Below are 55,221 nucleotides of genomic sequence, written 5' to 3' on the forward strand. Positions count from 1 at the left end.
GGGCCCTGGCACTGCCGCCCCGCCCCCCCCCCGCCCCCCCCGCCCCCCCCGCCCCCCTAAAATCATAACACCCGCCGGGGGGCCGCAACCACCCCCCCCCCCGCCGCACTGCTCCCCTAAGGGATTCAGAACCCGGGTGCGTCCCCGCGAAGCGCCCTGTCGCTCCGGGCCGGAGTGGTCACCCCGGCGGAGTCCCAGGGCTCAGCTTTTGGGGGCTCGTCCGCGCTCGCGGTGAAGTTCTCGACGATCTCGCCGAACTTGGTGCCTTTGATCTTGTCCTGCGCCGCGTCCACGGCCTTGTTCGCCTGCGTGCGCACCGTTGACGCGACCTGCTGCACCTTGTCGTTGCCGGTCACGCGCCTGGTGTAGTCGACGATCTGGTCGTAGCGCTCGCGCCCGGCCTTCGCCCCCAGGACGTAGCCGACCGCGAACCCGGCTACGAGATACCACTTCCGCATATTTGCCTCCTCGGCCGACCCAAGGGCCGAACGCTGCTCTGGTTGCTGTGCTCTGGAGTTCACTGTGCGTCGCCGCATATAGCGGCCATTCTGCCCCATCTCGGGGTGCCCACGCGGCCCATGACGGAAACGCGCCGCCCGTTTCCACCCCGGATCGGACCCACACCACACCGACCCCGGTGGCACCCGCCCGCGCCAGTCCTGTACTGTCATATCCGGTTCGCACGGCGGAAGCCGAGCTAGAACCCCTTCCCCAATAGCTCAATTGGCAGAGCAGCCGACTGTTAATCGGCAGGTTCTTGGTTCGAGTCCAAGTTGGGGAGCAGATACAGAAAGGCCGGTCGTTCTCGACCGGCCTTTCCTCTTGCCTCAAGCTTCCGGGCGTTGAGCGGCATCGGCGATCTGGCGGCAGATCGCGGCGGCCGCCCAGCCGAGGGCCAGCAGTAGCAGACCGGCCAGGCCGATCGAGGTGCCGGCGAACTGGCCGGCAGGACTGGAGTCGTCGAAGCCACCGCCGTAGGAGTTGGGGTCATAGTCGAAGTCGGTATTGGCGAGCCAGATGACCGCGCCCACGACGAACGCGGCCGTCCCGCAGAAGATCATGGCGGTGAGCGGGCCGTTATCGAGGGGTCGTTTCTTGTCCATCCTCAGACGGTAGGCGCCGCCCATCGCTCGGGGAATCGGCCAAACTGCCAAGACCGCCCTCGGGCAGGGCAACTGCCTGCGGGGATAGACTCGTTTGCGCCCCTTTCGTATCCCCGCTCGCTGGACGGACCTCTCATGCCCCCGGACACCCCGAAACGACCGCGCAATCTCGCCGCAGAGCTCATGGCCGAGGCGAAACTGCGCGCGCAGCTCGAGGCGTACCAGGGCTACAGCGACCAGGTGTGGTCAATGGGCAGGGTTGCCGACCTGCTGTGGCGCCACTCCGATGCCGCACGGCCGCTCATCCGCAAGGCACTGGTCGTTGAACTCGATGACGCCTTGGAGCGAGAAAGCATGCCGCTCCCTGCCAGCGACGGAGTGCTGCTCCTTGAATACTGCGGCTCCGTACTCCGACCGCTGCTCGACGACTACCCCGAATCAGCTGAAGCGCTGAGACAAGAACTGCAGATCATCCGGTACGTCGCTCCCTACCGCGGTCCCGATGATTCGGACTACGTCACCGACCTCTTTGACTACTACATCCTGTACTGGCTTAGAACGGACCAGTACCGGTCCATCGTCGAGGCCTGCGACCCCGAGATCGGGGCCCTCGTCCTCGAGAACTTCGACTGACCCGAGTCTCAGACCGTGGGCGAGTCGAAATCGCGAAAGGGCCTTGAGGAAGGGAGCAGACACAAAAGGCCGGTCTCCTGACCGGCTTTCGTCCTCTTGTCGTATGGCGGTGCTAGTTTCCGAGCGGTTCATGCCCTCCGACCGTTGGAATCCCGATGCCCTTCACCACGCCTGACCGCACGTTCGATCTCGCCGCCATGTTCCCCGAGCTTGCCACGTTGGCCCGCACTGCTGTACGGCTGCATCCTCGGCACGGCAACCCGACCGCAGAGTAATCCTCCATCGGGGGGCCGTTGTTGTGGCCCAGCGAGGAACCCTGGCCGACATGTTCAGGCCCTCACGAGTGGGACTCGCTGGCAACGTTGGACGAAGTCTTCGAGGAGCGGCGAATTATGAACCTGGCATGGAGCAGGCGACGCGCAGGTACGCCGGACATGTTCAGCGCGGAGGAACGAGCCTTCTTGGATGCTCTCCGCGAACCCGAGCGCCGCAACCCCCGGCGAGACGAGTCTGGCACCGCAACTGCGCCGCTCCTCCCCGTGGCCCAGTTGTTCACACGCGATGTGGCAGGCCTGCCGTTCAGCGAACGCTTCGACCTGCTCCAGGTCCTGTGGTGCCCGTTTGACCATCCAGCGACTGAGGAGTACTGGCCCGCGGTCCAGCTCCGGTGGCGAGACACCACCCAGTCCGTGTTCAAGCCCATGTACCCGATGGGTTCCACGCTGGTCGGCTTCGAGGACTACGTGCCGAGCCCATGTGTGCTCGCCCCCGAAGAGGTCACTGAGTATCCGGATATGAATCTGCTGTCCCCGGAGCTCAGGGAAGAGATCAAGGCGACCTCTGAACGGTTGGAGACCTTCGACTACCACGACAACGCGCTGGCACCTGGCTGGAAGGTGAACGGCCACGGAGCAGCGTGGATGATCATCGATGCCTACGACGTCCTCTGCGAATGCGGAGCGAAGGCGAAACCGCTGCTGACCGCCACCAGCGGAGAGACCGGTGCTCCAACATCACACTGGACGCCATCCGAGGAACGCGACAAAGCGGCAAATGCCGAACTCTTCTACTCCTGCGCCGACGTCTACCTCGGTCGCGGCTATGACCTCCAGATCTTCCACTGCGGCCTCGACCCGGAGCACCCGCCAGTAATGGAGATGAGTTGACCCGGTCCGAGCCTCAATCCTCGGCTATCACGGAGTCGGGTTCGGGGGTTATTAGGGCCGCTAGGCGGTTTCGCAGGGCCGCTACCTGCGGGGATAGACGCGCATAGGCCTTGAGGAGGGGAGCCACACCGAAAGGCCGGTCGGGAGACCGGCCTTTCTTCTTTGTCCTCGCGAGCCAGATCGAGGCTGCGGCTACCTGGCGCGACACAAGCCAAATGTAAGCGAAGCCCCCGAAAAGTAACCCTGCTCAGCTTACATTCGTCGGATCTACGGAGGCTCCACCGAAGTCCAGCGGCTCTTCCGTTCCCTCCTGATGTCACTCCCATGCGGCCAGGATGTCGTCTGGCCCCCACACGATGTCGGCGGCCACGCCGTCGGCTACACCGGATCGACTCACCACTACCATGCCGCCCGCGTTGTCCGAAGCCCCAGGGACCGCCACCGCGGATTTCCTGAGACTGTTCAGGTCGTGGCGGTCGAAGGGCGTGCTGAGCCACTTGATCGAGCCCGTATAGAAGACCTTCCTCGCCACAGGTCCACGATCTGCTCCGACGAGGTCCACCTCGGGGTCGAAGCTTCGCGGCCACCAGCCACCGACCTCGACCGCCTCCGGCCACGGAAACTCGTTCCATGCGGATGCGCGAGCGAGCGCTTCTCGAACCACCGGCTCGATCGCTCGGCCCCGCCAGCTTTCCCATCGCCGCTTGATCATCCGCAGCGCCTGCTCGTGACGATCGCGCTTCACTTCCTCATGAGCGCTGGCGAGCATCGCCAGATACAACCGCAGATACGAATCGGCGACACGGTACAGCTTGCCGCCATTGCCGGGTCGGGTGGCGAGAGGCTGATCGAAGGCGATCGCGTACTTGTCGTGGAGACGGTTGAGGATGGGACCGAGCGAGCCCGACTTGATCGGTTCGTCCGGGCCCCGCCCCGCATGGGCGGCGATATTGCCGAAGGTCCGCTCACCGCTCCCGATCGCCGAGAACACCTTGCGCGTCTGATCCGGTTGCGGGAACTCCGAGTCCAACATCTGCTCACCGATGGTGAACAGGGGGCTCGTCGCTCTGCGGCACTGCTCGGCGAAGAAGTCCAGGGCGTTCGAACCGTTGCCCCACGTTCTGCAGAGCGCAGGGAATCCGCCGGTGATGAGGTAGGCGTCGAGCGCGTCAACGCCGCGCAGGCCGGTGAGCTCCGCAGTGTCCGCGGGGTTCAACGGCTTGACCACCATCGGATCCGCCCGCCCGTAGAACGGGCGGTCATAGCCGATGAAAGCCTCCATCATGTGGATATCGCTGCCTACCAGTAGCAGCAGCACCGGCTTGCTTTTGAGCAGCCGATCCCATGCCGTCTGCAGATAGCCTTCGAGGCGCGAATCCTGCTGGAACAACCATGGGATCTCGTCTATGACCACCGCTGAAACGCGATCCTCGGGCAGAGCGAGCGCGAGCAGCTCGAACGCTTCGAGCCATGTTCGAGGCGCCGCATTCGGCAGAGCAGCGGCGCCAGGGAGGTCTGAGGCCCGAAGCGCGGCCATGAACAGCTCAAGCGATTCAGCGGTTCCAACCCCCCTACTCGCCTGGAAGTACAGCCTCGGCAGCGCCGCCTCGACGCAGAACTGCTCGACCAGTCTCGACTTGCCGGCCTGCCGACGGCCCCGGATGGCGACGGCGGCGCCCTCGCCATCACGTTCGACCAGTTCCTGCCTCCACCGAAGATCTGCCATCTCCCGTTTGCGCCCTACGAATGGAGCCTTGCGCATGTCGCCCCCCGACCAGTCAGTCATCACTAACTTAGATCACATCTAAGTTAGCACGAATCTAAGTCAGACGGTTCGGGGTATGAGACCCGCTAGGCGGTTGCGCAGGGCCGTTACCTGTGGGGATCGACGCGCATGGGCCTTGAGGAGGGGAGCAGACACAGAAGGGCCGGTCGTCGACCGGCCCTTTTTGGCGTGTTCGGGTGGCGTCAGTGGCCGCCGATTTCTACGAGGAGGACTCCGGCGCCGACGAGGGCGATGCCGAGGGCCATGAGCTTGGTGAGCGGTTTTTTGAAGAGGAGGCGGCTGCCGATGGCGGTGAGGGCGACGCCGGAGGCGACCCAGATGCCGTAGGCGACGCCGATGCCCAGGCCGCGGTCGAGGGCGAGGGTGAGGCCGGTGAAGGCCAGGAGGTAGCCGGCGGTCACGACCGCGTACCAGGCCTTGCGGCCCGAGGTCGCCGCCTTGAGCGAGAGGCTCGCCGTCACTTCGGTGAGGATGGCCCCCACCAGGAACGCCCATGCCATCACGCCGCTCCTTCTGTCACGCGGGCGGCCGCCCGCTCCGAGCCGACTTCGATCGTGACGACGCCGGCGATGATGAGCGCGATGCCGAGCCCCATGACCGCGGTGAGCGGCTCGCCGTAGACCACCGAGCCGAGCACCGCCGTGAGGACGACGCCCATCGCGCCCCAGACGCCGTAGGCCACCCCGAGGGGCATGCCCGCCTTGAGGACCGCGCCGAGGAAGGCGAACGCCGCCACGAACCCGGTGCCGACCACTATGTACAGCAGCGGGTTGTCGATGGCCGCCTTCAAGGTCAGGGAGGCGGTCACTTCGCTGACGATCGCTCCGGCGAGCAGGAGCCACGGCTTCGCGTTCATCGCTCAGCCCCCAGCACCTCGGCCGCGAGGGCGCGCAGTCCTGCGCGCGTGTCGTCGTCCGGCGGCACGGCCGCCATCGCGTCGGCGAACCAGACGCCGTCGGCCATGAAGCGGACGGCCGCGAGCCGGGCGCGCTCGGTCGCGGGAAGGTCCTCGGGCACGTCGAACCACGGCTTCATGCGCGCGATCCACCGGGCCGTGAGCTCCTCGCACAGGCGTGGGTCGGCGAACATGACCAGGTCGCTCCAGTCAGCCTCGCCCGCCAGCGCCCATTCCAGGTACGCGGCGAGGCGGGCGGCGGGGGCGGCCTGGTCGAGCGGGCCGTCGAGGGCGTCCTCGAGCCGGCGCTCCCAGCCGTCGATGACGCGGTCCACCAGGGCCAGCATGAGCGCTTCCTTGGTCGGGAAGTGGTACATCAGGCCGGGTTTGGTGAGCCCGGCGCGTTTCGCGGCGGACTCCAGTGAGACGGACTCGCTCGCGCGGAGCATCGCGAGCGCGCCGTCGATGATCTGCTCTCTCGAACTCATGCCCGCAACTTTACCTTCCGGAAGGTTGGTTCCGCAAGCATGGCTTGACCAGGGCAGTTGTCGGGACTGCACCGGCTCAGAGCTGGGAGCGGGCCTCCATGAGGGCGAAACCGAGAAGATTGAGGCCCCGCCACGCGGCGGGGTCGGCGGCGGCCGGGTCGGCGGCGGAGAGGCCGATGCCCCAGATGCGGTCGCGGGGGCTCGCCTCGACCAGGACGCGGTCCCCGGTGCCGAGGAGGTAGGCCTGGAGGTCGGGGTGCTGGCCGAACTTGGCGAGGCTGCCGCGCACGACGATGCCGAACCGTTCGGCCTCCCAGGTCGCCTGGTCGAAACCGCGGACCTTGCGGCCGAGCGCCTGCGCCTCGCCCGGGTGGCCCACGGCGAGGATCTTCTTCGCGGCGGCGGCGTCGCCGAAGAGCCAGGCCTTGTGCGCCATCATGTAGTGCTCGGCCGAGGCGAAGCGGTGCCCGTCCTCGGCGAAGGCCGCGGGCCACCACTGGCTCAGGCACCCCCGCCCAGCGCTGCCGTCGGCTTCGGGCGAGTGGCCCCAGAAGTGCACGTACTTGAAGGACCGGCCGGCCGACGTCAGGGCGATCGCCTCGTCGACGTCGCGCGGCAGAACGAGCGCTGCAGACATGCGCCCCACCTTGCCACACCGACGATCGGCCCGGGCGGCGGTTACCTCGGCCGCGTAGGGTCGCTTCATGAGTGATCCGAGTCTTGACGCGCTCGCGCAGCGGTACTTCGACTTCCATCTGGCCGACAACCCCACAGCGGCGAGCTTCTACGGGATTCCGGGATACGACGACAGGCTGCCCGACCCGAGCCGGGAGGGCGACCAGGTGCGGCTGGCGCATCAGGCCGACATCCAGGCGGGGCTCGCTGCCGTCGACGCCGAATCGCTCACCGGGCAGGACCGCATCACCTACTCGATGCTGGCGCGGCTCACCGCGGACAACACCGCGAGCCTCCAAGCGGCACTGGGCGAAGTGGGGGTCTCGAACACGATCTCCGGGACCGTCTCCACGATGCTCTCCTCACTGCCGCGCATGAGCGTCGACACCGGGCAGCGCAGCCGCGACTACCTCGTGCGGCTCGGCGCGCTCGGGGACTACTTCGACGCCGTCCTCGAGCGGTACCGGCAGGCCGGCGCCGAGGGCCGGACCCAGACCCGGCACGGCGTGCTCGGCGTCATGGAGCAGCTCGACGACTACGTCGCGACGGGGCTCGACACCGATCCGCTCGTGTCGCCCGCGCCCGCCGGGGTCGATGTGGCGGAGTGGAAAGCCGCTGCGGCCGAACTGGTCTCGCAGCGCGTGCGGCCCTCGCTCGCGCGTTGGCGCGAGGCGCTCGAGAGCGAGTTCCTGCCCGTCTCGCGGCTCGACGAGTACTCCGGGGTCTGCCACGTGCCGGGCGGGTCGGACGGGTACGCGGCGGCCACGCGCCAGTACACGACCACGGACCTCTCGCCCGAGGAGATCCACCGGATCGGGCTCGAGGAGGTCGAGCGGATCCGCGAGGAGTTCGCCGAGGTGGGATCGCGGGCGCTCGGCGCGAGGGACACCGCCGACGCCATCGCGCGCCTCCGCGACGACCCTTCGCTGCGGTACGAGACCGGCGAGCAGATCGTCGAGGACGTCACCCTCGCGCTGCGCCGGGCCGAGGCCGCGCTCCCGGAGGCGTTCCTGGAGTACGACATCGCGCCGTGCACGATCGCGGAGATCCCCGCGGCGTCCGCCAAGGGCGCGACGCTCGCGTACTACACCGTGCCCGCCGCCGACGGCTCCCGGCCGGGCACGCACTGGGTGAACACCTACGCGCCCGAGACGAGGGCGAGGTACGAGTACGAGGCGCTGGCGTTCCACGAGTCGGTGCCCGGGCACCACCTGCAGTTCGCGCTCGGCCAGACCCTCGACGGGCTGCCGCGGTTCCGCCGGTTCGCGTACGTCACCGCGTTCGGCGAGGGCTGGGGCCTGTACACCGAGCGGCTGTGCGACGAGATCGGGCTCTACAGCGGCGATCTGCAGCGGCTCGGCATGATCTCGTTCGACGCGTGGCGGGCCTGCCGCCTCGTGGTGGACACCGGCATGCACCTCCTGGGCTGGTCGCGGGAGCGGGCGGTCGCGTACATGCGCGAGAACACCGCGCTCTCGCAGGTGAACATCGACAACGAGATCGACCGCTACATCGCCTGGCCGGGCCAGGCCCTCGCGTACATGATCGGGCGCCGGCACATCGGGGCGCTGCGCGAGCGGGCCGAGCGGGAGCTGGGGAACGCGTTCGACCTGCGGCACTTCCACGACCGCATCCTCTCCAACGGGTCGATCCCGCTGGCGGTGATGACCGGCGTCGTGGAGGACTGGATCGCCGAGGGGGCCTAGGGGTTCGGGGCCTGACGGTCCGTTGTCGGATTGGTGACAGACAGTTCCGGCCCCGTATTGCACGATATGAGTCGCGGCGGTGGCTCCCCCCGGGCGCCGCCGCAACTCAGTCTCTTTCACCGTGCCCGCAGCGTCTTCACTGCGGCGCAGTGTGATCTATCAGTCCACATTGGACTTCATCGCGACGCCGCTGCGCGCGCAAATGCCGTGAGCGGGCAGCTTCCGCAAGCATTCGTGGAGAGCGTCACCATTCGGGATCGACCCTTCTGCGCGGGCGTGATTTAGGTTAGCCTAACCTACACGTTCCCCGGCATTCCGAGAGACCTGTGCTCGTACGAAAGGTGACCCTCCGTGCTGACAAGCGCCGACCTCCGACCGGCTCCCGCGCCGCTCGCCAGTTCCGACCCGCCGGCCCTCCTGGGCCGCGAATCGGCCGCCGCCTACCGCGGCATGATCGCCGACGTCGCTGGCCGCCTTGCCGATCGGTTCGCCGCCGTCGACCGGCCCTGGACCGGCGCCGCCCCCGCCGACCTCGGACCGGCCATCGCCGCGGTCGACCTCGACCGGCCCCTGGCGTCCTTCGAGGACGCCTTCGACGAGGTCGGCGAGCTCTACCTCAAGGACGCGGTCTGGTTCCACCACCCGCGCTACCTCGCCCACCTCAACTGCCCCGTCGCGCTCCCCGCCGTCGCCGCCGAGACCGTGCTCGCAGCCGTCAACACCTCCGTCGACACCTGGGACCAGAGCGCCGGCGGCACCTTCATCGAGCAGCGCCTCATCGACTGGACCGCGCAGCGCATCGGCCTCGGCCCCGACGCCGACGGCGTCTTCACCTCCGGCGGGACGCAGTCGAACCTGCACGCGCTCCTCCTCGCCCGCGACGAGGCCGTCGAGAACGCCCTCCTCAAGCACCGCCTCGAGTCCGACACCCCACTGCGCGGCGTCGAGGTGCTCCCCCGCCTGCGGCTCTTCGCCTCGCCGCACTCCCACTTCTCCGTCGTCAAGGCGGCCCGGCTGCTCGGCCTCGGGGAGGAAGCCGTGATCACCGTGCCCGCCGACGACTGGTTCCGCATGAACCCCGCCGCCCTCGACGCTGCCATCGAGACCTGCCGCGAGCAGGGCCTCATCCCCGCCGCCGTCGTCGCCACCGCCGGGACCACCGACTTCGGGTCGGTGGACCCGCTCGGACCGATCGCCGAAGTCACCGCGGCGCACCGGGTCTGGTTCCACGTGGACGCCGCCTACGGCTGCGGCGTCCTCGTCTCCCGCAAGCACCGGGGCCTCCTCGGCGGCATCGAGCACGCCGACTCGGTCACCGTCGACTACCACAAGTCGTTCTTCCAGCCCGTCAGCTCCTCCGCGCTCCTCGTGCGCGACCGCGCCTCCCTGCGGCACGTCACGCACCACGCCGACTACCTCAACCCGGCCGAGGCCGTGTTCCCCAACCAGGTCGACAAGAGCCTCCAGACCACCCGCCGCTTCGACGCGCTCAAACTCTGGATGACCCTGCGCACCTTGGGACCCGACACCCTCGGCGACATGTTCGACCGCGTCTGCGCGCTCGCCGACCAGACCTGGGACTGGCTCGCCTCCGACCCGCGCTTCGAGGTCGCCGCGCCGCCCTCGCAGCTCTCGACCGTCCTGTTCCGCCTCGCCGGAGCCGACGACGACACCCACCGCCTCGCCCGCGAAGCCCTCGCGGCCTCCGGCGAGGGCATGGTCGCGGCCACCAAGGTCGAGGGCCGGACCGCCCTCAAGCTCACCCTGCTCAACCCCGAGACCGGGCTCGCCGACATCGTCCCGGTGCTCGAAGCCCTGGCGCGCCACGGCAAGAAGGCCCAGGTGGCGTCGTGAAGGTCTACGACTTCATCGGGATCGGCCTCGGGCCGTTCAACCTCGGGCTCGCGGCGCTCACCGCGCCGATCGAGGAACTCGAGGGGATCTTCCTGGAGCGCAAGCCGAACGTGGACTGGCACCCCGGGATGCTCATCGAGGGCACCACGATGCAGGTGCCGTTCATGGCCGACCTCGTGACCCTCGCCGACCCGACCTCCGAGTACTCGTTCCTCAACTACCTCAAGGAGAGCGGGCGGATCTACCCGTTCTACATCCGCGAGTCGTTCTTCCAGCTGCGCACCGAGTTCCAGGACTACCTGCGCTGGGCCGCCGAGAAGCTCGAGAACCTCCGCTACGAGCGGACCGTGACCGCGGTGACCTGGGAGGACGGCGTCTACGCGGTCCACTCCGACGGCCCCGCGGGCGCGGCGGTGGACTACGCGAAGCGGCTCGTGCTCGGAACCGGCACGCCCCCCTGGATCCCGCCCTCCTGCCGGGACCTCGAGAGCCCGACGGTCTGCCACGCGTCGTCCTATCTAGAGCACCGCGACCGGCTGCGCGAATGCGGCTCGATCACCGTGGTCGGCAGCGGCCAGAGCGCCGCCGAGATCTACCGGGACCTCCTGGGGGACATCGAGGAAGGCGGCTACGAGCTCAACTGGGTCACCCGCTCGCCGCGGTTCTTCCCGCTCGAGTACACGAAGCTGACGCTCGAGATGACCAGCCCGGAGTACGTGGACTACTTCCACGGGCTGCCGTCCGCCAAGCGCGACGAGCTCAACGCGGCCCACAAGAACCTCTACAAGGGCATCAACGCCGAGCTCATCAACGAGATCTTCGACCTGCTGTACCAGAAGCGGTTCGAGCGCGGGTCCGTGCCGACCCGGCTCTTCACCAACTGCACCGTGGAGAAGGCGGCCGGGTGCGGGAGCGTCAGGCTCAGCGTGCGCCAGCACGAGCAGGACCGGTCCTTCGAGCTGCAGACCGAGGGCCTGGTCCTCGCCACCGGCTACAGCTACCGCGTGCCCGAGTTCATGAACGAGGTCCGCGACCGGCTGCGCTTCGACGCCACCGGGCGCCTCGAAGCGCGCCGCGACTACAGCGTCGACGCCTCCGGTGACGGCGAGATCTTCGTCCAGAACGCCGAACTCGCCACGCACGGCTTCGTCTCACCCGACCTCGGCATGGCCGCCTACCGCAACTCCTGGATCATCCGGTCCCTGACCGGCCGGGAGGTCTACCCGATCGAACAGCGCATCGGCTTCCAGGAATTCGGAGCACCCGCATGAGCCTGCAGGCCCCCGACACCTTCTACCACCTGCACGAAAGCCTCGGCGACTTCGGCCTGCGCCTGGTCGATCCGCCCACCGACTCGCCGCTCCTGCACGAGTGGGTGACGCACCCGAAGGCGAAGTACTGGATGATGCAGGACGCCTCCGTGGCCGACGTGCTCGCCGAGCACGAGGCCATCGAAGCGAACCCCGCGCACGTCGCCTACATGGGGCTCTACCACTACCGGGCCCGGTTCCTCGTCGAGGTCTACGACCCCGCGGAGTCCGAGCTGGCCGCCGTCTACGACCCGGTCGCGGGCGACATCGGGATGCATGTGCTCACCGCGCCGACCGACAAGCCGATCCCCGGGTTCACCAAGGGCGTCATGGCCACGGTCATGCACCTGCTGTTCGACGGCTTCGGCGCGCAGCGGGTCGTGGTCGAGCCCGACGCGGGCAACGAGGCGATCCACCGCCTCAACGAGTTCGTCGGGTTCAAGCCCGAGCGCACGGTGGAGCTCAAGGACAAGCAGGCGCTGCTGAGCTTCTGCACCCGAATCGATTTCGAGCGGTCCGCCGCGAGAGGAGTGCCCGCGTGAGCGCGATCGACCACCTGACCCCCGAACTGTGGCAGCGGGCCACGCGGAACCTGCTCGCCAAGGCCATCGGCGAGTTCGCCCACGAGCGGCTGCTCGTGCCGGTGAAGGACGGCGAGGCGTACACGCTCTCGGCCGGGCCGGAGCGGTACCGGTTCACCGCGCACCGGCTCAAACTCGACCACTGGATGGTCGACCCCGCCTCGATCGAGCGCACCGACGCCGCCGGCGACGCGCTCGAGCTGGACGCGGCCTCGTTCTTCCTCTCGTTCAAGGGCGAGCTGGGCCTGGGCGACGCGGTGCTGCCGGTGTACCTCGAGGAGGTCGCCGCCACGATCAACCGCGGGGCCTACCAGCTCGGCGAGGGCCAGCCCAGCGCGGAGGCGCTGGTGGACGCGGGGTTCCAGGCGATCGAGGCGGGCATGACCGGCGGGCACCCGTGCTTCGTCGCCGGTTCCGGCCGGCTCGGCTTCACCTCCGAGGACTACCTGTCGTACGCGCCCGAGACCGGCGCGGGCGTGCGGCTCATGTGGGTCGCGGCGCGGCGCGAGCACGCGATGTTCGCGGCCTCGCCGGAGCTCGACTTCGCCTGGCTGCTGGAGACGCAGCTCGACGCGGACTCGCGGGAGTACTTCGCGTCACTGCTCACCGACAAGGGACTGTCCTATGAGGATGTGTACCTGATCCCGGTGCACCCGTGGCAGTGGCGCAACCGGATCTCGGTGACCTTCGCCCCCGAGATCGCCGCGGGGCGGCTCGTCCCGCTCGGCGAGGGCCACGACGACTTCCAGGCGCAGCAGTCGATCCGCACGTTCTTCAACCGCTCCCGGCCCGAGGCCGACTACGTGAAGACCGCGCTCTCGGTGCTCAACATGGGGTTCATGCGCGGGCTCTCGACCGAGTACATGGAGGTCACGCCCGCGATCAGCGACTACGTGGCCGACCTCGTGCACGGCGACCCGACCCTGAAGCGGCACGGCGTGACCGTCCTGCGCGAGCGCGCGTCCGTCGGCTACCGGCACCCGGCCTACACGGCGGGCGCGCCGAAGGGCTCGCCGTACCGGAAGATGCTCGCGGCCCTGTGGCGCGAGAGCCCGGTCCCGAAGCTCGCCAAGGGCGAGCAGGTCGCGACCATGGCCTCGCTGCTGCATGTGGACGGTGACGGCAAGCCGCTCGCGTCGGCCCTCATCCGCCGCTCGGGGCTGCGCCCGGCCGACTGGCTGCGCGGCTATCTCGACGCGTACCTCGTGCCGGTCGCGCACTGCCTGTACCGGTACGGCCTCGTGTTCATGCCCCACGGCGAGAACGTGATCCTGGTGCTCAAGGACGGCGCGGTCGAACGCGTCTTCTTCAAGGACATCGGCGAGGAGTGCGCCGTGCTCGAGGCCACGACGCCGGTGCCCGAGGCGATCGGGCGCATCCGGGCCGAGGTGCCCGACGACGTGCGGGCGCTGTCGATCCTCACTGACGTCGTCGACTGCTTCCTGCGGTTCCTGGCCGGCCACCTGCACCTCGACGGCGTCTTGAGCGAGGACGAGTTCTGGCGGGTCGCGGCCGAATCGCTGCGTGACTACCAGGCGGCGCACCCGGAGCTCGCTGAAGCGTTCGCACGGTTCCCGCTCTTCGAGGACAGCTTCACCCTCTCGTGCCTGAACCGCCTGCAACTCAGGAACAACCAGCAGATGGTCGACCTCGAGAACCAGGAGGAGAGCCTCATCTACGCAGGGAGGCTCGACAACCCCCTGGCCGCCTGGCGGTGACGGCACGCACGAGAGAAGTGCGTGTGGGCCAACCCCTCGGGGTTGGCCCACACGCACTTCGTTTGAATACAGGGTATTCAGCGCCAAGGATTGATCAAGTCGATCCCGATGCCCTCGAAATCCTTGATGTTCCGCGTCGCCAGGGTCAGCTGGTTGGCGTAGCAGATCGAGGCGATCTGACAGTCCCCGATGTCGATCGGCCTGCCCATGCTCTCGCGTTTGGCCGCGATGAGCCCGAAGTGGTTCGCCGCGATTGCATCGTAGGAAATGATATTGCCGTTGAGGTCGTCGCGCACGAATCGCTCGAGCTGAAGCAGCAGTTCGCGCTTCCTCCGCCCGTCTGGAAGCCGATCGATGCCGTATCGGATCTCGCCGAGAGTGACCGACGTGATGCCGATCGTTCGCTGGGTAACGAACCAGAATTGGACGTTTTCGTCGACACCCTTGAGTTTGCTGACCTCGGAGACGACATTCGTGTCGAGGATGATCAAGACCCGAATTCCGCCCATCGCGCAGGGTTGTTCCGGGTGGGGAACTCAAGATCCGCGAGTCCGCCGCCGGAGGCGAAGCGTTCGCGGATCACATCTGCGAAGTTCACTTCCTCGGCGGCAGCGGTCGCCTCGTCCAGGAGTTTCCGTGCCTCGTCTTCGATGGATCGGTGGTGGAGTGAAGCCTGCCTGCGGAGTCGATCGTAGGTTTCGTCGGAGATGCCGGGGACAGACACCTCGTGGCCTTCCGGTGCTGCATCAGTCATCGTGGTCACCCCCTCACGATATCGATGGTAACAGCGGGACACGGGTTGGAACACGCCGAACGTTCGTCTCGATTCGGACGAAACCCGCCGATCGGCGGGTGCGAGGACGAGACAGGGCGAGCCATTATGTACGCATGCAACTGAACAGCCCTGTTCTCATCACCGGCGCCAGCCACGGCCTCGGCATGGCCACGGCCTCGGTGCTCGCCTCCGAAGGCGTCCCGCTGGCGCTCTGCGCGCGCAACGCCGCCCCCTTGAACGAGTTCGCCGAGAAGCTCCGCGCCGACTACGACATCCCGGTCGCCACGCGCGCGCTCGACGTCAACGACACCGAGCTCATGGTCGAGTTCGTGCACGAGGCGCAGCGCCGCCTCGGCGACCTCAAGGGCCTGGTCGCCAATGTCGGCGGCTCGCGCGGCCGCAGCATCGTCGACACCGAGCCCGACGACTGGGCGTACTCCTTGAGTGTCAACGTGACCAGCGCGATGACCGCTCTCCGCGCCGCCCTGTCGCAGCTGCGGCGCACCGGCGGCGCGGCGGTCCTGGTCTCCTCGATCTCCGGCACCAAGCCCTCGCCGGGGCTCGCGTACGGCTCGACGAAGGCCGCGCTCAACCACGCCGCCACCGTGCTGGGCCGCGAGCTCGGCCCCAGCGGCGTCCGCGTGAACGCCGTCGCGCCCGGCTCGATGCTCATCCCCGACCGCAACTGGGACCGCCTGCGCGTGGCCGACCCCGGCCGCTACGAGGCGTTCCTCGAGGAGTTCCCGAACCGGGAGCTCCTCGACCCGCGCGACGTGGCCGAGGTGATCGCCTTCCTCCTGTCGGACAAGGCGAAGGCGATCAACGGCGCGGTGATCCCGGTCGACGGCGGCCAGAACGCGCCCAGCGCGTACGGCTACTGAGCCAATTTACGGCTCCGCAAGCTACGCCGAGGGTGCGGCTTCTTCGATCGGCTTCGGGCCGGTGAGCCGGCCCATCAGGCTCTACTTCATTGACCTGCGAAGCAGGTGCGGGAACACGAGCAGGGCGACGACGGCGCAGAAGACGCAGAGCATGCCGTAGCTGGCGTACTCGACGATCGGGCCCGAGGCGAGCCCGGCGGCCATGGCGGCCAGGCCCATCACGAGGTCCGAGAAGCCCTGTGTGGACGGGCGCTCGGCCGGGGTGATCGCGCTCGTGACGAGCGCGGCCGAGCCGACGGTCATGGCCGACCAGCCGAGTCCGAGCAGGATCAGGCCGACCGAGAGCCGCACGTGGTCGCTCGCGGGCGAGGAGCCGGAGACCGCGCACGCGGCGACGAGGACCGCCGTGCCCGCGATGAGGATCGGGCGCGCGCCGTACTTGTCGACGAGGCGCCCGATGACCGGCGCGAGCGCGTACATGCCGCCGATGTGCAGGCCGAGGATGACGCCGACGACGCTGAGCGCCTCCGCGGGGTCGGCCATGCCGTGCTTGATGTGGACGGCGGTCATGGCCATGACGCCGACCATCACGAAGTGGCCCAAGGCGGCGGCGATGACGCCGGTGCGCACGGCCGGGTTGGCCTTCGCGGTGCGGTAGCCGTCCGCGATGGAGCGCTTGGGCGCGTCGGTCTCGCCGCTGATCTCGCGGGCGGTCAGGAGCGGGTCGGGGCGCAGGAAGACGAGGATGACCGTGGCCGTGACGAGGCAGAGCACGCCGATGGCGGCCATCGAGCCGACATAGGCGGGGCCGCCGAACCAGCCGGTCCAGATCCGCTCGGCGAGCCCGGCGAGGGACGGGCCGGCGACCGAGCCGATCGTGGTGGCCCACACGATGAGCGCGAGATGTGAGCCGCGGCGGGCCGCGGGCGCGAGGTCCGCTGCGGCGTAACGGGACTGGAGCCCGGCGAAGGAGGCCGAGCCGAGCAGGAAGTAGCCGACGACCGCGAGCACGGCGTTCCCGAGGTGGATCGCGGTGGCGACGATGAGGGTGCCGACGACCGCGCAACCGTAGCCGAAGGCGAGCCCGCCGCGGCGGCCGAACCGCTCGGTGATGCGCACGGCCGGGACGACGACGAGCGCCGACCCGCCCACGAAGAGGCTCTGGGCGAGGCCGGTGAAGGTCGCGGAACCGGTCATCTCCTCCACGAGGAGGGCGCCTACGGCGATGCCGATGCCGACGGCGAGGCCGCCGAGGATCTGGGTCATGAAAAGCGTGCGCAGGACGCGCTGTTGCAGCGGCGCGGTGTCGCGCGCCTCGGCGGGGGTCACGGGCGGTCGGGCGGTCACGGGGGGTTTCCTTTCTGCGGGTGGGTCCGGCCTGGAGCGGCCCGGTGGGGCCGGGCGCGCGGCCGGTCAGATCGGCGGCGCCGCCGGTCCGGAGGCCTGGGCCACGGCGTCGGCCACCGCCGCGGCGAGTGCCGGGTCCAGGCGCGAGGTGCTGATGCGGATGCCCTGGTGGCCGTGGAAGGAGTACGCGCGGCCGGGGGCGACGGCATAGCCGGCGTCGCGCAGGGCCACGACGGCGGCGGTCTCGTCGGCGACCGGGACCCACACGTTGAGCCCGGAGCGGCCCCACACGTCGATGCCGTGCGCGGCGAGCGCTTCGCGAAGGGCGCCTTGGCGTTCGGCGTACACGCGGCCCGCGTGGGCGACCTGCGCCTCGACGGCCTCGTCGGTCCAGGCGGCGATCACGAAGTGCTGCAGGATGCGCGAGACCCAGCCGTGGCCCATCTGCATGCGCCCCTGGATGCGGGCCTTCGTCTCGGGGTCGGCGGCGACGAGCGCGCAGCGCAGATTGGGGCCGTAGGGCTTCGACACCGAGCGCACGAACATCCAGCGCTCGGCGGCGTCGGCCACGAAGTGCAGCGGCACCTGCGAGAGCTCGGCCCAGTGGTCGTCCTCGATGACGAAGACGCCCGGGCGGCGGGCGAGGACCTCGCGGAGCGCGGCGGCGCGCTCGGCGGACACCGCCGCCCCCGTGGGGTTCTGTCCGCGCGAGGTGAGGATGAACGCCTTCGCGCCCGCCGCGAGGACCGCGTCGAGCTCGTCGGGCAGCGGGCCGTCGCCGTCGATCGCGACCGGGGTGACCTGGTATCCGGCCGAGAGCAGCAGGTCGCGCCCGTTGGACCAGGTGGGCTCCTCGACGGCGACGGTGTCGCCGGGTTCGAGCCGGGCGGCGAGGCCCCGCTCGAAGGCGTCCAGCGCGCCGGAGGTGACGGTGAGGTCGCCGTGCACGCCGTCGGCGGCGAAGCGGTCGCGGGCGAGGTCGAGCAGGTCGGGGCAGGGCCCGCCGTCGCGGTAGTTCCCGGGCGAGACCTCGACGCGCGGCATGAGCGACGCGAGGTCGGGCAGCAGATCGGGGTCGGGTTCGCCGGAGACGAGGTCGAGCACGCCGGAGGGGACCTTGAGCGTGCCGGTGGGGGTGAAGGCGGAGCGCTGGCGGATGAAGGTGCCCGCGCGGCCGCCGGTCTCGACGACGCCGCGTTCGCGCAGGCGCCGGTAGGCGGAGGCGACGGTGCCGGGCGCGACGCCCAGGTCGGCGGCGAGTTTGCGGACGGGGGGCAGGGTGCGGCCGGGCGCGAGGTCGCCGGAGCGCACGCCGGACTCGATGCTGGCGGCGATCTCGGTTGCCGCCGACCCGGTGATCTGATACTGTACCGACATAACCAACTGATTGTATCAGTACAAAAATCGGCGATTGGAGCCACCCCCGATGTCCGCCCTCGAATGCCCCCGCAGCAGCCGGTTCACGCAGACCGAGCGCACCACCCCCAAGCGCTCCCGCGAACGGGTCACCTATGAGCGCGAGGCCGCCTACCAGGTGCTCGACGAGGCGCTGTTCGTCGACCTCGCGTTCGTCGGACCGGACGGGGCGCCGCGGGTGCTGCCGACGTTCCATGTGCGCGTGGGGGACACGCTGTTCGTGCACGGCTCCACCGGATCGAGCATGGGCCTGGGCGGGCGCGAGGAGTTCGCGGTGAGCGCCACCGCCACGATCGTCGACGGGCTCGTCTTCTCCAAGAGCTGGTTCCACCACTCCATGAACTACCGCTCGGTGGTCGTGCACGCGAACGCGCGGCTGGTCACCGACGAGGACGAGCGCTGGGAGGTCTTCAAGGCCCTCATCAACCGCATGGCCGAGGGCCGCGCGGACCGCTCGCGGGAGGCGAACCCCAAGGAGAACGCGATGTCGGCGCTCCTGGCGATCCCGCTCGAGGAGGTCTCCATCAAGCAGCGGTCGGGTCCGCCCGTCGAGGAGCCCGAGGACGAGGACCTGCCGTTCGTGAACGGCGTGGCCCCCGTTTCGACGGTGGTGGCGGGACGGCTCTAGCGGGCGCCGGAGGATCCCCTAGACTGCGATCCGCGCGGTGCCGGACCGGCCCCGGCCTCCAGACGACATGACCGTCCGGAGCGTGGGTCGTGGGAACTTCCCTTCGGGACCGGTCCGGCGCCGTCTCAGGCGCAGGAGGTGCACCGTGCGGATCGCTTCGCAATCGGGCGGGCCGAAGTTCGAGACGGCCCGCCCGATCCCGTTCTAAGCCGCGGCGGCTTCCCTTTCGCTCTCGGCCTTGTCCAAGCGCCACACGGCGATCGAGCCGCCGCCCGCGACGGCGACCACGAAGAGGACGAAGGTCAGCGTGTACGGCCAGGCCGGCGCGGCGTCGTCCGAGTTCTGCACCATCGCGGCGTCCTCCCCCGCGCCCCACCAGATCGCCTGGCGGATGAGCTGCAGGAAGTCCCGGTCGCCCCAGGTCTTGCCCTCGCCGCCCGGCGAGGCGTAGAAGACCGGCAGCTCCTCGTTCACCCAGGCGACCGCGTCGCCCGAGCCGAGCTGCGCGAGGAGCGTCGAACCCGGTTGCGCCGGTTCGGGATCGAAGAAGTACCAGCGCTCGGTGAGCTTCAGTTCCTCGTCGAGGCCCTCGGTGACCTGCGAGCCCGAGTTGAAGTTCACGGCCTCCTCGGTGGCCGTCTCGGCGCGCGGGAGCGCGGTCGCGCTGAGGGACTCGTGGAACCAGGTCCAGTCCGGCTCGCTCTCGATCGCGGTGTTGGTGGCGATGAGGCCGCCGCCCTGCTTCACGAACGTCTCGACCGACTCCTGCTGCGCCTCGTCGAGGAAGTCGCCGCCGGTGTTGAGGAACATGACGACGTCGTAGGCGCCCAAGTGCTCGAGGTCCTCGGGGGTGCCCTCGATGAGCGTGAAGTTCCAGCGGCGCGCCTCCATGTGCAGGCGTTCGACCGCGTAGTCGGCCACTTCCTGCTCCTCGTTCCCGGTCGAGACGACCAGGACCTGCGGCCCCCCGGCGGCGAGGGCCGGAGCAGGGGCGAAGACGGGCGCGCAGGCCAGCGCGACGACGGTGCACAGTCGCAGCAGGGTTCTCACGCGCCCAGCCTATCGGCTCTCGTCCGCGGTGCTCCAAGCCGCTCAGGCGGGAGCGGGAGCCGAGGCGGAACGAGGTCGGCCGCGCTCCCCTTCGGCGAGCATGAGCTCAGGGGAGCGCGGCCTGCTGCTTGACCTGCCTTCTATTTGTACAAGGCCTTCGCCAGCCGCCGCTGCGCGATCCACATGCCCGCCACGCACAGCGCCATGAGGTAGGCGATGTGGACGAGCATCATGGGGCCGAGCTGGCCGAGGCTGAGGCCGCGGACCAGTTCGATGCCGTGGTACAGCGGCATGATGTAGACGATCGGCTGCGCGAAGCCCGGGTAGGCCTCGACGGGCGTGAAGGTGCCGCCGAACAGGAACATGGCGAACACGACCGCGTTCATCCAGTCGAAGTCGGGCCAGTCGCGGAAGATCGTGGCGAGGGTGAGGCCGATGCCGGCGAAGGCCAGCGCGATGAACACGCACGCGGGCACCGCCAGGAGGGCCCACCAGGAGTCGAGGAGGCCGAAGAGCCCCATGACGACCACGAACGCGCCGATGTAGGTGCCGCCGCGGATGAGCGCCCACCAGACCTCGCCGAGGGCGACGTCCCAGGGGCGCAAGGGGGTCGCGAGGATGCCGTCGTAGACCTTCATCCACTTGAACTTCGCGAACACGTTGATGGAGGTCTCGGCGAGGACGCCCATCATGGCGGCGTTCGCGAGGATCGCGGGGGCGACGTAGGCGGTGTAGGAGACGGTGGTGCCGTCGGGGAGGGTGATGTCCCCGACGAGGGAGCCGACGCCGAACCCGAAGGCGAACAGGAAGAGCAGGGACTCGACCGCGCCGGAGATGATGAGGATCCAGGCGCGCCGCATGGCGACCCAGTTGCGGTTGAGCAGGGCGCCCGAGGCCTTCAGGGAGGCGCGGGCGGCGCCGTAGGCGATGACCGACATGGCTGGGGCTCCTAGAAGTTCAGGCGCTTCTGGATCCGCCAGCGGGCGGCGTACCACCCGGTGACGGCCAGCGCGGCCAGGTAGGCGATGTGGGCGAGGGGCGGCAGCGCGGGCGCGACGTCGGCGGTGGCGGCGCGCGCGAGTTCCGTGCCGTGCCACAGGGGCGAGGCCCACACGAGGGGCTGGAGGAACCCGGGCATCTCGGCGGCGGGGAAGAAGACCCCGGAGAACAGCGAGATGGGGACGACGGCGAACCGGAAGATCATGTTGAGGTTCGAGTCGTTCTTGATGCTCGAGGCCCAGAAGTGGAGCCAGGGCGCGAGCGCGGCCGAGACGAGCGCGGCGGCGATCACGGCGAACGCGGCCCACCAGCCGTTGGTGTAGACCCCGAAGAAGGCCAGGACGATCGCGACGACCGTGCAGTTGGTGAAGGGGCGGAAGACGACCGCGTAGAGGAGGTGGCCGTTGAGGATGTCGACCGGGCCGAGCGGGGTGGCGCGCTGGGCGAGGTAGTGGCCGCCCCAGTCCTCGTAGCCGCCGTGGACGGGGAAGACCATGTCGTTGCCGAGCATCATGACCGCGACGGAGGCGACGAGGCCGGGGGCGATGAACTCGGCGTAGGTGAGGCCGCCGACGGCGGACGAGTCGATGTAGGCGCCGACGCCGATGCCGATGGAGACCATGTAGAGGACCGGCAGGAGGCCCGAGGTGAAGACGGTGCCGTGCCAGACGTGCTTGTACAGGGCGAGTTGGAGGTTGAAGGCGCGCCAGGCGGCCTGGGCCGGGGTCGGCGCGGAGCGGTCGGCGATCGCGGTGGTCACGCTTCGTCCTCCACGAGGGCGCGGCCGGTGAGCCGCAGGAAGACGTCTTCGAGGGTGGCGCGGCGGGCGAGGACCGAGGTGGGGTTGATGTCGCGGGCCTCGAGTGCGGCGCCGGTGTCGTCGGCGTCGTCGGTGTAGACGAGGATCTTGTCGGGCAGGGCCTCGATCTGGGCGCCGATGCCGCCCAGGGTGAGGGCGAGTTCGGCGAGCTCGGTGGTGTGGGCGGTGCCGAAGCGGAGTTCGACGACCTCCTTGGTGACGTGGGTGTCGATGAGCTCGCGCGGGGAGCCGGAGGCGATGATGCGGCCCTCGTCCATGACGACGAGGCGGTCGCAGAGCTGCTCGGCCTCGTCCATGTAGTGGGTGGTGAGGAGGATCGAGACGCCGCGGTGCTTGAGTTGGAACAGCCGCTCCCACACCAGGTGGCGGGCCTGCGGGTCGAGGCCGGTGGTGGGCTCGTCGAGGATCACCAGCTCGGGTTCGTTGATGAGCGAGCGGGCGATGGCGAGGCGGCGCTGCATGCCGCCGGAGAGTTCGTTGACCTGGTCTTTGGCGCGGGAGGAGAGCTGCACGAAGTCGAGGAGTTCGGCGGCCTTGGCTTTGGCGGCCTTCTTCTTGATCCCGAAGTAGCCGGCGTAGACCACCAGGTTCTCGAAGACCGTGAGCATCCCGTCGAGGGTGTTGTCCTGGGGCACCACGCCGAGGCGGGCGCGGATCTCGGCGCCCTGGGTGCGGGGGTCGCGGCCGAAGACCTCGAGCTCGCCGCCGGTCGGCTGGGAGACGCACCCGATCATCCGCATCGTGGTGGACTTACCCGCCCCGTTCGCGCCGAGGAAGCCGAAGGCCTCCCCGCGGCGGATCTCGAAGTCGACGCCGCGCACGGCCTCGTGTTCGCCGTAGCTTTTCCGCAGGTCCGCGGCGCGCACCAGGATCTCTTCGTCATGTGGCATGGGGTCACCCTAAGCCCCCGGGGCGACATTCTCCAACGCTTTTTGAAGCGAATCTTTCATAAATACCCGCCGGTAGGGGTAGTGCTTGCCCTACCCCCATTGACGGGTCAGCGGTAGTTACAAGTCGCGGTGAAACGGGAAGGATCTAAAGAGTCGCAGTTCCCGACAGATCGGACCTTCTCCATGACGCTCATCGCCGACCAGGCACCGCCCGCAGCCGCGCGACCGAAGACCGGCAGCGACTTCGCCGAGCTCGGCCGCCGGATCAACGCGGCGGGGCTGATGAACCGCCGCCCCGCGTACTACGTGATCCGCTTCGCGGCCATGGCGGCGGTCTTCATCGGCGGCTGGACGGCGTTCGCGCTGATCGGCGACACCTGGCTCCAGATGTTCACGGCCGCGTTCATGGCCCTCGTGAGCGCCCAGATCGCGTTCCTCGGCCACGACCTCGCGCACCGCCAGGTCATCCGCAGCCGCGCCACCTCCGAGCGCATGGGCTGGTTCACCGGCAACCTCGCCAACGGCATGGGCTACGGCTGGTGGAACGACAAGCACAACCGCCACCACGCCAACCCCAACCACGAGGAACTCGACCCCGACGTCGCGCCGGGCCTGTTCGTCTGGTCCAAGCGCCAGGCCGGCTTCGCGCAGGGCATCGCCACCTGGTTCGGCAAGTACCAGGCGCAGCTGTTCTTCCCCATCCTCACGCTCGAAGGCCTCAACCTCAACTGGTCGGGCATCAAGTCGGTCATGAAGCCCGGCCTGAAGAACCGCGGCATGGAGGCCCTCTTCCTCGCGATCCACTGGGCCGCCTACCTCAGCGCGCTGTTCATCGTCCTCTCCCCCGGCAAGGCGATCGTCTTCCTCCTGGTGCACAAGGCCGTGTGGGGCCTGTACATGGGATCGGTCTTCGCGCCGAACCACAAGGGCATGCCGACCTTCGTCGGCGAGACCGAGCTGGACTTCCTCCGCAAGCAGGTGCTGACCTCCCGCAACGTCAAGGGCGGCTGGTTCACCAACTTCGCCCTCGGCGGCCTGAACTACCAGATCGAGCACCACCTCTTCCCGGCCATGCCCTCCGTGAACCTCGCCAAGGCGCAGCCGATCGTCGAGGAGTTCTGCCTGGAGAAGGACATCCCCTACCACGCGACCGGCCTCATCCAGTCCTGGAAGGAAGCCCTCGGCGAACTCCACGCCCACGGCGAGCCCCTCCGGGCCGCCGCCCGGGCGGCGAAGGCCGCCAAGGCGTAAGCACGACGCGAGAGCCGCCCGCGCGATGCGCGGGCGGCTTCTCGCTGCGCTCATTCGGCGGCCACGAACAAGCGCTGGCCGGAGGACCAGTAGTCCTCGATGCCGATCGCGGCGGTCTCCGCGCCCGCGCTCGGCACGGTGATGCAGTAGTCGCCGGTGGCGTTGCCGCCCGCGAACACCTCGGGGGCGTACGAGAGGTGGTCGGGGATGAATCCGCAGGCCTCGGTATAGACGCTGTCCTGGATGAAGACGCCGAACAGGAGGTCGGCCCAGGCGGTGCTGGAGGCCTCGCCGTCGTAGGTCGCGTCGACCGTGAACATGAAGAACTGGTACCCCTCGGGCGGGGCCGCGTTGAACGGGTCCGCCTCCATGACCTGGTCGGTCGCGTCGGGCACGACCTCGCTGATGACCACCGTCCAGTTCCCGGTGGTGACCTCGCTGCCCGCCGGGAGCGGCGCGGTCGGGTCGGTGCCGTCGACGACCTGGTCCTGCGGCGCGTCGCCGTGCCCTTCGTCCGAGTCCTCGCCGTCGTCGCTGGTCTCGTAGTCCGTCGGCCAGTCCTCGATGATGTCCTCGGCGGTCTTGCCCACGGCGATCGTGACGATCACGGTGACGATGAGCCCGACCACCGCGAGCCCGATGCCGATGATCGACATCAGCTTGTGGGACTTGAAGATCCCGAGGATGCCGAGCACGATCGCGGCGACGCCGAAGGGCCCGCCGATGAAGACGCCGGCGACCGGGATGAGGCCGAACAGCAGGGCCGCACCGCCGAAGACGAGCGCCAGGATGGCGAGGGTCTTCGGCCGCTCGCCCCACTGCTCCGCCGGCGGGCCGGGCGGCGGCGGATAGTAGGGCGGCGGCCCGGGAGGCTCCTGCGGGAACGGCGGCGGCTGCGGTGAAGCCGGTGGCTGGGACATGACTCCTCCCAAACGGTGAGTAAGTCTGTTACCTGCATCACAGCATGCGAAATCGAGATTGTCTCGGATACCGCCCGTTCCCGGCCCGGGGTCGGGCGCCCGCGATCACTCGAAGGCGTTCGCGGCCTGGTCCCGCAGCGAGCGCACGTGCTGCTCCAGGCCCATGAGCTGGCCGAACAGCCTCATGTACTCGTCCTTGTCCGTGCTCGGGTTGATGCGCTGGAGGCGGCGCTTCAAATCCGCGACCTCGGCTTCGACCACGGGCCGCTGGATGCGCGCGAGGATCGTGCGCACGTAGAGGCCGTCGGGCTCGCCCGCGAGGCGCAGCTCCTCGACCGCCAGCTCGCTCACCAGGGCGCCCGCGGCGATCTCAGTGCAGGCGTTCTGCACGGCGGCGATCCAGTTCGGACCGGCCGCGGCATGCGCCGCTCCCCCGGCGGCCGCGATCGCCTCGCGGACCGCCCGGTAGTTCGGGTCGGTGTACGGCGTGGCGTCCACGGCGTCGAAGTACGGCCCGGCGACCTGCGGCTGCTGCAGCGCGACCTTGAGGACCTCGCGCTGGGCGCGCAGCTGGGTCGAGTCCGCGCGCGGCTCGCGCTTCGGCCCGGCCGGTGCCTCCGGCGCCTGGCCGGTGGCCGCGCCCTGCACCGCGCGCCGCAACTCGGCCTTCTCCTTGCCGAGCCGCCCGGCGTAGACGCCGATGTACTCCTCCACCAAGCCGCGGTCCTTGACGCGGGCCAGCAGCGGCGCGATGGCGCGCGTGGCGTGCAGGCGGCCCTCGGCGGTGTCCAAGTCGTGCTTGGCGATCGCGCGTTCCAGCGCGAACTGCACCAGCGGCGTGTGCCGCTCGATCAGCTCGCGCACCGCCGCGTCGCCCGCGCTCTGGCGCAGCTCGCACGGGTCCTGCCCGCCCGGCGTGACCGCGATGTACGTCTGCGAGACGAACCGCTGCTCCTCGTCGAAGGCCTTGAGGGCGGCGCGCTGCCCCGCCTCGTCGCCGTCGAACGTGAAGATGATGCGCCCGTCCGCCGACTCCGAGTCGAACAGGAACCGCCGCAGGATGCGGATGTGCTCGGGCCCGAACGCGGTGCCGCAGGTCGCCACCGCCATCGGGACGCCCGCGAGGTGGCAGGCCATGACGTCCGTGTACCCCTCGACGATCACGACCCGGCCGGTGCGGGCGATCTCCTTGCGCGCCAGATCGATCCCGTAGAGCACCTGGGACTTCTTGTACAGCGGCGTCTCGGGCGTGTTGAGGTACTTGGGGCCCTGGTCGTCGTCGAAGAGCTTGCGCGCGCCGAAGCCGATCACCGAGCCCGAGGAGTCCCGGATCGGCCAGACGAGGCGGCGGCGGAACCGGTCGATGAGGTTGCCGGTGCGCGAGGGCTTCGCGAGCCCGGCCGTGTTCAGCTCCTCGGCCGTGAACCCCTTGGAGCGCAAGTGCTTCGCGAGCGCGTCCCACGAGTCGGGGGCGTAGCCGCAGCCGAACGTGGCCGCCGCGTCCCGGTCGAAGCCGCGCGAGGTCAGGAACTGCCGGGCGGTCAGGGCCTCGGGCGACAGGAGCTTGGCGGTGTAGAACGCCGCCGCCGCGGCGTGCGCGTCGAGGAGGCGCTGCTTGAGGCCCGGCGCGCCGGAAGGGCCGCGCTGCACGCGGCCGTCGACGTCCTCGTACGTGAGCTTGAGGCCCGCGCGGGCCGCCAGCCGCTCGACCGCCTCCACGAAGGTGAGGCCGTCGAGCTCGGTGAGGAAGGTGATCGCGTCGCCGCCGACACCGCAGCCGAAGCAGTGGTAGACGCCGCGCGCGGGCGTGACGTTGAAGCTCGGCGAGCGCTCGTCGTGGAACGGGCACAGGCCCTTGAGGTTGCCGCCGCCGGCGTTGCGCAGGGTGACGCGCTCGCCGATCACATCGGCGATGTCCACGCGCTCGCGCACCAGCTGGATATCGGCGTCCCGGATCCGCCCTGCCACTGTTCACCTCTTTTCGCTGCCTTCCCATTCTGCCCGGTCCCACCGACGACCCGCTCGCAGACGCCGCCCGGTGTGAGCCCCGGACCCGCCGCGGGCGGACGCTCGGTAGCGCCCCGACCCCGGTGCGCAGCCGCAGTGAGTGTTCGGCCACCATGGACGGGTCGCGGAGGTCACGTCGCCCAGCGGCCGCGCGGAAACCGTTGGCGCAGATCAGAACCGGTGCGACACGCCGCTGTACCATGGTTCTCGCACGCCTCGTTCCCGACCACGCCTCACGCGAGCGCGGTCCGATCCGCTAGAGTCGCCTATCATGCCGGACCCATCGCCCGAGCAGCCGCCCTCCTGGCCTCCCACCAGTGAACCGGCGGCCACACCCACCAATCCGCCCCGCATCACCGCGCGCGGAGTGGGCCACCTGCCTTCCGCAGCGCCGGACGACGAACCGTCGGCGGCCGACCGGTTCATGCGACCCCCGCCGCGCCCCCAGGAGAGCGGCGGCCTCTTCGAAGCGGCGCAGCCGCAGCAGCCCGGGGCCTTCGACGAGCTCGACCCCGAGGCGCGCCGCGGCGAATGGGGCGCGTTCGACGACGCGACCCCGTCGGTGCCGCAGCAGCCGGGCCCCCAGCAGGCGCGGCACTCCGAACCGCCGTACGGGCAGCAGAGCGAGGCCGCGTACGGCGACGCGCTGCAAGGCGACGCCTCCTACGGCGGCGCGCCGCGCCAGAGTCAGCCGAGCGCGCCCGAGCCGGGCCGCCAAGAGCCTGCGCCGCAAGGCGAATGGGGCGAGGCTCCCGACTGGCCGCCGAAATCGAGCCAGGACTGGATGCACCAGCAGTCCCAGACCGGCTGGGGCCTGACCAGCGGCGGCGCCTCCTGGACCGGCGCGGGCGAAGCCCCGCCGCCCGCGGCCGCACCCGCGCCCGAGGCGCCCGAGCAGGGCTTCGGGTCCGCGCCGCAGGGCTTCAACCAACCGCAGCCCGCCCCCGAGCAGGGCGGCGGCCTCGAATTCCCCGAGCTGCGCTCCGACCCGTACGAGGCGGACGTCTACGGCCACAACCAGTACCGCGGCGAAGCCGGGGGCCAGGACCTGTACCGCTCCGACCCGTACCAGGCCGAGCGGATCCAAGCCGAGGCGCAGCAGGCCCGCGAGGAGTACCAGGCCCAGCAGCAGGCCGCGCCGCCGTTCCCGCCCGTGCCCCAGCAGCAGGGCTCCTATGGGGACCAGCGCACCGGCGCGGCCTTCGGCTCGGGCTCGGACGCGTTCGGCCCCGCCGGCGGCGAACCCCAGCAGCAGCAACAGGACCCGTACTTCGGCGCGCCCGACCCGTACGCGCAGCAGGACGCCCCCGCCGCGCCCCAGTCCGCGTACGCCCCGAGCGGGTACGACCAGCCGTTCGAGGACCCGGCCTACGCCGACCAGGCCGCGCCGGCCCCTGAAGCCGTGCCCGCGCAGCGCAGCGAGCCGGCCGAAGCGCCCGAGGTCCCGGCCGAGCCCGCGCCGGGCAACACCCGCGTCGCCCCGCCGACGCACCGCGGCGTCCGCTACGCCATCTACGGTATCGGCGGCCTCATCACCCTCGGCCTCATCATCGGCATCGTGCTCATGCTCGGCGCCGAACCGCCGCGGGAGCCGACCCAGCCGGGCAACGAAGGCGCCGGCGACGCCAGCGAGACCGGCGGCGCCGACGACGCCCTCACCCCCGAGCGCTACACCGAGCTCGCCGCCGCCGCGGGCACCGCCGAATGGTTCTCCTGGCGCTACGGCGACGCCGGCGAGAACGGCGCCGAAGAGCTCGCGGCCGCCTCGGGCGACGCGCTCGCCACCGAGCCGCTGTTCGGCGACGCCGACCGCAGCATCCAGGGCCAGCTCGGATACGTCACCGACGAATCCGGCCTCAGCGGCATCGACCACGTCACCGTCGTCGAGTCCACCGACGCCTCGCTCGGCCTCACGCCCCGCGCGGGCGGCAGGTTCACCGACGAGGGCCGACCCGAACTCGAACTGCAGGAGGGCACGACCGCCGACTGCGTCGCCGGACTCGGCGGGGAGCTCGGCAGGCCGGTCGCGCTCGCGCGGCCCGAGCAGAGCGCCGAGGTCAACGCCCACGCCGTGATCGCGTTCTCCTCGGGGATCATCGCCACCGCGGGCATCAGCGGCGCGCAGGGCGGCACCTGCCTCCAGCTGCCGGACGGGCAGGTCCCGACCGACGTGGCGCTCACCGACGGCAACGAGCTCGCGCTCGTCACCACGTGGACGCCCGAGACGCAGACCGGCTCGCTCGTCGTGATCGCCTTGGGCGACAAGGCGGAGTCGTACCAGTCCAGCTGGTCCGAGTCCTACCCCGGCCTGCCGAACCCGGGTCACTTCGGCGCCGCCGAGATCGCGGGCACCGTCGAGCTGCCGTTCACCGCGCCGACCTCGGTCGACGCCTGGTCGAACTCCAGCGGCTCGCTCTCGACCGAGCGCAGCGACGTCGCCGGCGGCGCGGGCCGCGACCAGGTCGCGACCGCGGGATACGCGATCGTGGGCGACCTGAGCACCAGCCAGGTCGCGGTCGTCGACCTCGCCTCCACGCTCGAGGGCCTCGCGGCCCGGCACTACGACGGCGCCGAGTTCAAGTTCGACGCCGCCGCGGGCGACGCGGTCGGCTTCGACGGCGGCGTGGCCGACGTCGCCGCGACCGAGGGCGCCTCGGCCGTCGCGACCGCCGACGGCAAGGTCCGCGAACTCGACGGCTCCCTCAAGGAGACGGCCGCGACCGACGTCGGCGCGAACCCGACCTGCCTGGTCGTCGGCAGCCAGAGCGGCGCGTTCATCGCGACCAGCCGCGGCGACGCCAAGGTCAGCTGGGTCTCCGGCGGCGAAGTGCAGCAAGAGCTCGCGGACTCGCGCATGGCCGACCCGCTGTGCGCCTCCGAGACGCCCGCCTTGAACGCGCAGGGATACGACGGCACCGCCGCGGTGGTCCTGGTCGCGGACTACACCGGGCAGCGGCTCCACTCGTACCTCGACGGCCAGGCCACGATTCCTGGCGGCGCCGCCGTCGGCGGCGACGGGTTCTCCTACGCCGGGGCCTACGAGGTCGCGGGCAACCCGTGGGGCGCATCGGTGACCGTGGACCTCGAATAGACGCAGACCCGTTCGAGGGCCGCCCGGCGCACCGCCGGGCGGCCCTCGTCATATCGGGTACCTTGAGCGGCAAACCGAAACTCGATGGAAGGCAGGAATGGACGGCTACGGTTGGAACCTCGCGCTCGTCGGCGTGCTGGTGCTGTTGAACGCCCTCTTCGCGGGCAGTGAGATGGCGCTGGTGTCGCTGCGGGAAGGCCAGCTGCGGACGCTGGAGCGCGAGCCGGGCAAGGGCGGGCGCACCCTCGTGCGGCTCGCACGCGACCCGAACCGGTTCCTCGCCACGATCCAGATCGGCATCACCTTGGCCGGCTTCCTGGCCTCGGCCACCGCGGCCGTCTCGCTCGCCGAACCGATCGTCCCGGCGCTGAGCTTCCTCGGCGGCGCGGCCGACGCGGTGGCGGTCGGCCTGGTCACCGTCGTGCTCACCTTCTTCACGCTCGTGTTCGGCGAGCTCGCGCCCAAGCGCCTGGCGATGCAGTACTCGCTGCGGTGGGCACTGCTGGCGGCCAAGCCGCTCGACTTCCTGTCCACGGCCGCGCGGCCGGCGGTGTGGGCGCTGAGCAAGTCCACGAACCTGGTCGTGCGGGTCTTCGGCGGCGGCAACGAGTCCGACGGCGAGCAGATGAGCGCCTCCGAACTGCGCGAACTCGTCTCGGGGCAGCGGGCGCTCAACCCCGAGCAGCGCGAGATCATCGTCGGCGCCCTCGAGATCCACGCGAGGCGGCTGCGCGAAGTCCTGGTGCCGCGCCGCGCGGTCTTCGTGCTGCCCGCCGACACCGCGATCGCCCAGGCGCGGGCGCTGCTCGCGGCCTCGGGCCACTCGCGGGCGCCGGTGACGGGCGAGACGGGCCTCGACGACGTGCTCGGCGTCGTGCACCTGCGCGACCTCCTCGACGACTCGCGGGCGCTCACCGAGGCGATGCGCCCGCCCGTGGTGTTCCCCGAGTCGCTGCGGGTCTCGGACGCCCTGCGGCGCTTCAAGGCCGACCACGAGCAGTTCGCGGTGGTCGTCGACGAGCACGGCGGCATCGACGGCATCGTGACCCTCGAAGACCTCCTCGAGGAGTTCGTGGGCGAGATCTACGACGAGACCGACCGCGACGTGATGGCCGTGCAGCGCCGCGCCGACGGCGTGATGACCGTGCCCGGCACCTTCCCGATCCACGACCTCGAAGACCTCGACATCGAGCTGGTCGACCAGCCCGAAGGGAGCTTCACCACGGTCGCGGGCCTGCTGCTGGCGCGCCTCGGGCGGCTCCCGGAGGCCCCGGGCGACAGGGTGCGCCTCTCGGGCTGGGAGTTCGAGGTCGCGGACGTCGAGCAGCACGCGATCACCACCGTGCGGGTCCGCCGCCTCGCGGTCGGAGACTGACGTCACCGGGCGGGGCGGCCGGGCCGGTCCGCTGGAATAATGGACCGGTGACAAAGCAGCTCTCGCTCGCAGGCGCCACGGTCGACCCGCCCGTGGTGCTGGCGCCCATGGCCGGGATCACGAACCTGCCCTTCCGCAAGCTCTGCCGCGAGCAGGGCGCCGGGATCTACGTGTGCGAGATGATCACGACGGTGGCGCTCACCGAGCGCAACCCGAAGACCATGCGGCTCATCGAGTTCGACCCGGAAGAGAAGACCCGCAGCCTGCAGCTGTACGGCGTCGACCCGGCCGGGATGCGCAAGGCCGTGCAGATGGTCGCCGACGAGGATCTCGCCGACCACATCGACCTCAACTTCGGCTGCCCCGTCCCGAAGGTCACCCGCCGCGGCGGCGGCTCGGCCCTGCCGTGGAAGCGCGGGCTGTTCCGCGAGATCGTCACGGCCGCCGTCAAGGCCGCCGGCGACCTCCCGGTGACCGTGAAGATGCGCAAGGGCATCGACGACGACCACCTGACCTACCTCGAAGCGGGGAAGATCGCCCAGGACGCGGGCGTCGCGTGGGTCGCGCTGCACGGGCGCACCGCCGCCGAGCGGTACTCGGGCACGGCCGACTGGGACGCCATCGCCTCGCTGAAGGAGCACCTGGACCTGCCGGTGCTGGGCAACGGGGACATCTGGGAGGCCGACGACGCGCTCCGCATGGTCGAGCAGACCGGCTGCGACGGCGTCGTGGTCGGACGCGGCTGCCTCGGGCGGCCGTGGCTGTTCGGCGACCTCGAAGCCGGGTTCAGGGGCGAGGTCAAGCGCATCATGCCGTCCCTCGGCGAGGTCGCGAAGGTCATGTACCGCCACGCCGAACTGCTCGTCGAGTGGATCGCGGGCGCCGAGTCGTACGAGGCCCGGCGCAACATCGACGCCGAGGAGCACGGCTGCCGCGAGTTCCGCAAGCACGTCGCCTGGTACCTCAAGGGCTTCCCGGTCGGCGGCGAGCTGCGCCGCGAGCTCTCGATGGTCTCGCACCTCAACGAGCTCGAAGACCTGCTCGGCAAGCTCGACGCGGACGCGCCCTTCCCCGAGTCGACCATCGGCAAGCCGCGCGGCCGCACCAACAGTCCCGGCAAGGTGAGCCTGCCCGACGGCTGGCTCGACGACCGCGACGACCTCACGGTGCCCGAAGGCGCCGAGATCGACTCCTCGGGCGGCTGACCCGGCGCTCGCGGGAGGGGTCCCGCACCCGCTGTAGGCACAATGGGAACCGGACTCCATTGCCCCGAGAGGACGGTGCCACCGCATGACCGACCAGGCCTTCTACCCGCAAGTGCTCCCCCCGTGGGTGCGCAGTCTCGCCGCCGGCGTCCCCGAGGCGCCCGAAGGCGAGGACCCGCTGCCGTACCCGCCACTGGGCACGGTCTTCGCGCTCTCGGCCTACCGGGGCTGGGCGGTGCCGCCGCGACCGTACGAACTGCTCTTCGGGCGCGACAAAGACAACGTCAACCTCCCGCTCGGCGTCACCGACGACCGGATCAGCCGCCGCCACGGCCGCCTCATCTGCCACGGCAGCGAGTGGACGATGCGCAACGAAGGCCGGCTGCCGATGCTGTTCCCCGGCGACGCCATGCTGCTCCGAGGCCAGGAGCGCCTGGTCGAGGACGCCTACACGCCCGTCTACATCGGCAACCCGCGCGAAGAGGTCCACTTCCTCGAGATCCGCGTCATCGGCGGCAAGCGCCCCGACGGCGAGGCCGCGCCCGAGGACGAGACCGCGGTGCCGGTGGTGCACCTGCTGAGCCGCACCGAGCGGCTCGTGATCGCCTCGCTGGCGCAGCGGTACCTGCGGGGCCTGGCGCAGCCGCAGCCGGTGTCCTGGAAGACCGTGGCCGGGGACATGGCCGGGCTGCCCGGCCCGAAGGACCGGGACTGGAACGAGAGGACCGTCGCCCGCGTCGTCGCGTCGGTGCGCGAGCGGCTCTCGGCCCCGGACTACAAGCACCGCGTCTACGGGCTGCGCCGCAGCGAGGTGTTCGGCGAACCGCTCGGCAACGCGCTCAACGACAACCTCATCCGCGCGCTGCTGCAGAGCACGACGCTCACGCCCGAGGACCTCGAGCCGTTCGACGCCGCCGAACGCTCCGGCGCCTGACCGCGCCGGTCAGAGCTCCACGTAGCACATGATGTAGCGGATCCTGTCGACCTCGGGATCCCACTCGCGGCCGGACTCGTCCTCGTCGAGCGAGTCGTTCCAGTACCACTCGTAGTCGAAGTCGTAGCCCTCGCCGCGGCAGGCCTCCCAGGCGGCGTCGTCGTGGTTGGGCTGCATGGGGTTCGGGTCCTCGGGGTTCATCACGATCTTGAAGATGAGCTCGTCCGCGAGCGGCGAGTCGCACGCGACCACGATCCAGTCGTCGGGGTGGTCGACGACGCACTCGCCTTCGACGGGGCGGCGCGACGCCCTGGCGTCCCCCGTCACGGGCGCCACGGTCGGCGACGGCGGCTCGAGGTTCACGGTCGGCGACGCGGAAGCGGACGACGAGGCGCCGTCGCCCGCGAGATCCGCGGCGGCGTCGCCGTCTTCGGCGGTGAAGAGCTGGTACAGCAGCAGGCCGCCCGCGAGCGCGACGGCGAGCACCGCGGACAGGACGCTGAGCAGCATGGTCCGGTGCTGCGCGGCGGGGGCCGGCGCGGACGCGGCGAGGGCCGCCGTGCGGTCGCGGTCGGCGGGTCCGGTGCGCAGGCGGTCCTGGATGTCGCGGAGGATCGGCAGGGCCGCGCCGTCCTGGGCGACGCCGAGTGCCTGGGTGAACGCTGCGGCGAGGTCGCCGCAGGTGCGGTAGCGCTGGTCCGGGTCCAGGTGCATGGCCTTGGCGACCACGGCGTCGATCTCGGCGGGGACGTGGTCGCGGAGGGCACTCACCGGGACGAGGTCGCCGCGGCGCTGCTGGTCGGCCGCGGCGATCCCGTCGGCGTTGTCGAAGGGCCGGCGGCCGGTGAGGCAGTGGTAGAGCACGGCTCCGAGCGAGTAGACGTCGCCGGCGCGTTCGCGCGGGGTGCACGGCAGCATGCGGGCCGGGTCGGACGGGTCGGCCGCTGCGGCCTCGTCGGGCCGGGCGTCGAACACCTCCGGTGCGGTGTAGCCGCGGGTGCCGATGGATTCCCCTGTGGCGGTGAGGTCTTCGCCGAAGCGGTCCTTGGCGACGCCGAAGTCGGTCAGGTACACGTGGCCGTCGGCCCCGAAGAGGATGTTGCCGGGTTTGACGTCGCGGTGGACGACGCCGTGCCCGTGGGCGTGGTCCAGTGCCCGGGCGGTCTGAGTAACGACGTCGGCGGTCTTGGCGAGGTCGAGCCCGCCGTCTTCGAGCAGGCGCTTGAGGTCGTGGTCGGCGCGGGGCATGACCAGGTAGAGCAGGCCGTGGTCGTGCTCGCCGGAGGCGGTGAGCACGTACATGATGTTGGGGTGCTCGAGGTTCGCCATGAGCTGGATCTCGCGGAGGAACCGCTTGCGGTACACGGGGTGCTGGGCCAGGTAGTCGGCCATGATCTTGACCGCGACCTTGCGGTGGTGCAGCTTGGTGTCGGCGGCCAGGTAGATCTGGCTCATGTTGGTGGCGCTGAAGGGATCGGGGTCGAGGACGTAACCCGGCAGCGACCGGGCGAGTTCGTCACGGGGAGGGAACGGGGAGGCGGTGTCGTCCATAGGGGCGGTGCCTTCGGTTCGGGAGGAAGGGTGTGTGCCGAACACGGTCGAAACCGGTTCACCCCCGAGCAATTGCCATGTAACCAAATGAACGGGCGGTGATGCAAGCCGCCCCACGCGAAAGGGGGACCTCCGGTGCCGGGAGGTCCCCCTTGGTCTCGTCGCGCCTTTACTCGGCGGGCGTCTTGCCGTACTTCTTGTAGAACTTGGCGACCCGGCCCTCGTCGTCCAGGACGCGGCTCTTGCCGGTCCAGAACGGGTGCGACGCGGAAGAGATCTGCACGTCGATCACCGGGTAGGTCTTGCCGTCCTCCCACTCGACGGTCTCGGCCGAGCCGGCCGTGGACCGAGTGAGGAAGGAAAAGTCCGCTGCGCGGTCGCGGAACACGACGTAGTCGTACTTCGGGTGAATACCTTGCTTCATTCCTGGTTCCTCTCCTTGCTTTCGAAACAACCTTCGAAGGGGTCGGGGTATTCCCGCCAGGCGGCGGTGCCTTCGGCCACTTCGGCGTCGGTGAGCAGGCAGGCGTCGAGGGCCGCGGTCAGCTCGTCGGCCTCGAAGTGGATACCCACGAACGCGAGTTGAATCTCGCGGTCGCCGAAATCGGCGTCCCAATGCAGGTCGGCGTAGACGCGCCGCTCGGGGCTCGACTCCTCCCACTCCTCGTCGGGGGTGGCCGCGAGCCAGCGCCCCATGTCCCCCATCGAGACGCCGCCGCCGCTGGACTCCCAGGCCACGATCAGGTCGGGCTGCCCGGCGAGCCAGAGGTGGCCGCGCCCGCGGAGGGTGCGTCCGGTGAGGGTCGGGAGGGCCTGGTGGAAGCGCTCGGGGTGGAAGGGGCGGCGGGCGCGGTAGAGGGTGGCGACGACGCCGCAGTCCGGTTCGGGCTCGTGGCAGCCGACGGCGTATCCCTCGATGCCGCGGCCGTAGGGCTCGGGCGCTTCGGGGTCGAAGCGGCCGCTGCGGCGGATGCGGGCCGAGAACTGCGCCAATTTACGGCTCGCAAGCGTCGCCGAGACCGCGGGTTCGGGCAGGTCGAGGACGAGGTGCCTGGACCAGGGGTTGAGGCGCTGGAGGAGGACCGAGAGGCGGGTGTGCTCGTAGTCCGGATCGGAGCCGGGTGCCCAGAGCAGGACGGTGTCGGCGAATTCGATCTGGCGGGCGGCGACCTCGGAGACGGAGCGGGTGTCGTCGTCGGCGGCCTGGAGGCCGCGGTCGGCGAGGTCCTGGTCGGAGTCGAGGGTCTCGAGGAGGGTCTCGGGGTCGCAGACGGCGACGACGGAGTCGATGCGGATGGCGTCGGAGACGGGCGCGCCGTCGACGTGGCTCCAGCCGCAGGCGGTGGTGACGGCCTCGGGCTCCATGGAGGGCGGGAGGACGAGCGCGAGGTCGTTGGCGGGCCGGGCGCGGGCGAGGCGCACGAGGGCGGGGAGGAGGTCTTCGCGGATCGTGCAGTTGATGCAGCCGTGCTCGAGGGTGACGCGCTCGTCTTCGATGAGTCCGCGGCCGTCGTGCACAGTGCGGCGGACGATGCCGGCGTCGAGGAGTTCGGCGAGGTCGTAGGTCACGACGAGGAGGCCGGGGTCGGCTCGGGTGAGGAGTTCGGCGGCCTCGCGGGTCGCCTTGGGGGCGATGCCGGTCAGGAGCGTCAGCGCCGGCCGCAGGTCGGCGGGTGAGATTTCGAAACCGGGCTGTGCGAGCTGGCTCATGAGGCCTCCGATCTATTTGAAAACGATTGTCATTATACTGGTTGCTGCGAGAGGAGGACGACCGTGTCCAGAACATGCGAGGTGACCGGCGCCGGCCCCGGCTTCGGCAACAACGTGCCGTGGTCGAAGAAGAAGACCCGGCGCAAGTGGAACGTCAACCTGCAGCACAAGCGGTACTTCCTGCCCAGCGAGGGCAGGCACGTGCGGTTGCGGGTGTCGACCAAGGGCATCAAGGTGATCGACCGCGACGGGATCGAAGCCGTCGTGGCGCGCCTGCGGGCGGAAGGGAAGAAGGTCTGAGATGGCGAGCAAGAGCACCGATGTGCGGCCCGTGGTCAAGCTGCGGTCGACGGCGGGGACCGGCTACACGTACGTGACCCGCAAGAACCGCCGCAACGACCCGGACCGGATGGTCCTCAAGAAGTACGACCCGGTCGTGCGCAAGCACGTCGACTTCCGGGAGGAACGCTAGTGACGACCCGGAACATGAAGCACAGCGGGGAGGAACGCTAGATGGCGAAGCAGAGCATGATCGCCAAGCAGCTGAAGCGGGAGGCGCTCGTCGAGCGCTACCGCGAGCAGCGGGCCGAGTTGAAGCGGCTCGTCTCGCACCCGGACACCGACCCGGCGACCCGCGCGGCGGCCGTGGTGAAGCTGCAGCGGCTCCCGCGAGACTCGTCGGCGACGCGGCTGCGGAACCGGGACGTCGTGGACGGCCGTCCACGTGGTTTCAATCGCAGATTCGGACTGTCGCGTGTCCGACTCAGGGCGATGGCGCATCGCGGCGAATTGCCCGGTCTGCGTAAAGCGTCCTGGTAATAATTCACCTCATATCAGACAAATAACCCAGGCGGCCAGCGCTCTCTTGCGACGCTATGGAATGAAAGCGTTATACGTCCGTCGCAAGAGGGCGCTACCCTGGGGTTTGCGAGTGCGCTGTGAGACTGCTCTCAAGCCCGGAACCATGTGAGCTCCTCCTGCGTTTGACTCGGTGAACGAAGGAGCAAGAGAGTGATGGCCCAGCAATTGGAGACCGCGCCGGCCGAGGCGAGTGAGACCGAACCGCTCGCCGCGACCGCCGCTGACGTGCCCGCCAGCCCCGCCGCCCTCTGGGCGTCCGAGAGCCGCGCGAACTACTCCATCACGCACACCGATCAGGTCGAGCACGACTGGATCGACTGCGGCTGCGTCATCCACGGCGAATAGGCGCCGTTCACTCGTCGATCTCGACGACCGCCCGGCAGCGGTCCTCTGAGAGGCCGTGCCGGGGGTCGATCACGAAGCCGCTCTCGTCGTCGAAGGCGGCGTGCAGCCCGTTCACCCAGAAGGGGCAGCTCACCAGTGCCGTGCGCGTCCCGCCGTCCTCGGCGATCTCGACGCGCGCCCGCGCCTCTCCCGCCACGGAGGACTCGAGGGCGAATCCGGCCTCGTGCTCGTACCAGAGCCGGTCGGCGCTCACCTCGGGGTAGGACACCACGTCCCAGTGCTCGCCGGGGGCCAGCGCGAGTTCGCGGTCGGGGTCCTCGGGGAACGCGAACGGGCAGCCCTCGCCTTCGGGTTCGGCGGCGCAGGCGTCGTAGAACTCGCGGATGGCCGCGTTCACCTCGTCCTCGCCCTCCTGGGAGACCACCAGCCAGGGCGTGGGCATCCAGGTGTCGACGTAGTCGTCCTCGATCGAGAGGAACTTGTTCCCCAGCGCGAGGATCGTGGGACTGCCATCGAGTTCCATCGTGGACGGCAGGTCGGGGTAGAACTCGTAGAACCCGGGCAGGAGCATGATGTACGCCGGGCCCTGGTTGAAGTCGATCGCGAACCTGACGCCGTTGAGGTCGAGGTAGTCCAGGGAGCCCCAGGCCTCGACCTCGACCATGGGCCGCTGGATCTCGGCCTCGCCCTTGTCGACGACCACGTGGTAGCGGTGCCCGATGCGGTTGCCGTCGAGGTCCTCGATCTCGGCGTAGACCTGGGCGTTCGCGTGCCCCTTGTCGCCCTCCTCGTAGGCGACCTGCTCGACCTCGGTGATCACCCAGCTGGAGTCGAGCGCCTCGGGGACCAGGAAGGGGCCTTCGGCGTCCTCCAGGTCGGTGAGGGCCAGCGCGGCCGCCACGTCGCCCTCGTGGACGGCCTCGAGGAAGTCGACCACAGTGGACTCGGCGATGGGCCGGTGCAGCGGGGACCATTTGACGACGGCGATCACCGCGGCCGCGAGCGCGACGGCGACGGCCGCATAGGCCAAGGCGACGTTGGGGATTCGCGGGAGGCGGCGGCCGGGCGACGGGTCGGGGCCGGGAGCCGGGCCGGGTTCGCCGAGGGCTCCCAGATCGATCATGTGCTCCTCGCCCCACCGCTGCGGGGAGGGGGATTCGGACACCCTCGCTCCTGTGACTCGACTGCTACCGTTGTCTGTGGAAAGTGTAGCGGTCTCAGCAAGGAACCCCATGCCCTCGAACCGGTGGCCCCGTCGCACCGCCCGCGCGCTGCGGGACGCGGCGACGCACGCCCACATGCGGGCGGAGCTGCTGCCGCGCCTGCCGTTCGTCATCGCGCTCGTGGTCTCGGCCGTGGCGCTGGTCGTCGCGATCGAGCACCCGCCGGGAACGGACTCGAAAGTCGTCACGGTCGACGAGGAGCCCTCGGGAGGGCCGGAGGAGCTCGGGGACTACAGCGACGAGGCGGCGTACTACGAGGAGGAGGTCGAGCTCGAGATCGTCGAGCACGGCTTCAGCCGGGTCGCCGTCGACGGCCTCGAGATGGTGCTCGTCGCCGTCGTGGTCCGCAACCCGCACGACGGGGAGCTGCTGCCCGGCGGGCTGTCGATCCAGACCAGGACCGAGCGCGGCTACCCGGTCGACCTCGACACGGTGTACCTCGGCTCGATCCCGCCGCGGTCGACCGCGGCGATCGGCTACGTGATGGCCGCCGACGCGAGCGCGATCGACCTCGCCGAGCTGGAGCTGACGACGACCGAGCCGTCCATGCTGTACGAAGAGGACGTCGTCACCGGCGACGGGACGTTCGGCCAGCCGGGCGACCCGCTGCCGGAGTTCGAGCTCGGCGACCTCGAGCCGCTGGCGAGCCCCACCGGGTACCGAGTGCACTTCACGGCTGACGCCGCCGTGGCGACCGAGACGCAGATCTCGCTGCTGTTCCGCGACGAGGAGGGGCGCTTGATCGGCGGGGTGCCCGCCGACATGGAGACCGAGTACTACTCGGGTTCGTTCCGGGCGCTGCCGGAAGGCGAGTCGGCGCAGTACGTGGACCTCACCGAGGAGTGGATACCGGAAGGGGCCGACCTCGATCGGATCGAGATCGGCCCCAGCCGGTTCTAGTCGCTCACAGGCGCTCGAGGCGTCAGAGCCGTTCCAGGAGGAAGCGCTCGACCTGGTCGATCGCGACGCGCTCCTGCTTCATCGAGTCGCGGTCGCGGATCGTCACGGCCTGGTCTTCGAGGGTGTCGAAGTCGACCGTGATGCAGTACGGCGTGCCGATCTCGTCGGCGCGGCGGTAGCGGCGGCCGATCGCGCCCGCGTCGTCGAAGTCCACGTTCCAGCGCTTGCGCAGGGTCGCGGCCAGGTCCTTCGCCTTCGGCGACAGGTCCTCGTTGCGGCTCAGCGGCAGGACCGCGGCCTTGACCGGCGCCAGGCGCGGGTCGAAGCGGAGCACGGTGCGCTTGTCGACACCGCCCTTGGTGTTCGGGGCCTCGTCCACGTCGTACGCCTCGATGAGGAAGGCCAGCACCGAACGGGTCAGGCCCGCCGCGGGCTCGATCACGTACGGGGTCCAGCGCTCGCCCTTGGCCTGGTCGAAGTAGGACAGGTCCGCGCCCGAGTGCTTCGAGTGGGTCGACAGGTCGAAGTCGGTGCGGTTGGCGATGCCCTCGAGCTCGCCGAACTCGCTGCCGGCGAAGTTGAACTTGTACTCGATGTCGACGGTGCGCTTCGAGTAGTGCGAGAGCTTGTCCTTGGGGTGCTCGTACCGGCGCAGGTTCTCGGGCTTGAGGCCGAGGTCGACGTACCAGTCCCAGCGGGTCTGCAGCCAGTACTCGTGCCATTCCTCGTCCGTGCCCGGCTCGACGAAGAACTCCATCTCCATCTGCTCGAACTCGCGGGTGCGGAAGATGAAGTTGCCCGGCGTGATCTCGTTGCGGAACGACTTGCCGGTCTGCGCGATGCCGAACGGGGGCTTGCGGCGCGAGGCGGTCATGACGTTCGTGAAGTTCACGAAGATGCCCTGCGCGGTCTCCGGGCGCAGGTAGTGCGTGTTCTCGGAGTCCTCGGTGGCGCCGAGGAAGGTCTTCATCATGCCGTTGAACATGCGCGGCTCGGTGAAGGAGCCGCGGGCGCCGCAGTGCGGGCAGGTGAGGTCGGCGAGGCCGTTCTCGGGCTCCCGGCCGTCGTGCTTCTCCTGGTACGCCTCGATGAGGTGGTCGGCGCGGTAGCGCTTGTGGCAGGACTGGCACTCGGTGAGCGGGTCCGTGAACTCCTCGAGGTGGCCGGAGGCGACCCACACCTGCGGGTTGAGGACCACGGCCGAGTCGAGGCCCACCACGTCGTCGCGCTCGCGCACCATCGCGTTCCACCACTCGCGGCGGATGTTCTCCTTCAGCTCCACACCGAGCGGGCCGTAGTCCCAAGCGGAGCGGGTGCCTCCGTAGATCTCCGAACTGGGGAAGACGAAGCCGCGGCGTTTGGACAGGCTGATGAGCGCTTCGGTGCGGTCTTGGGACACGATGATTCCTCTCGATCCGGCTGGCGGTCGGTGAGACTGCGGATGGTTGTGTTCTCGAACCAGACTGTTCGAGCGGCGGCCCTCGGTCAAACCGGTTTCACGACCGGTTCCGATCCTCGGAGCACGCACTCTCGGCGACGCTTGCGAGCCGTAAATTGGCAGAGTGCGTGCGTCCGCCAGTGAGCAAGCGTACCTCGCAGGGGCGGCCCCGCTCCTCGCGGCCCGCTCAGCGAGTCGCGTCCCTCCAACGCTCCGGCCTCGGCGAACTGGTGAGCCGTCAGTTGGCGAGGTCGCCCTCGCGCAGGTCCGCCAGATGCTGCTCGAAACCCTCCCTGGCCTCGGCGGACTCCGGCGCGGTGAGCCAGGTCAGCGCGTCCTCCCCCACCGTGATCGCCCCCTGCGGGTCCCCCAGCTCCGAGAGCAGCCACATCGTCTGGTGCGCGGTCAGGCTCGCCCGCTCCAGCAGCAGCGGCCCCTCCCGGAACACGGCCAGCGCGCGGCGCTGCAGGTCCAGCACCGGCTCGGCCTCGTCCCGGTGCAGGCCCTGCTCGCCCGCCTGGCTCTCCAGGAACTGGAAGGTCAGCTGGGCGTGCTGCCGGTAGGTCTCGCCGAGCTCGAACCGGGCGGCCTCGCGCAGGGTCGCGGGCGCCTCGGTGTCGGCGCGCACCGCGTGCAGCCGGGCGGCGATCTGCGCCATCGTCTGCAGGCCCTCGCCGAACGCGGAGTCGCCCATGATGGTGCGCAGCAGCCACGCGCGGGCGCGGCTCACGCGGGTCCAGGACGCGAGGTCGCCGACGGTGTCGGCGGCCTCGATCGCGCGCGTGTACACCTCGAGGGCGTGGTCGTGCTCCCCGAGCTTCTCGAGCAGCTCCCCGGTGAGGAACAGCGTGTCCGCGTACAGGTTGACGAGGTAGTCCTCCTCCGCCGACTCCATGAGCGCGAGCGCCGCCAGCCCGTGCTCGACGCCCTGGCGGGTGTCGCCCTGCCGGTCGTAGGACTCGGCGAGGTTGAAGCGCACGTTGCAGATCCGCCACAGCTCCTGGTCCGGCAGGTCGTCCAGGGCGGCCTCAAGGAGCGGCACGGCCTCGGCCCGCCGGTCCATCTCCACGAGCGCGACGCCCATGAGGTGGCGGGCGACGGCGGCCGGGACGGTCATCCCGGCGGCGTCGCAGTGGACGGACGCGGCCAGCGCGTGCTCGTACGTCGCGGCGTGGTCGGCCGCGCGCATCGTGAATTCCGCGGCCTGCAGGTGGAGCTTCGCGGCCACCGTGTGGGCGGGCTCGCCGCCGAGCGCTGCCAGGCCGTCACGGCAGATCTCCAGGGCCGCCTCGAAATCGCCGGTGAGGCCGACCTGGTCGGCGAGGTCGGCACTGGCCCGCGCGACGGCCCACCCGGCCTCGGCGGCGCGGGCGAGCTCGATCTGGGCGGTGAGGAGCGCGGTCTTCGCGGCCGGGTCGGTCTCGAGGCGGGCGCGCAGGTCGAGCAGGTCGCAGCGGCGGATGAGCGCGTAGCGGCGCTCGGGGTGGGCCGCGAGCTCGGCGTCGAGCACGCGGGCGCGGTCGTCGAGGTCCTCCGCGAGCGTGCCCGGCCGGGCGGTGCCGGCGAGGTACTCGGCTCGCATCGCGAGGACCTGGCTCGTGTGGTAGCTGCGGTCGTCGATCCGCTGCTCGGCGTTCAGCGCGCGGGCCGTCTCGGTGATGCGCTCGGCGCCTTCGCGGGTGCCCTCGGGCTCGGTCTCGGAGCGGTGGATGAGGAGGAACGACTCGGCGACGAGCGCCCGGCCCGGCTGCCCGGCGGCGCCGAACAGCTCGATGGCGCGGGTGAGGCCGTCGGCGATCGCGGCGGGGTCGTCCGACTGCGCGGACTCGGCGTGGGCGATCTCGGCGCGGTGCTCGGCGATGAGCTCGATGCCGAGCGCGTCGGCGAGGGCGCCGACCTTCAGCCAGGCCTTCCAGGTGTCGGGCGAGCAGTCGTCGTACGCGGCGTACGCGGCGTCGATCGCGGCGTCCAGGTCGGGCCCCTGGACCTGGTCCGGCGCGGGCGGCGCGATCACCGCGGCCGGCCGGGGCTCCTTGAGGCCCAAGTGGACCGGCTTGTCGTAGGGGGTGGAGTCGACGACGCAGCCGCTCATCGTGGAGTGGTGGTCGTTGCCGTTGCGGGCGTCGAAGCGGGCGCAGATCGCCTTGCGCTCGGCCTCGGCCCAGTCGTGCAGCTCGGCGGCCCGCCACTCCCTGCCGCCGGGGCCGGGGATCGGGGTGTCGGCGTGCCCGAGGGCGGCGAGGCGGCGGCAGGTGAGGACGGCGACCTCCATGAGGCGCTGGCGGTCGCGCACCCCGAGGTCGAGGTCGAAGAAGCGGGCGTGGTCGGCGAGGATCTCGACGGCGCGGTGCTCGTTGCCGGTGAGGGCGCAGAACTCGACGTGGAGCGCCCACATGGCGACCATGTCCTCTTTGCCCTTGCACATCTGGTAGCCGCGCAGGTGGTTGGCGCGGGCCTCGTCGATGCGGCCGAGTTCGACCAGGGGCAGGAGGGAGAGCGCGAGGCCGTAGTGGGGTTCGTGGGCGCAGGTCTGCTCGCCGGAGAGGACGGGCTCGAGCATCTCCATGGCGGCGTCGGCGGAGTCCTCTTCGGCGTAGAACACGATGGTGGCCAAGGAGGTGTACTGGCAGGCGGTGCAGTCGGACATCTCGTCCTCCTCGGCCTCGCCGAGGGACTCGATCGCGGCGGCGACCCGGTCGTAGTCGCCGACGTGGTAGGCCAGCTGCATCTCGTAGGCGGCCGGGGCGTGCATCGAGTAGCCGGCCTCGGCGTAGCGGCGGCGCATCTCCTGGAGCCAGTGCTCGATGGACTCGAGCGGCACGTCGGGCTGCTCGATCATCTTGTCGACGATCCACTTGAAGGTCCAGTACAGGGAGCGCGTCAGGTAGGCGTCGAAGTGCTCGGGATGGGAGTCGAAGTTGCGCAGGAGCCGGGCGAACGGGACGAGGAGGCGGGTCGAGTCGCGGGAGAACTCGTAGGCGTCGACGAGGCCGTTGAGGGCGTAGTTCTGGAGCTCGGGGTCGCCGACGGCGTCGGCGGCCTCGACCGCCCGCTCGAGGGCCGCGACCTTCGCCTCGCTGGCCTCTTCGAAGCGGGCCTCGTTGAGCAGTCGCCAGATCTCGTCGGGGTCGGGAGTGGCCATACCAGTCCTTAAATGTCCTATGTGGAGGAGTGAGCCGTGCCGGGCGGTTCAGTCCTGCGTGATGTGTTCCAGCAGGTTCATGAACGAGCGGTTGAGGAGCGCGGTGTCGGCGCTGCGCAGCGGCCGGTGGCTCATCAGGAGCGCCTGCCCGTACAGGGACTCGACCGCGGTGCCCGCGAGCTGCGGGTCGCCGATCCCGGCGATGCGGCGGACGGTGGGGTTGCGGTGGTTGAGGACGAGCTGGGCGCGCGGCGCGTGCTGCTTGATGGAGGCGAGGATGCCGCCCCACAGGTCGTCGGCCTGCGCCTCGGCCTCGGCCCGCTGGCGCTCGCGCCGGGACTCGCGGTCGTCGAGGAGCAGGGCGGGCACCGAGACGGGATTGAACTCGCGCACGACCACGTCGACGTCGACCGCGTCGAGGCGGGCCTTCGCGGCGTTGAGGAAGGACCGCAGCGCCAGTTCGGTGCCGGTGTCGACCGGGTCGAGGCTCGCCGAGATCACGCCCGGCTGCAGGTTCTCGACCTTGACCTGCGGGTCGAGGCGCGGCAGGGCCTGCACCAGCTCCGCGTCGTAGGTGTAGCCGCCGTTGACGACGCCGATGCCCTGCGCGGCGGCGATCGGCGCGACCTGCCGGTACTCCTCCACGCTGGCGGCGAGGTAGACCGGCTGGTAGGCGCGGGCGAAGTCGGGCAGGTTGGTGTGCCCGGCGGTGGTCTCGAAGCGCAGCCACGGCAGCATCGCCGCGAGCAGTTCGGGGTCGTGGCGGGCGAGGGCCTTCACGCCGAGCTCGTGCACGGCGAGGAAGGCCTCCAGGCGGGTCGGGTCCTCGGCGGCGAGGCGGGAGATCCACTCGCGGATCTGCGCGCCGATCGCGTCGCGCGCGACCGCGAGCGCCTCGTCGTCGTACAGCGATTCGCGGGACGCGGTGGGGCGCAGCGCGTCCGTGTCGATCACGCAGCGCACGAAGAACGCCCATTCGGGGACCAGGTTGTCCGCGGTGTCGGTCAGGAGCATCTTCTTGAGGTGCACGCGGTGCGCCGGGCGCGTCGAGGGCGAGGTGGCGTGCGGGAGGACGAACGCGACCCCCTTGATGCCGGCGAGCGGCACGTCGAGGTCGATCACGTCGAGCGGCGGGAAGCCGAGCACGGTCTCGCAGTACGAGTTCAGTGCGAGGCGGCGCGCGGTCGGGGTCGGATGTTCCCGTTCCCACAGCGGCGGCGCGTCCGTGACGTCCACCGGGGTGCCGCCGTCGGAGACGGTGATGCGCACCGGGAGCAGCGACCCGTACTCGCGGGCCAGGTCGACGACACGCTTGGGCCGCAGCCAGTCCTCGCCGCGGCGGGCCTCGAGCTCGACCGTGGTGCCGGGTTCGGGGTGCTCGGCGAGCGGCACTTCGGTGACCGTGTACGAGCCGTCGTCGCGGGCGGCCCACCTGACGACGGGCGCGGCGGGGTCCTTCGCCGAACGCGAGGTCACGGTGATGACCGACGCGACCGTGAAGCAGGCGAGCAGGCCGATGCCGAACTGCCCCAGGAAGTCCCGGCGCGCGCCTTCGATCTCCTCGTCGCGCTTGGAGGAGCCGCCGATGGTCGCGAGCAGCTTGTGGACCTCCGCGAGGGTCAGGCCCACACCGGGATCGGTGATCCGCAGCCGCTTGCCGTCCGCGACGACCGCCACATGCTGGTCCGCGGGCCGGAACTCGGGGTCGGCCAGGGCGCGCGCCGTGATGGCGTCCACCGCGTTCTGCAGCAACTCGCGGACGTAGACCTTCGGCGAGGAGTACAGGTGGTGCGACAGGAGGTCCACCAGGCCGCGCAGGTCCACTTGGAAGGTATGGGAAGTGGGCGTTGTCTCAACCACAGCGCGTCCTGCTTCACTCGGAGGTCGTTCGGCGTCAGTCAGACTAGCAAACCGCCGCATCACGGGAACGCGTGAAAAGGACCCCCAGGACTAACCGGGACGAGGAGGCCTGGGGGCCCTTGGAACACGGCCGAATCCCCGTGAACCGGCGCGGACCGCCCGATTGGGGGAACTCCGGTAAGGTGGCCGCTACCGAAGCCCCAGAACCAGAGGATTCCGCCCCGATGACCATGCCGCCCCCGCCCCCGGACCGGATGCACCTCCAGTACCGGCCCGCCCCGCCGCCCCCGCCCGGACCGCAGCAGATGGGCCCCGGCGGCGCGTACGGCCCGGCGCAGTACTCGCCCGAGCAGCCCGTCCCCGGGCAGCTCCCGGTCGGGTTGTCGATGTCCAAGCCCGGCACGGTCACCGGCATCCAGGTCATCCTCTACATCTTCCTGGCGGTGAGCGTCGTCGGGAACGTCTTCTCGGTCATGAGCATGGTCGAGCTGTTCAACCCGTTCAGCCTCATCGGCCTCGCGTTCGCCGTGTACTCGGCGATCCAGTCGCTCGCCAGCGGCGTGCAGATCGCGCGCGGCAAACGCTGGGCGTGGATCTGGTCGCTGGTCAGCGCCATCCTCGGACTCGCCTTGAGCCTCACGGGGTTCGTCTTCGGCGTCGTCATGTTCGACTCCGGCGGCGACATCATGCTCACCGTCGCCGCCGTGCTCGTCGGGCTCTACGGCACGCTCCTGGGACTGCTCTGCTCGAAGTCGGCAAGGCAGTGGATCCTCATGCACCGCATACAGAGAGGCGAAGTGCCGATCCCCGGCGCGGCGATGGGCGGCATGCCCGGCGCGGCGCCGATGGGGGCAATCATGGCCCCGCAAGGTGCCTCCGGGCCCGAACGCCCCGCTACGCGCCCGGGCGCCGCGACCTTCACCGCGGTCGCCATGCTGCTCCTCGCCGCCCTCTCCGTGTGGAACACCGTCAACCTGATGCGCTTCGTGATCGCGTACTCGGAGTACACCTACAGCCTGTTCGACGCGTTCTTCGTCGCCGGCACCTGGCCGCCGTTCATCTTCCTCACGGTCTTCGCGCTCTGCATCGTCTGCCCGCTCATCACGGCCCCGCTCATCCTCAAGGGCCGAGCGGGCGGCCGGATCTTCGGCGTCATCTGGTCGGTGCTCGCGGTCCTCGGTGCGGGCCTGATCCTGGCCTTCGTCACCATCGACTACATCGACGGCATGTACGACCTGCCGCCGCTGCCCGGTCAAGTGAACCCGGTGATCCCCGCGTTCGGCTGGAGTATCGGCAGACTCGCCCTGGCACTCCTGGTGTTCATCCTCCTGTTGACCCCCGGGGTGCGGGCGTGGACGCCCGGGAAGCCCCCGACCCCGCTCATCATGGTGGTGCAGGAACAGCCGCAGGCGCCCCAGCAGACGGGGCCGTACGGCCAAGCGCCGCAACAGCAGTACCCGCCCCAGCCACAGTCGCCGTACGGCGGTTACTAGACGGCTCGCCAGCCGCAGACGCTCGTCGAGAGGCTCTCGGGCGTCTGCACGAGCTCGATGACCAGTTCGATGGCCGAGCCGTCGTCGAATTCGACGGTGACGGTCCCGGTGCTGGGGTTCATGGGCCGGACCTCGGCGCCTTCGACGTACCAGTCGTCCCATTCCTCGGCGTACTCCGCGCCGGACCGGTCGCGGTAGTCCTCGCAGAGCATCGCGTAGGCGGTGTCCCAGTCGTCCTCGGCGATCGCGGCGATGAAGTCCTCGGCGGTGCCCTCGACCTTGTCGGCGACCGAGTTCGTGAACACGAATACGGCGGCCATGACGGCTACGACCACGCTGATGACGGCCAGCGCGCCGCCGCCGATGCCGAGGCCGAGCTTCAGGCCGAAGTGCCGGGAGTGCCCGGCCGGCGGGGCCGCGAACGGGACCGGCACGCCGGTCGGCGGCGGAGGTGTGGAGGGGACCGGGGCGGGCTCGACCTCTTTCGTGGTCGGCGGGAGGGCCAGCGTCTCCTCGGTGCCGGTCGCGAACGCGACGGGCGCGGCAGGTTCGGGCGAGACCGGGTCGGGGCCGGAGGGCTCGGGCTCCATCGGGATCGGCGCCGAGCCGGGGTCGGGGGCGATCTGGGGAGGGGCGGCCGGTTCGGCGACGGGCTGGACGCTCGTGTGCGGTTCGGCCGCAACGGGTTCGCGCTCCCGCGCCGACTCGGGTTCAGGCGCGGGGCCGGCGGTCTCGGTCGGCAGCGGGGGCGTCGGCTCGACCGGGACGGGCTCGACGGGGACCGACATCGGGACGGGTTCGGGGGACGCGTCCGGCTCCCGGTCTGTTTGCGGCCCTTGGGGGGTCGCCGGGTCGTGCGGCCGGTCGGTCATCGGGCGGACTCCCGGGCCTCGGCGGGGTCGACCGTGCGGTCCGAGTCGGCGCGGCGCGGTTCGCCGCCCGGGGCGCATTCGGCGAGCACTTCGAAACCGGAGGCCTCGGGCAGGGCGCGGGAGAGGAGCGGGGTGGACATCTTCACCTGGTAGTTCGAGAGCGCCCGGCGGTAGGAGCCGACGTCGTGCCATTCGGTCCAGAGGAGCCAGGCGGTGTCCTCGCCTTCGGTGAACGAGTCGAGCGCGCGGCCCAGGCCGCCGCGTTCGTAGCCGTCGCAGGAGGCCAGCGCCGCGAGCGCGGCCTCGGCGTCGCGGGCGAACGCGTCCGTCTCGCCTTCGGTTACGGCGAAACGATATACAACCAGCACGCGCTACACCCTACTTGGCGCAGTCGGCGCAGAGGCCGTGGAGTTCGAGCGTGTGTCCGACCTCGGTGAAGCCGTGGTCGGCCGCGACCTTGTTGGCCCAGCGCTCCACCGTCGGACCGGCGACCTCGACGGTCTTCCCGCACGAGCGGCACACGAGGTGGTGGTGGTGCTCCTCGGCCGAGCAGAGGCGGTAGAGGTGGTCGCCGCCGGGCAGGCGCATGACGTCGACGATGTCGGCCTCGGCGAAGGCCTGGAGGGTCCGGTAGACGGTGGTGAGGCCGATCTTGGAGCCGGCCTCGCGGAGGATCGCGTGGACGTCCTGGGCGGAGCGGAACGCGTCGTCGTGCTCGAGCAGTTCGAGGATCGCGGTCCGCTGCTTCGTGGAGCGGGCCATGTTCTCGGCCGGAGGCTTGGTGGCCACTAGCGTTCCTCTCGGGCGTGGTGGACGGCGTCGGTGACGATGTGCGCGATGTGGTCGTCGATCAGCGAATAGGAGATCTCGCGGCCCGACCTGGTGCCGCGCACGATACCCGCTCCCCGGAGGACCCGCAAATGCTGGGAGACGAGGGGCTGGGTGACGCGCAGGGTCTCGACGATCTGGTGCACGTACTTCGGTCCGGCCGCCAGTTCCATGACGATCGCGATGCGCAGGGGCGCGGCGAGCGCGCGCAGGAGCTCCCCCGCCGCCTCGTAGTCGGCTGGGGTGGCCTCGGTTGGCTCGGTCTCGGTCCGCACCCCGCAAAAATATCGCGTCCCGTGGCCGTTCGCTGGCTCAGGTGTCGCGGGTCCCCCTCCGGTCATGCCTTCGCGGCGGGCAGTTCGACCTCCAGCGGCTCGCCTTCGGGCGGGAGGTGGGCGCGGCGGACCCGGCGGACGCGGTGCACGACGGCGGCGATGACGGCGGTCGCGACGAAGACGGCGACGCCGATGAGCACGATCGTCGACCCCGGCGGGACGTCCTTCGCGGCCGAGAAGAGGACGCCGGTGCCCGCGATGAGGAGGCCCGCGGCCATCGCGGCGAACATGGTGGCCTTGAACGAGCGCGTGAACTGCTGGACGGTGACGACCGGGATGACGAGGAGGGCGCTCACCAGGAGCAGGCCGACCGCGCGCATCGAGACCGAGACGGTGACGGCGGTGGTGATGAGCAGGAGCAGGTTGAGGGCGGCGACGGGCAGGCCGGAGACGCGCGCGTACTGCTCGTCGGCGCAGATCGCGGCGAGCCAGGGCCGGAGCACCAGCATGAGGGCGGCCACGACAGTGCCGCCGACGGCGATGGTCCAGACCTCGTCCCAGCCGGCGGTCAGGAGCGAGCCGAACAGGTACTGCTGGAGGTTCGCGACGCCCTTGTCCGAGGCGATGCCGGTGAGGTAGACGCCGCCGGCGATGCCGCCGTAGAACATCATGGCGAGGGCGACGTCACCGGAGGTCTTGGAGTGGCTGCGCAGGAGCTCCATGACGATCGAGGCGGCGACGGTGACCGCGAGGGTCGTCCACATGGGCGCGGCGCCGGTGAGGAAGCCGATGGCGACGCCGGTGAGGGCGATGTGGCCGAGGCCGTCCCCGATGAGCGCCAAGCGCTTCTGGACGAGGAAGACGCCGACCGCCGGCGCGCACAGGCCGACGACGAGGGCGCTGATGAGGGCGCGCTGCATGAACTCGTACTCGAAGTAGCCGAGGACCGTGTCGACGTTCATTTTCCGCCCCAAATGGCTTCGTCGGCGGCGTCGCCGTTGGCGTGCGGGTGAGCGTGGTCGTGGTGCGGGTCGGCGTGCTCGCCGACGGGGCGCGGCGGGGCGCCGTCGTGGACGACCTTGCCGTCGGCGAGGACCACGGCGCGGTCGAGCCGGTCGGTGAGCGGGCCGAGCTCGTGGGTGACGAGGAGGACCGCGCAGCCGGCGTCGATGCGGTCGGCGACCACGGTCGCGAGCGCGGCCTGGGTCTCGGCGTCGACGCCCACGGTGGGCTCGTCCATGATGAGCAGTTCGGGGTCGGTGGCGAGCGCGCGGGCGATGAGGACGCGCTGCTGCTGGCCGCCGGAGAGGGTGTCGACGGAGCAGTGGGCGTGGTCGGCGAGGCCGACCTCGGCGAGGCTGCGGGCCACGGCGTCGCGGTCGGCGCGCTTCGGGGGCATGCCGAGGAGCCGGTGGGCGAGGCGGCCCTGGGAGACGACCTCGGCGGCGGTGGAGGGGACGCCGGAGGCGGCGCCGGTGCGCTGGGGGACGTAGCCGATGCGCTTCCAGGCGCGGAAGCGCTTCTGCGGGGTGCCGAAGAGTTCGATCGAGCCGCCCGCGAGCGGGACGAGCCCGGCGACGGCCTTGATGAGCGTGGACTTCCCGGAACCGTTGGCGCCCATGAGGGCCACGGCCTCACCGGGTTCGACGGCGAGGTCCACGCCGCGGACGACGGCGCGACCGCCGTAGGAGACGGTCGCGCCGCTGACGTTGAGAACGGGCATTGGAGTAATGCTGCCTTATGCCGCGCCCAGGGCGGTCTGCAACTCGGCCAGGTTCTGGCGCATCACAGTGAAGTAGTCGTCGCCGGCGTCGGCCTGCTCCTGGGTGAGGCCTTCGAGCGGGTTGAGGACGGCGGTCGCTGCGCCGGTCTCGGCCGCGAGCGTGTCGGCGATGTCGGGCGACACGAGGGTCTCGAAGAAGATCGTAGCGACGCCGTGCTCTTCGACGAACGCGGCGACCTCGGCCATGCGCTGGGTGTCGGGCTCCTGGTCGGGGCTGAGGCCGGAGATGGCGACCTGGTGGAGGCCGTAGCGGTCGGCGAGGTAGCCGAACGCGGCGTGGGAGGTGACGATCTCGTCGCTGGCGCGGGACGCGAGGGCGTCGGTGAACTCGGCGTCGAGCTCGGTGAGGTCGGCGGTGAAGGCGTCGGCGTTGGTCGTGTAGTCGCCCTTGTTGGCGTCGTCGAGCCCGGCGAGGCCGTCGGCGATGGCGGTGCCGATCTGGCCGTAGCGGGTCGGGTCGAGCCAGACGTGCGGGTCGGTGCCCTCGAGTTCCTCGTCCTCGTGGTCGTGCCCGTCCTCGGTCGCCTCCTCGGAGGCGGCGTCGTCCGAAGCGGCGGGCTCCTCGGAGTGCTCCTCTTCGGCGTGCTCGTCGCCTTCGGCGTGGTCGTCCTCGAACGACTCGGTGGCGTCGTAGCCGATGGTCTCGACGGCGGTGAGCACGTCGAGGGACTTGTCGGGGGCGTACTCCTCGACGGCGGCGTCGAGCTCGGGGATGAAGCCCTTGAGGTAGACGACGTAGTCGGCCTCTTCGATCGCGGCGATGTCGGAGGGCGCGAGCTCGAGGTCGTGGGGCTCCTGGCCGGCGGGGGTGAGGTTGGTGACGGCGACGTGGTCGCCGCCGACGCGCTCGGTGGCGAAGGCGAGGGGGTAGAAGGCGGTGACGACGCTGATCTCGCCGTCGGCGGCGGGGTCGTCGGAGCCGGAGCCGCAGGCGGCGAGGGCGGCCGCCGCCGCGAGTCCGGCGACGGGCACGAGGATGAATCGGGAACGGCGCATGAGAGAACCTTGCCCAGTCATGACAATCATTGTCAACACCTAATATGTGCCACCTGGTCGAGAGCGGCCCTCGCGAGCAGCGCAAACGCGAGCGCCACCGCTTGCCCGGAGACGGGCTGGATGACAGGCATCACGCGAACGGAGGAATCCGGCGGCCGCCGGGCCGGAACTGTCGCACCCCCGGGGCATCGTTGAGAACCGGGGGCACACCGGCTCCCGCGCACTGTCGGAGTGCCCGGCGCTACTGGTACTCGTTCTCCGGGGTCGGGATGTTCGTGATCGACTCGACCTCGATGTACGGCACCAGCTCGCCGTTGATCTCGTCGCGGCCCTGGCGGGTCGTGTACTCGCCGATGACCTCGACCCACTGGTCCTGCTCGAGGTTCGCGGGCAGTTCGCCCTCGAAGCCGATCTTGACCGGGCGCGCGTCGGCCGCGCAGCACGAGACGACCATGCGCGCCAGCTGCGGCTCGTCACCCTCGTAGAGGATGAAGCCGCGCAACTGGATGCGGTGGCCCTCCAGGGTCTGGCCCTCGTCGAAGATCGCCCGCGCGGCGTAGTCCAGGAGCGTCAGCGGCACCGGGTCCACGTCGTCCGGGAGCTCCGGATAGGTCGAGCGGTCCTCCTCGGCGCCGACCACGGTCCCGGTCCGCTCGGCCTCGTACGACCCCAGCGCGTCCGGGGCCACGAGCAGCATCCCGACGACCGGCGCGAGCAGCAGCCACGCGACCTTCGGCTCGCCGTGGTGGCCGTGCCCGTCGTCCGCTTCCCGCTCGGCCCGCCATGAATTCCAGCCGGTGATCGCCGCGACCGCGATCAGGACGATCCCGGCGGGGACGATGAGCCAGAACGCGTACGGCTTCACGTAGTTGAGGTAGTCCCCGGTCCAGGCCAATCGCAGCATCCCGCCGCCGACCAGGAGCAGGATGACCGCCTGCGCGTCACGTCTCACAGCAGGACCACTCCCATCAGGGCGCTCGCGGCCACGGCCGCCACGAACGCGGCCGGCGCGAACCGGAGGGCGAACCGGCGCCCGAAGGTGCCCGCCTGCATCGCCGCGAGCTTCACGTCGATGAACGGGCCGACGACCATGAACGCCAGCTTCGCGGTGGGCGAGAACTGGGTCAGCGAGGCCGCCACGAACGCGTCCGACTCCGAGCAGATCGACACGAGCACCGCCAGGACCGCCAGCGCGAGCACCCCGAGCACGGGGTGGTCGGCGATCGGCTGGAGCCAGGTCTCGGGCACGAGCGTGTTGAGGCTCGCGGCGATGGCGGCGCCGATGACGAGGTAGCCGCCGGCGTGGAGGAAGTCGTGGCGGATGCCGGACCAGAACGCGGCCCACTTGCCGTCGTCGTGGTGGCGGTGCTTGGGAAGGTTCAGCCATTCGGTCTTGCCGAGGCGGGCCCAGAGCCAGCCGATGCCGATCGCGGCGGCGAGGGAGGCGGCCACGCGGGCGTAGACCATCTCGGGGTTGCCGGGGAAGGCCACGAAGGTCGAGACGACCACGATCGGGTTGATGGCCGGGGAGGCGAGCATGAAGGTGAACGCGGCGGCGGGGGCGACGCCGCGGCGCACCAGGGCGCCGGCGACGGGCACGGACGCGCACTCGCAGGCGGGCAGGACGGCCCCGGCGACGCCGGCGACGGGCACGGCGAGCGCGGTGCGCTTGGGGACGACCTTGTGGAAGAACCCGGCGGGCACGAACGCGGCGATGGCGGCGGAGAGGACCACGCCGAGGACGAGGAACGGGAAGGCCTGCACGCAGACGGCCACGAACCGGGCGGACCAGGCCTGCGCGGCGGGGGCGGCGAAGATCTCGGTGAGGCCGGGGCGGGCGGTGAGGCCGAAGATGAGCAGGAGCGCGAGCGCTTCGATGGAGGTGAGCCCGCGGCGTCGCGGGGGCGCGGGTGTGGCCGATGTCTCGGCGGGGGTCTCGGGCTTGGCGAGTTCGGCGCTCACGCTGCCATTGTGCGGCATGGCCGCAGGTGAACGAACACCTGCCCGCCCTACCCACCAGTATGTGAGTGTTCCGCTTTACTACTCTTGTGCCGTGCGTGTTCCCAGCCTCGGTACCAGTACCAGCCTCGTCCCGGCCGCCTGCCGGGCGCTGCTGGCGAGCCCTCGGTTCCAGATGGTGTCGATGGTGGTCATCCTGGTCAACGCGGCGGCGCTGGGGGCGATGACGTTCCCGCACTCGGCGGAGATGGCGCACCTCCTGCACTGGGTCGACCACGTGTGCCTGGGGTTCTTCGCGTTCGAGGTGCTGGCCGGGCTGCTGTCGTTCGGGCGGCGGCCGTTCAAGTTCTTCAAGGACGGCTGGAACGTCTTCGACTTCGTGATCGTCGTCGCGTCGTTCATGCCGGGCCTGCGCGAGAACGTGACGATCCTGCGGATGCTGCGGCTGGCGCGGATCGTGCGGATCTTCCGGTCGCTGCCG

At 70.4% G+C, this 55,221-nt stretch carries 54 protein-coding genes and 1 tRNA gene (1 of these 55 running past the window's edge); 22 read left to right on the top strand and 33 right to left on the bottom strand.

Annotated features, from left to right (window positions below):
• Window positions 1-125: 125 nt before the first annotated feature.
• Window positions 126-458, bottom strand: coding sequence for a YtxH domain-containing protein (locus AB0K52_RS03175; protein WP_363525433.1), 333 nt, complete (start codon window positions 456-458; stop codon window positions 126-128).
• Window positions 459-708: 250 nt separating this feature from the next.
• On the opposite strand from AB0K52_RS03175, the gene AB0K52_RS03180 reads away from it, so the two are divergent.
• Window positions 709-781, top strand: a tRNA-Asn gene (locus tag AB0K52_RS03180).
• Window positions 782-827: 46 nt separating this feature from the next.
• On the opposite strand, the gene AB0K52_RS03185 is transcribed toward AB0K52_RS03180, so the two are convergent.
• Window positions 828-1,103 carry a hypothetical protein gene (locus AB0K52_RS03185; protein WP_363525436.1) on the bottom strand — a complete coding sequence of 92 codons (276 nt, stop codon included), beginning with the start codon at window positions 1,101-1,103 and terminating at the stop codon, window positions 828-830.
• A 135-nt stretch (window positions 1,104-1,238) separates the two neighbouring features.
• Here AB0K52_RS03185 and AB0K52_RS03190 point away from each other — a divergent pair, with 135 nt between their 5' ends.
• Together AB0K52_RS03190 and AB0K52_RS03195 are read left to right on the top strand one after the other, a co-directional pair.
• On the top strand, window positions 1,239-1,736 hold the full coding sequence (locus AB0K52_RS03190; RefSeq protein ID WP_363525438.1) for a hypothetical protein: 498 nt from the start codon (window positions 1,239-1,241) through the stop codon (window positions 1,734-1,736).
• A 362-nt stretch (window positions 1,737-2,098) separates the two neighbouring features.
• On the top strand, window positions 2,099-2,902 hold the full coding sequence (locus AB0K52_RS03195; protein ID WP_363525441.1) for a hypothetical protein: 804 nt from the start codon (window positions 2,099-2,101) through the stop codon (window positions 2,900-2,902).
• 316 nt (window positions 2,903-3,218) lie between these two features.
• Here the strand turns inward: AB0K52_RS03195 and AB0K52_RS03200 are convergent, their stop codons facing one another.
• From AB0K52_RS03200 to AB0K52_RS03220, 5 genes are all read right to left on the bottom strand, one after another.
• Entirely contained in the window at window positions 3,219-4,688 is a 1,470-nt protein-coding gene (locus AB0K52_RS03200; RefSeq protein WP_363525444.1) for a DUF234 domain-containing protein, read from the bottom strand.
• Between the two features lie 182 nt (window positions 4,689-4,870).
• Window positions 4,871-5,188: an SMR family transporter gene (locus AB0K52_RS03205; RefSeq protein WP_363525447.1), complete on the bottom strand. Its 318-nt coding sequence runs from the start codon at window positions 5,186-5,188 to the stop codon at window positions 4,871-4,873.
• Window positions 5,188-5,544 carry an SMR family transporter gene (locus AB0K52_RS03210; RefSeq protein ID WP_363525450.1) on the bottom strand — a complete coding sequence of 119 codons (357 nt, stop codon included), beginning with the start codon at window positions 5,542-5,544 and terminating at the stop codon, window positions 5,188-5,190. Before AB0K52_RS03210 ends, AB0K52_RS03205 begins: the two co-directional genes overlap by 1 nt.
• Complete coding sequence (locus tag AB0K52_RS03215) at window positions 5,541-6,071, bottom strand: TetR/AcrR family transcriptional regulator (protein WP_363525453.1); 531 nt, start codon at window positions 6,069-6,071, stop codon at window positions 5,541-5,543. Before AB0K52_RS03215 ends, AB0K52_RS03210 begins: the two co-directional genes overlap by 4 nt.
• A gap of 76 nt (window positions 6,072-6,147) precedes the next feature.
• A complete protein-coding gene (locus tag AB0K52_RS03220) occupies window positions 6,148-6,708 on the bottom strand; it encodes an NADAR family protein (protein ID WP_363525456.1) in 561 nt (186 codons plus the stop codon).
• Window positions 6,709-6,775: 67 nt separating this feature from the next.
• On the opposite strand from AB0K52_RS03220, the gene AB0K52_RS03225 reads away from it, so the two are divergent.
• The 5 genes from AB0K52_RS03225 (at window position 6,776) to AB0K52_RS03245 (ending at window position 13,915) form a co-directional block, all read left to right on the top strand.
• Window positions 6,776-8,452: a DUF885 domain-containing protein gene (locus AB0K52_RS03225; protein ID WP_363525459.1), complete on the top strand. Its 1,677-nt coding sequence runs from the start codon at window positions 6,776-6,778 to the stop codon at window positions 8,450-8,452.
• Window positions 8,453-8,902: 450 nt separating this feature from the next.
• A complete protein-coding gene (locus AB0K52_RS03230) occupies window positions 8,903-10,306 on the top strand; it encodes an aspartate aminotransferase family protein (protein WP_363526157.1) in 1,404 nt (467 codons plus the stop codon).
• Window positions 10,303-11,577: a lysine N(6)-hydroxylase/L-ornithine N(5)-oxygenase family protein gene (locus AB0K52_RS03235; RefSeq protein ID WP_363525462.1), complete on the top strand. Its 1,275-nt coding sequence runs from the start codon at window positions 10,303-10,305 to the stop codon at window positions 11,575-11,577. Before AB0K52_RS03230 ends, AB0K52_RS03235 begins: the two co-directional genes overlap by 4 nt.
• Complete coding sequence (locus tag AB0K52_RS03240) at window positions 11,574-12,158, top strand: GNAT family N-acetyltransferase (protein ID WP_363525465.1); 585 nt, start codon at window positions 11,574-11,576, stop codon at window positions 12,156-12,158. Before AB0K52_RS03235 ends, AB0K52_RS03240 begins: the two co-directional genes overlap by 4 nt.
• Window positions 12,155-13,915 (top strand): IucA/IucC family siderophore biosynthesis protein, encoded by a 1,761-nt coding sequence (locus tag AB0K52_RS03245; RefSeq protein WP_363525468.1) that lies wholly within the window; start codon window positions 12,155-12,157, stop codon window positions 13,913-13,915. The genes AB0K52_RS03240 and AB0K52_RS03245 overlap by 4 nt, the downstream gene beginning before the upstream one ends.
• A 77-nt stretch (window positions 13,916-13,992) precedes the next feature.
• Here the strand turns inward: AB0K52_RS03245 and AB0K52_RS03250 are convergent, their stop codons facing one another.
• Both AB0K52_RS03250 and AB0K52_RS03255 read right to left on the bottom strand, forming a co-directional pair.
• Entirely contained in the window at window positions 13,993-14,406 is a 414-nt protein-coding gene (locus AB0K52_RS03250; protein WP_363525471.1) for a type II toxin-antitoxin system VapC family toxin, read from the bottom strand.
• On the bottom strand, window positions 14,403-14,678 hold the full coding sequence (locus AB0K52_RS03255; protein ID WP_363525474.1) for a hypothetical protein: 276 nt from the start codon (window positions 14,676-14,678) through the stop codon (window positions 14,403-14,405). The genes AB0K52_RS03250 and AB0K52_RS03255 overlap by 4 nt, the downstream gene beginning before the upstream one ends.
• Before the next feature lie 125 nt (window positions 14,679-14,803).
• Between AB0K52_RS03255 and AB0K52_RS03260 the strand changes: the two genes are divergently transcribed.
• Entirely contained in the window at window positions 14,804-15,571 is a 768-nt protein-coding gene (locus AB0K52_RS03260; RefSeq protein ID WP_363525477.1) for an SDR family oxidoreductase, read from the top strand.
• A gap of 81 nt (window positions 15,572-15,652) precedes the next feature.
• Here the strand turns inward: AB0K52_RS03260 and AB0K52_RS03265 are convergent, their stop codons facing one another.
• Together AB0K52_RS03265 and AB0K52_RS03270 are read right to left on the bottom strand one after the other, a co-directional pair.
• A complete protein-coding gene (locus AB0K52_RS03265; RefSeq protein ID WP_363525480.1) occupies window positions 15,653-16,918 on the bottom strand; it encodes an MFS transporter in 1,266 nt (421 codons plus the stop codon).
• A 66-nt stretch (window positions 16,919-16,984) separates the two neighbouring features.
• On the bottom strand, window positions 16,985-18,295 hold the full coding sequence (locus tag AB0K52_RS03270) for an aminotransferase class I/II-fold pyridoxal phosphate-dependent enzyme (protein ID WP_363525483.1): 1,311 nt from the start codon (window positions 18,293-18,295) through the stop codon (window positions 16,985-16,987).
• A gap of 49 nt (window positions 18,296-18,344) precedes the next feature.
• Between AB0K52_RS03270 and AB0K52_RS03275 the strand changes: the two genes are divergently transcribed.
• Entirely contained in the window at window positions 18,345-18,962 is a 618-nt protein-coding gene (locus tag AB0K52_RS03275; protein ID WP_363525485.1) for a pyridoxamine 5'-phosphate oxidase family protein, read from the top strand.
• 204 nt (window positions 18,963-19,166) lie between these two features.
• Here the strand turns inward: AB0K52_RS03275 and AB0K52_RS03280 are convergent, their stop codons facing one another.
• The 4 genes from AB0K52_RS03280 to AB0K52_RS03295 form a co-directional block, all read right to left on the bottom strand.
• Window positions 19,167-20,012: a ThuA domain-containing protein gene (locus AB0K52_RS03280; protein WP_363525488.1), complete on the bottom strand. Its 846-nt coding sequence runs from the start codon at window positions 20,010-20,012 to the stop codon at window positions 19,167-19,169.
• A gap of 140 nt (window positions 20,013-20,152) precedes the next feature.
• On the bottom strand, window positions 20,153-20,950 hold the full coding sequence (locus tag AB0K52_RS03285; RefSeq protein ID WP_363525490.1) for an ABC transporter permease: 798 nt from the start codon (window positions 20,948-20,950) through the stop codon (window positions 20,153-20,155).
• 11 nt (window positions 20,951-20,961) lie between these two features.
• Window positions 20,962-21,771, bottom strand: coding sequence for an ABC transporter permease (locus AB0K52_RS03290; RefSeq protein ID WP_363525493.1), 810 nt, complete (start codon window positions 21,769-21,771; stop codon window positions 20,962-20,964).
• Complete coding sequence (locus AB0K52_RS03295) at window positions 21,768-22,721, bottom strand: ABC transporter ATP-binding protein (protein ID WP_363525496.1); 954 nt, start codon at window positions 22,719-22,721, stop codon at window positions 21,768-21,770. The genes AB0K52_RS03290 and AB0K52_RS03295 overlap by 4 nt, the downstream gene beginning before the upstream one ends.
• A 183-nt stretch (window positions 22,722-22,904) precedes the next feature.
• Here AB0K52_RS03295 and AB0K52_RS03300 point away from each other — a divergent pair, with 183 nt between their 5' ends.
• Window positions 22,905-23,972, top strand: coding sequence for an acyl-CoA desaturase (locus AB0K52_RS03300; protein WP_363525499.1), 1,068 nt, complete (start codon window positions 22,905-22,907; stop codon window positions 23,970-23,972).
• 50 nt (window positions 23,973-24,022) lie between these two features.
• Here the strand turns inward: AB0K52_RS03300 and AB0K52_RS03305 are convergent, their stop codons facing one another.
• Together AB0K52_RS03305 and dnaG are read right to left on the bottom strand one after the other, a co-directional pair.
• Window positions 24,023-24,892, bottom strand: coding sequence for a DUF4190 domain-containing protein (locus tag AB0K52_RS03305; protein ID WP_363525501.1), 870 nt, complete (start codon window positions 24,890-24,892; stop codon window positions 24,023-24,025).
• 105 nt (window positions 24,893-24,997) lie between these two features.
• Window positions 24,998-26,860 carry a DNA primase gene (gene dnaG, locus AB0K52_RS03310; protein ID WP_363525504.1) on the bottom strand — a complete coding sequence of 621 codons (1,863 nt, stop codon included), beginning with the start codon at window positions 26,858-26,860 and terminating at the stop codon, window positions 24,998-25,000.
• Window positions 26,861-27,170: 310 nt separating this feature from the next.
• On the opposite strand from dnaG, the gene AB0K52_RS03315 reads away from it, so the two are divergent.
• The 4 genes from AB0K52_RS03315 (at window position 27,171) to AB0K52_RS03330 (ending at window position 33,504) form a co-directional block, all read left to right on the top strand.
• Window positions 27,171-29,990 (top strand): hypothetical protein, encoded by a 2,820-nt coding sequence (locus AB0K52_RS03315; RefSeq protein ID WP_363525507.1) that lies wholly within the window; start codon window positions 27,171-27,173, stop codon window positions 29,988-29,990.
• Window positions 29,991-30,087: 97 nt separating this feature from the next.
• On the top strand, window positions 30,088-31,365 hold the full coding sequence (locus AB0K52_RS03320; protein ID WP_363525510.1) for a hemolysin family protein: 1,278 nt from the start codon (window positions 30,088-30,090) through the stop codon (window positions 31,363-31,365).
• Between the two features lie 47 nt (window positions 31,366-31,412).
• Window positions 31,413-32,570 carry a tRNA dihydrouridine synthase DusB gene (gene dusB, locus AB0K52_RS03325; protein ID WP_363525513.1) on the top strand — a complete coding sequence of 386 codons (1,158 nt, stop codon included), beginning with the start codon at window positions 31,413-31,415 and terminating at the stop codon, window positions 32,568-32,570.
• An 85-nt stretch (window positions 32,571-32,655) separates the two neighbouring features.
• A complete protein-coding gene (locus AB0K52_RS03330) occupies window positions 32,656-33,504 on the top strand; it encodes an FHA domain-containing protein (RefSeq protein ID WP_363525516.1) in 849 nt (282 codons plus the stop codon).
• A 9-nt stretch (window positions 33,505-33,513) separates the two neighbouring features.
• On the opposite strand, the gene AB0K52_RS03335 is transcribed toward AB0K52_RS03330, so the two are convergent.
• From AB0K52_RS03335 to AB0K52_RS03345, 3 genes are all read right to left on the bottom strand, one after another.
• Window positions 33,514-35,055 carry a serine/threonine-protein kinase gene (locus AB0K52_RS03335; RefSeq protein WP_363525519.1) on the bottom strand — a complete coding sequence of 514 codons (1,542 nt, stop codon included), beginning with the start codon at window positions 35,053-35,055 and terminating at the stop codon, window positions 33,514-33,516.
• A 169-nt stretch (window positions 35,056-35,224) separates the two neighbouring features.
• Complete coding sequence (locus tag AB0K52_RS03340) at window positions 35,225-35,479, bottom strand: type B 50S ribosomal protein L31 (protein WP_208496435.1); 255 nt, start codon at window positions 35,477-35,479, stop codon at window positions 35,225-35,227.
• The gene (locus tag AB0K52_RS03345) at window positions 35,476-36,765 is read right to left on the bottom strand and encodes a GTP-binding protein (RefSeq protein WP_363525522.1); all 1,290 of its coding nucleotides are present in this window, start codon (window positions 36,763-36,765) and stop codon (window positions 35,476-35,478) included. Before AB0K52_RS03345 ends, AB0K52_RS03340 begins: the two co-directional genes overlap by 4 nt.
• A gap of 63 nt (window positions 36,766-36,828) precedes the next feature.
• Between AB0K52_RS03345 and rpmB the strand changes: the two genes are divergently transcribed.
• The 4 genes from rpmB (at window position 36,829) to AB0K52_RS03365 (ending at window position 37,971) form a co-directional block, all read left to right on the top strand.
• Window positions 36,829-37,065 (top strand): 50S ribosomal protein L28, encoded by a 237-nt coding sequence (gene rpmB / locus AB0K52_RS03350; RefSeq protein WP_363525525.1) that lies wholly within the window; start codon window positions 36,829-36,831, stop codon window positions 37,063-37,065.
• A gap of 1 nt (window position 37,066) precedes the next feature.
• Window positions 37,067-37,237 (top strand): 50S ribosomal protein L33, encoded by a 171-nt coding sequence (gene rpmG / locus AB0K52_RS03355; RefSeq protein WP_208496430.1) that lies wholly within the window; start codon window positions 37,067-37,069, stop codon window positions 37,235-37,237.
• A gap of 41 nt (window positions 37,238-37,278) precedes the next feature.
• Window positions 37,279-37,584, top strand: coding sequence for a 30S ribosomal protein S14 (gene rpsN, locus AB0K52_RS03360; protein WP_363525528.1), 306 nt, complete (start codon window positions 37,279-37,281; stop codon window positions 37,582-37,584).
• A 195-nt stretch (window positions 37,585-37,779) separates the two neighbouring features.
• Window positions 37,780-37,971 (top strand): hypothetical protein, encoded by a 192-nt coding sequence (locus tag AB0K52_RS03365; protein ID WP_208496426.1) that lies wholly within the window; start codon window positions 37,780-37,782, stop codon window positions 37,969-37,971.
• 7 nt (window positions 37,972-37,978) lie between these two features.
• Here the strand turns inward: AB0K52_RS03365 and AB0K52_RS03370 are convergent, their stop codons facing one another.
• Window positions 37,979-39,136: a hypothetical protein gene (locus tag AB0K52_RS03370; protein ID WP_363525531.1), complete on the bottom strand. Its 1,158-nt coding sequence runs from the start codon at window positions 39,134-39,136 to the stop codon at window positions 37,979-37,981.
• 67 nt (window positions 39,137-39,203) lie between these two features.
• On the opposite strand from AB0K52_RS03370, the gene AB0K52_RS03375 reads away from it, so the two are divergent.
• A complete protein-coding gene (locus AB0K52_RS03375; RefSeq protein ID WP_363525534.1) occupies window positions 39,204-40,094 on the top strand; it encodes a hypothetical protein in 891 nt (296 codons plus the stop codon).
• Window positions 40,095-40,116: 22 nt separating this feature from the next.
• Here AB0K52_RS03375 and AB0K52_RS03380 read toward each other — a convergent pair whose 3' ends face one another.
• From AB0K52_RS03380 to AB0K52_RS03390, 3 genes are all read right to left on the bottom strand, one after another.
• Window positions 40,117-41,493, bottom strand: coding sequence for a glycine--tRNA ligase (locus AB0K52_RS03380; RefSeq protein WP_363525537.1), 1,377 nt, complete (start codon window positions 41,491-41,493; stop codon window positions 40,117-40,119).
• 277 nt (window positions 41,494-41,770) lie between these two features.
• Window positions 41,771-44,674 carry a tetratricopeptide repeat protein gene (locus tag AB0K52_RS03385; RefSeq protein ID WP_363525539.1) on the bottom strand — a complete coding sequence of 968 codons (2,904 nt, stop codon included), beginning with the start codon at window positions 44,672-44,674 and terminating at the stop codon, window positions 41,771-41,773.
• A gap of 48 nt (window positions 44,675-44,722) precedes the next feature.
• Window positions 44,723-46,594, bottom strand: coding sequence for an HSP90 family protein (locus AB0K52_RS03390; protein ID WP_363525542.1), 1,872 nt, complete (start codon window positions 46,592-46,594; stop codon window positions 44,723-44,725).
• Window positions 46,595-46,758: 164 nt separating this feature from the next.
• On the opposite strand from AB0K52_RS03390, the gene AB0K52_RS03395 reads away from it, so the two are divergent.
• Window positions 46,759-48,027, top strand: a complete 1,269-nt coding sequence (locus tag AB0K52_RS03395) for a hypothetical protein (protein ID WP_363525544.1) — start codon at window positions 46,759-46,761, stop codon at window positions 48,025-48,027.
• Here the strand turns inward: AB0K52_RS03395 and AB0K52_RS03400 are convergent.
• From AB0K52_RS03400 to AB0K52_RS03440, 9 genes are all read right to left on the bottom strand, one after another.
• Complete coding sequence (locus AB0K52_RS03400; RefSeq protein ID WP_363525547.1) at window positions 48,024-48,899, bottom strand: hypothetical protein; 876 nt, start codon at window positions 48,897-48,899, stop codon at window positions 48,024-48,026. The two genes, AB0K52_RS03395 and AB0K52_RS03400, sit on opposite strands and share 4 nt — an antisense overlap.
• A complete protein-coding gene (locus tag AB0K52_RS03405; RefSeq protein ID WP_363525549.1) occupies window positions 48,896-49,267 on the bottom strand; it encodes an antibiotic biosynthesis monooxygenase in 372 nt (123 codons plus the stop codon). Before AB0K52_RS03405 ends, AB0K52_RS03400 begins: the two co-directional genes overlap by 4 nt.
• A gap of 10 nt (window positions 49,268-49,277) precedes the next feature.
• Entirely contained in the window at window positions 49,278-49,661 is a 384-nt protein-coding gene (locus AB0K52_RS03410) for a transcriptional repressor (RefSeq protein WP_363526160.1), read from the bottom strand.
• 26 nt (window positions 49,662-49,687) lie between these two features.
• Window positions 49,688-50,002, bottom strand: a complete 315-nt coding sequence (locus tag AB0K52_RS03415; protein WP_307792933.1) for a metalloregulator ArsR/SmtB family transcription factor — start codon at window positions 50,000-50,002, stop codon at window positions 49,688-49,690.
• A gap of 62 nt (window positions 50,003-50,064) precedes the next feature.
• Entirely contained in the window at window positions 50,065-50,964 is a 900-nt protein-coding gene (locus tag AB0K52_RS03420) for a metal ABC transporter permease (protein ID WP_363525552.1), read from the bottom strand.
• Entirely contained in the window at window positions 50,961-51,725 is a 765-nt protein-coding gene (locus AB0K52_RS03425; protein ID WP_363525555.1) for a metal ABC transporter ATP-binding protein, read from the bottom strand. Before AB0K52_RS03425 ends, AB0K52_RS03420 begins: the two co-directional genes overlap by 4 nt.
• A 15-nt stretch (window positions 51,726-51,740) precedes the next feature.
• The gene (locus tag AB0K52_RS03430; protein WP_363525558.1) at window positions 51,741-52,781 is read right to left on the bottom strand and encodes a zinc ABC transporter substrate-binding protein; all 1,041 of its coding nucleotides are present in this window, start codon (window positions 52,779-52,781) and stop codon (window positions 51,741-51,743) included.
• Between the two features lie 241 nt (window positions 52,782-53,022).
• A complete protein-coding gene (locus AB0K52_RS03435) occupies window positions 53,023-53,733 on the bottom strand; it encodes a TIGR03943 family protein (RefSeq protein ID WP_363525560.1) in 711 nt (236 codons plus the stop codon).
• The gene (locus tag AB0K52_RS03440; protein ID WP_363525563.1) at window positions 53,730-54,743 is read right to left on the bottom strand and encodes a permease; all 1,014 of its coding nucleotides are present in this window, start codon (window positions 54,741-54,743) and stop codon (window positions 53,730-53,732) included. Before AB0K52_RS03440 ends, AB0K52_RS03435 begins: the two co-directional genes overlap by 4 nt.
• A gap of 91 nt (window positions 54,744-54,834) precedes the next feature.
• On the opposite strand from AB0K52_RS03440, the gene AB0K52_RS03445 reads away from it, so the two are divergent.
• Window positions 54,835-55,221, top strand: partial view of an ion transporter gene (locus AB0K52_RS03445; RefSeq protein WP_363525566.1) — the 5' end (the start) only. The gene runs 465 nt beyond the window's last position; the window shows 387 of its 852 coding nt (coding positions 1-387); it begins with the start codon at window positions 54,835-54,837; its stop codon lies beyond the right edge, outside the window.

Source organism: Glycomyces sp. NPDC049804 (assembly GCF_040674615.1).
Taxonomy (GTDB): Bacteria; Actinomycetota; Actinomycetes; order Mycobacteriales; family Micromonosporaceae; genus Glycomyces; species Glycomyces niveus.

Excerpts from the sequence above, each read along its gene's own strand:
- AB0K52_RS03175 (WP_363525433.1), bottom strand. The coding sequence starts at position 458 with ATGCGGAAGTGGTATCTCGTAGCCGGGTTCGCGGTCGGCTACGTCCTG.
- AB0K52_RS03185 (WP_363525436.1), bottom strand. The coding sequence starts at position 1,103 with ATGGACAAGAAACGACCCCTCGATAACGGCCCGCTCACCGCCATGATC.
- AB0K52_RS03190 (WP_363525438.1), top strand. The coding sequence starts at position 1,239 with ATGCCCCCGGACACCCCGAAACGACCGCGCAATCTCGCCGCAGAGCTC.
- AB0K52_RS03200 (WP_363525444.1), bottom strand. The coding sequence starts at position 4,688 with ATGACTGACTGGTCGGGGGGCGACATGCGCAAGGCTCCATTCGTAGGG.
- AB0K52_RS03205 (WP_363525447.1), bottom strand. The coding sequence starts at position 5,188 with ATGGCATGGGCGTTCCTGGTGGGGGCCATCCTCACCGAAGTGACGGCG.
- AB0K52_RS03210 (WP_363525450.1), bottom strand. The coding sequence starts at position 5,544 with ATGAACGCGAAGCCGTGGCTCCTGCTCGCCGGAGCGATCGTCAGCGAA.
- AB0K52_RS03215 (WP_363525453.1), bottom strand. The coding sequence starts at position 6,071 with ATGAGTTCGAGAGAGCAGATCATCGACGGCGCGCTCGCGATGCTCCGC.
- AB0K52_RS03220 (WP_363525456.1), bottom strand. The coding sequence starts at position 6,708 with ATGTCTGCAGCGCTCGTTCTGCCGCGCGACGTCGACGAGGCGATCGCC.
- AB0K52_RS03225 (WP_363525459.1), top strand. The coding sequence starts at position 6,776 with ATGAGTGATCCGAGTCTTGACGCGCTCGCGCAGCGGTACTTCGACTTC.
- AB0K52_RS03230 (WP_363526157.1), top strand. The coding sequence starts at position 8,903 with ATGATCGCCGACGTCGCTGGCCGCCTTGCCGATCGGTTCGCCGCCGTC.
- AB0K52_RS03240 (WP_363525465.1), top strand. The coding sequence starts at position 11,574 with ATGAGCCTGCAGGCCCCCGACACCTTCTACCACCTGCACGAAAGCCTC.
- AB0K52_RS03260 (WP_363525477.1), top strand. The coding sequence starts at position 14,804 with ATGCAACTGAACAGCCCTGTTCTCATCACCGGCGCCAGCCACGGCCTC.
- AB0K52_RS03270 (WP_363525483.1), bottom strand. The coding sequence starts at position 18,295 with ATGTCGGTACAGTATCAGATCACCGGGTCGGCGGCAACCGAGATCGCC.
- AB0K52_RS03275 (WP_363525485.1), top strand. The coding sequence starts at position 18,345 with ATGTCCGCCCTCGAATGCCCCCGCAGCAGCCGGTTCACGCAGACCGAG.
- AB0K52_RS03285 (WP_363525490.1), bottom strand. The coding sequence starts at position 20,950 with ATGTCGGTCATCGCCTACGGCGCCGCCCGCGCCTCCCTGAAGGCCTCG.
- AB0K52_RS03295 (WP_363525496.1), bottom strand. The coding sequence starts at position 22,721 with ATGCCACATGACGAAGAGATCCTGGTGCGCGCCGCGGACCTGCGGAAA.
- AB0K52_RS03300 (WP_363525499.1), top strand. The coding sequence starts at position 22,905 with ATGACGCTCATCGCCGACCAGGCACCGCCCGCAGCCGCGCGACCGAAG.
- AB0K52_RS03305 (WP_363525501.1), bottom strand. The coding sequence starts at position 24,892 with ATGTCCCAGCCACCGGCTTCACCGCAGCCGCCGCCGTTCCCGCAGGAG.
- AB0K52_RS03315 (WP_363525507.1), top strand. The coding sequence starts at position 27,171 with ATGCCGGACCCATCGCCCGAGCAGCCGCCCTCCTGGCCTCCCACCAGT.
- AB0K52_RS03320 (WP_363525510.1), top strand. The coding sequence starts at position 30,088 with ATGGACGGCTACGGTTGGAACCTCGCGCTCGTCGGCGTGCTGGTGCTG.
- AB0K52_RS03330 (WP_363525516.1), top strand. The coding sequence starts at position 32,656 with ATGACCGACCAGGCCTTCTACCCGCAAGTGCTCCCCCCGTGGGTGCGC.
- AB0K52_RS03335 (WP_363525519.1), bottom strand. The coding sequence starts at position 35,055 with ATGGACGACACCGCCTCCCCGTTCCCTCCCCGTGACGAACTCGCCCGG.
- AB0K52_RS03340 (WP_208496435.1), bottom strand. The coding sequence starts at position 35,479 with ATGAAGCAAGGTATTCACCCGAAGTACGACTACGTCGTGTTCCGCGAC.
- AB0K52_RS03345 (WP_363525522.1), bottom strand. The coding sequence starts at position 36,765 with ATGAGCCAGCTCGCACAGCCCGGTTTCGAAATCTCACCCGCCGACCTG.
- rpmG (WP_208496430.1), top strand. The coding sequence starts at position 37,067 with ATGGCGAGCAAGAGCACCGATGTGCGGCCCGTGGTCAAGCTGCGGTCG.
- rpsN (WP_363525528.1), top strand. The coding sequence starts at position 37,279 with ATGGCGAAGCAGAGCATGATCGCCAAGCAGCTGAAGCGGGAGGCGCTC.
- AB0K52_RS03365 (WP_208496426.1), top strand. The coding sequence starts at position 37,780 with ATGGCCCAGCAATTGGAGACCGCGCCGGCCGAGGCGAGTGAGACCGAA.
- AB0K52_RS03375 (WP_363525534.1), top strand. The coding sequence starts at position 39,204 with ATGCCCTCGAACCGGTGGCCCCGTCGCACCGCCCGCGCGCTGCGGGAC.
- AB0K52_RS03385 (WP_363525539.1), bottom strand. The coding sequence starts at position 44,674 with ATGGCCACTCCCGACCCCGACGAGATCTGGCGACTGCTCAACGAGGCC.
- AB0K52_RS03390 (WP_363525542.1), bottom strand. The coding sequence starts at position 46,594 with ATGCGGCGGTTTGCTAGTCTGACTGACGCCGAACGACCTCCGAGTGAA.
- AB0K52_RS03395 (WP_363525544.1), top strand. The coding sequence starts at position 46,759 with ATGACCATGCCGCCCCCGCCCCCGGACCGGATGCACCTCCAGTACCGG.
- AB0K52_RS03400 (WP_363525547.1), bottom strand. The coding sequence starts at position 48,899 with ATGACCGACCGGCCGCACGACCCGGCGACCCCCCAAGGGCCGCAAACA.
- AB0K52_RS03410 (WP_363526160.1), bottom strand. The coding sequence starts at position 49,661 with ATGGCCCGCTCCACGAAGCAGCGGACCGCGATCCTCGAACTGCTCGAG.
- AB0K52_RS03420 (WP_363525552.1), bottom strand. The coding sequence starts at position 50,964 with ATGAACGTCGACACGGTCCTCGGCTACTTCGAGTACGAGTTCATGCAG.
- AB0K52_RS03425 (WP_363525555.1), bottom strand. The coding sequence starts at position 51,725 with ATGCCCGTTCTCAACGTCAGCGGCGCGACCGTCTCCTACGGCGGTCGC.
- AB0K52_RS03430 (WP_363525558.1), bottom strand. The coding sequence starts at position 52,781 with ATGCGCCGTTCCCGATTCATCCTCGTGCCCGTCGCCGGACTCGCGGCG.